The following is a 57671-nucleotide window of genomic DNA, read 5'->3' on the forward strand; positions in this document are numbered from 1 at the left end:
TTACTAAAGCTAATCCTTCTGAAAATCTATCTGCATAATCATACTTTATAGGAATCACTTCTTTACCTGTTTTATCTATAAAACCCCATTTGTTATTTAGCCTAACGTTTGCTAATCCTTCTGAAAAACCCCAAGCATTATCATACTTTATAGGGATCACTTCTTTACCTGTTTTATCTATAAAACCATATTTTTTATCCAATCTTACCATTGCTAATCCTTCATAATATTTATCTTTCCAAGCGTACTTCTTTGTTTGTTGCACAGGCTGGGCAGACGGCTCTTTTTTTACCTTTTCTTCAGGTAGCAGCCCCTGTCCATAACCAAGGGTAGCAGTTAGTAATAGAGTGTAAAGTAATATATTTTTCATGTTTGTAATATTTTTAAAAATTATTTGGCTATGGGGTGTCCTGCTGGGGCTTCATCACAAAACTCTGCACACTCACCTTTCTTGTTTATTTCAAACCATCTATCAAGTTTAGTGGGGCGAACTAAAGCTACTCCTCCTGAGAAACTTTTTGCATCAAAATATCTTGTAGGAATAACCTCTCTCCCTATTTTATCAATAAACGTGTTTAAACTTTTTTGAGGAACTTGGAGATAAACCCTAATAAAAGCATTCCAATCCAAGTTACATCAAGATACTCATATCTCATTATCAAACCTTTATATCCGTCAAGCCAACCATTTGCTTGTTCAATCTTAAACCTATTTTTGTACAATTCTTCATCAAAATAAACATCTGGTTGCTCTCCATTTCGGGGATTAGGTTTAATATTTGCTATAATTTCTTTGCTTTCTAAAAACTCTCTAAGAGATTTGCTATCAAATCCTGCATCAGCATTGAGAAACAGTCCTTTGTGTTCTATTCCTGCTTCTTCTAATAAAGCTAAGATTTCTTTTAGTACTTCTTCTATTTCATATAAGTCATTGTGATTTTCAGCCTTAGGACTCCCCATTGCTATCATTTACCCTTTATTATCACACAAAAAAATGCTATTTGTGGTTACGGATTTTTTTCTTGCTTGATAGCCTATAGATTCTCCTTTTTGCCGACAACGTGTATGACTACCATCCAATTGAACGCAAGACATATCTAATTTTCTTTTCTTCTTGCTTAATAGATTCAACCATATTCGCTGAAAGCTACCGTCTTTACTTTCCTACACTTAAAAAGGGAATAATCCAATTATTTATTGTATCTTTGCCCAAAGTTCCTGAATTTTGGTGTTTTTCTCAAACACAAAATTACTAATTTTCGGGAACTTTTACTTTATTACAGAAAAAAGTTTAAACAGCTTCACTATCAAATAAATACATTATAAAGTCTTTGACTTTATCTTTTAAAGATTTCATTTTTTGGTTTGTTTAATTTTGTGCGACAAAAGTAGTGTTTTTAGTTGGATTTTCCAAACACAATACACGTGGGTCTATCTACTTCTATCGCTTGGGCGGTTTCAGTCAGTTCGCCAGTTGCTTCATTACGCTCAAAAACCTGAATTTTATTATCATCTCGGCAAGCTACTAAAAGGTATTTACCATTAGGAGTAATCGCAAAATTGCGGGGATGAATACCTGTGTGTTGGTAGCCTATTTTGCTTAAAGTACCTTTCTCTGGGTCGATAGCAAAAATTGCAATACCGTCTTTCTTTAATCGGTGGGAGGTGTACAGAAAACGCCCATCAGGACTGATATGTATATCGGCACTACCACGCCCGCCACCTTCATCAGCCATTATGCGCTGTATCTCTTTCAGTTTGCCTTTGCGATAACTGAGCACCACACATTCACCTCCTAATTCGTTGATAAGATAAGCAAAACGACCGTCTTTACTAAATGTAAGATGACGAGGTCCTTGTATGGTATCACTAATGCGATAAGCAACTTTCATATCCTTGAGCACTTTAACGCCTTTTGAGGCTTTCCGTGCTTTGTAACGAAAGCGATACACACAATTTTTCCCTAAATTAGTGACTAATACATATCGTCTCTCAGGGGTAGGAATGATACAATGGATATGAGATGTACTGCCGTGTGAAGTTTCTACAAAGACTATGTGTTGTACTTCAGCTTGCAATCTCCCTGCAGCATCTAATGAGAAAACACTGATGTCGCCTCCCGTATAGTTAGCTGTGATGACGTATTTGCCGTCACTTACGATATGGCAAGGGTCAGCTCCTGCTCGAGGCAAGTATTCTTTAGGAGCCGTAGGCAGGAATACAGGGTTACTTAGTTGCGCTTTGTCTTCACTCACATCAAACGAATACGCTCCTTGTCGCCCGTCGTTATACTCGCTTACGGCATATAGGCGTTTTCCATCGGGCGATAAGGTTACAAAAGAAGGATTGGCAGCGGTGGCACTGCTCAGCTGTTGAAAAGTACCGTTCTCCTGATTGAAACGATAGGTGTAAATTCCTTTAGAATTCCCTCCTTCGGTATAAGTGCCTATATACATTATCAAGTTATTATCTTGGGCAAAGGTGATGAATGTTAATAGTGCAAAGACTATAGTTAAAAACGTTTGTAATTTCTTCATAAGTTCTAATTTTGTGCGCTATTAAAAAAATGTATCGTGTGCTCTATTTGCTTCTTGAGGGTCGTTACTTCCTCATCTGTCATAAAACTGAGATATTCTTTAAACAAATCAGAATGATAGTCGAATTGTTTCTTTTTCCACTGCGAAGTAGCCAAAATCAATTCAATAGCTAATATTTCTTCTATATTCTTCACTACTTGTTCGCATTTGATAGCCGAACTACCTCCCATTCCTTTAATATCTATCGTTTTTTCAAACAAAATAGGACTTTCGATGCTCGCAGGGGTAGAAAGACGACGGTTTTCATTCAATATTCCTTCTATGATACGCTGGAAGATAGGGTAATCTATTTCAGTTTCTATCTCTTTGCCGATATTTGAAAGCAAGTAGAACACACGCCGTTCGCTGATATTGCCCAAGCTGGTGAGGGTAATCGCCAAAAAGTCCATTGCCAAGGTGAGGGGCAGGGTATGCGAGTTGCCTCCAAAGATGATTTCTTGGCTCTCAGGGAAGAGAATAGGGTTGTCGGTAACCGAGTTCATCTCGGTTTTAATCACTTTGCGAATGGCTGCAATCGACTCGCGCACAGCTCCGTGTATTTGAGGGATAGAGCAAAAGGCTTCGGGCATAGACGAGAAGGCTTGCGCTTGTGTAGCGAGGGTGCTGTCTTTTAGCAGGGTGCGCAAATGCTCGGCTGTTTCTACAAGTCCCTTATGTGGTCGCACTATTTGCATAGCTTCCGAAAATGCTGAGAGGTTCCCTCCAAAGGCTTGGGTAGAAACTGAGGCTACAAAGTCTGCCCACTGAATGATTTGTAACGATTTGCTGAGGTTGTAGATGCCATAAGCGGTCGTAAGCTGAGTGCCGTTGAGCAGGGCATCGGCTTCGCGCATCTCCAAAGATAGAGGTTGCCAACCGTATTTAGCTTCCAACTCTTGTGCCGAATAGATTTTGTTGTGTATACACACTTCGCCTTCACCAAAGAGAGGCAGAGCGAGGTGTGCCAGAGCAATGCGTTCATCAGGGATGTCTTTAGAATATACCACCGGCAATACTCCTTTGTTATAAAAGTCGATGAGGCGTTGCACCAAAGCCAATCGCACCCCACTATAGCCATAGGAGAACGATTGTATTTTCAGGAAGAGCATCAGTTTGACAATCTCATTGGGGATACGCTCGCCTATACCACAAGCATAGTGGCGCAACAGGGCTAACGAGCCCACCGAGAGTTGATTTAGAAAATTAGGCTCTTTCTGGATATAATCACTGAGAAAGCGGTGGCACGTTTCGATATTTATCACCGCCTCTTCTGAGAGTTTTAGTTGTGTGTCGCCTTCTACAATTGCTATAAGCTGTTCTAAAAGAAGGACTTCGTTAGAAATATAGTGTTCCATATTAGGAGATAGGGGGTTAGGGGTTAGAAATTAGCTACTTCACCATATACAATTGTCCTGTTATAGATAACAATTGATATTGTAGCAGTTGGTTGCTATACAGATCTACTTTTTCAAACTTTTCAAATTCTTCATTGTCTTTACTAAGGTAATAAGTAGGAGTTTTTAGAGCGACAGCTTCAGATGTCCACATATAAGTATTGGCTTTAAAAGAGATAGAAGCATTGTTTAAACGCAGTTGCATAAATAGCTTTCCTTCTCCCCCTTCATCAAAAGTTTTTTCCACCAGAAAGTACTGAGGTAATATCTTACGGCGTGTGTAAGTGCTTTGAAAGTCACTATAATAAAAATCGTCAGCTCCCAATTTTATAAAAAGAGGAAATACGGGAGTACTCTCAAAAAAAGTTTTTTTAAAAGAGGAAATGTAATGAGTAGAACAAATATAATGAGGCATCCCGTCTTGAATAAAGACTACGATACTCTCTTCATCAAAAGTAGTGTAGTACTTTTGCTCATTAGGTGACCATTCTATGTTATTAACTTCTATTTCATAACAAGTAGGCGTGGATAGATGGTTTTTAGATATATAACTTTCCACATCGTCTTCTTTCCAAAAATCAGTACCCTCAACGGCTTTCATCGGACGAAATTCGGGGTTGCCATCTATAGCCCAAGTACTGTAAGAAAGTGTATAAGTATCAATGATATATTTATCTTTGATATGAAACTCTCGTTTCTGTTCCTCAGCTATATTGAGAGACAAACTGTCAATTATTTTTCCTGAAGTATCGAATTTTAGGAAATATGGTGGAAAATCAGGATTATCACCGATATAATAATCTTCTTCTCCTTTAGGCTTCACATAGTATGCAAGCAAACAATGTTGTTTATTGAAGAACTTTTCCTTAAGCGAATACTCTCCTCTTTCTTCAAGTGGTATAATTGTTTTTCCTTTTTGAAAAAGAGGTTTATCAGAAAGTTGAGGATATTTTTTTACGCTTTTAGGCAATAGCCAATGTGATTTCTGTACGATGTAGATTTCTGTCAAGTCTCTTTTATAGAACTTATATCCCCCTATTAAAACAACTATAAGAGTACTTATCCAAAATATTTTTTTGACATTCTTGTAGAAATAACTGTAGTAACAAAGTAAGCCTAATGCAAAAGAAATAGGTATAAATGAGATTATCAATTCTATTACTTCATCAATAGACAGTCCTGTGGATAGGTCAAAAAAAGCCTCACAAATAAATATACAAATAATATATAGCACTATAAAGCCGATGCCTGCTAAAATCGCTAAAAATATATTAGGTTTCTTCATTTGTTGTTAGTTTTTAGACGGTTTCACGTTTCCTTAACACTGCATACAAAAACACAAAAAACGCCAAGAAATACGCAATACGGGCGATGTAATCACCCATTTGCACATAGAAAGTTATTTCATCATTTAAGGCAATAGTGCCTTTCAAACTGCCTTGAGTGCCATAAGGTAGTGTTTTGAGCACCTCTCCCCTACCGTTGATAAACGCCGAAATCCCCGTATTAGCACTGCGGGCTACACTCCGGCGGGTTTCAATAGCGCGCAAACGAGTATAACTGAGGAGCTGCTTATGCCCCTGTGTGTTACGCCACCACGCATCGTTGGTAAGAATTGCCAAAAAGTTAGCCCCTTTCTTGATATAGCCCGTTACAAACTCACCATAAATCGTTTCATAACAGATGATAGGTGCTGCCTTGCCCTCGGTGTCTACTCCTGCAAAAGCGGTGCGCTCAGGTTGGGTGGTTTTCAGCGCTACTGTACCACCAAGATTGATGAGCGTTTCACCCAATATAGGTTTTAGTATATTTTGATACGGGAAATTCTCTACAGCTACTACCAATTTACTCTTGTGATACAGAGGTATTTCAGGATTGCGATTGAGCAAGAAAGCCGAATTGTAATCGTTATACCAAATACCATAAGTAGAGATGTAGTTGCTTTGGGAAGTGGTATGTGCTTCATCTCTCACAAACTCAATCATTGCAGTGCCTCCTACCCAATTGAGTTTAGGATAACGCGCTACGCAAGTGCGCAACCTATCTATCTCTGGTGCATAAGGCAATTCGTTCAGTTTGATATTCTCGGCAAAGACCGTTTCAGGAGTGAGGACGAAATTTACTTTATCGTCTAATTTATCAGCGGTGAGTTGCAACAACAGATTGCTTACTTCTTGATTTGAAAGTGAATATTTCTCGGCATAAGGGTCGATATTAGGTTGCAAGACTATTACATCAACTGTTTTCTTGCCTGCTTCACTATAATTGAGGTATTGGAAATACGAAATCACTATAGGCAGAGCAAAAAAGAGCATTGCCAAGCCTACTTTTCGGGAGAGTGCCTTACGGTTTTTAGTCGTAAGATAGTTTTCAATAGCTAAAAATAAGATGATATTCACAATCCACACCCATAAAGAGCCCCCAAAAGTACCCGTATATTCGTACCATTGTATCCACGTAATTTGTTCGGAGAAAACATTGCCCAAATTGAGCCAGGGCCAAGAAACATCCCAAGTGAGGTGAAATTTCTCAAACGAAATCCATATCGCTACTAAGAAGAAAAGCGCCACTTTGCGATTCATTCGTTTGGCTACAATATGATAGAGGAAGAAAGTAAGGGTCATCAGTAGTGTATTTGCCAAAATAGCAAAAATTGCCCCTATTTGAGTAGAATACCATATCCACCAAGTAGTGGGGATATTCCAAGTGAGGAATGCTAAATAAGAGAGTGCAAACACTTTGCGCTTGGTATGGCGATAATCGCAACGGATGCGCGCTTCCATTAGCAAGAGAGGAATTAAAGCAATGAATATCAAAGCTGTAAATCCGTAGGTTACCCACGATCCTGCGAGTAAAGCCCCTGAGAGTAGGGCAAGAAGTATGTTTTTCTTCATAATGATGAATAACGAATAACGAGGCAAAGATAGTAATAAATTGTTAATTAAGCAATTTGCTAATTAACAAATTATTCTTATTTTTGTCGCCAAAATTATTATTAGAATGGATACATTTCAGAAAAACAGCTCTTTTGGAGCTCCGCGCTCTCAAAGTGCTAAAAAAACTATTATCAACCTCTTAGGAGTGATTACCCTCGTTTTGGCAATTTTTGTACTTATTGCTTCGTTTATTCCTATGATTGGTGAAATTGCTTTTATAGGAGGGGCAGTGGTTATTCTGTTGGCTGCTATCGGTTTGTACTTTGCTGCTATATACGGCATAGGCAAAGCTTTACTAATTGTTGCACTATCGCTTTCGATAGCTGGCACGGCTATTTCAGTGAAAAAGTTTATTGATTATCACGATGCACACGCTTCCGAAATACACTCAGGTGGATCGGGTGGCGGATACCATCACAGCTGGGGCGATGATGATTAGCCAATATATCAATATTGCTAATTTTCTAATTATATCTATCTTTGCACTTTAATTATTTTAAATAACTATGGCAGAAAAACACCATTACAAAGGGCTTACCGATGCGCAAGTCCTTGAAAGTCGTGCCAAACACGGCGAAAACTCTCTCTCATCAGTAGAGGGTGAACCTCTATGGAAGCAATTCTTAGAGAAATTTACTGACCCTATTATCATCATTTTGTTGGTAGCCCTTGTTTTTTCATTTGGGGTATCTGCCTACGAATATACGGTAAACAATGTGGGTATTAGCGCTTTCTTAGAGCCTGTGGGTATCCTCTTTGCAGTGCTCTTAGCTACTGGGGTAGCTTTCTATTTTGAACAGAAAGCTAACAAACAATTTGAAATCCTCAATCAAGTAAATGATGAAATTTACTATAAAGTAATTCGCAATGAACGCATTACGCAAGTACTCAAAAAAGATATTGTTGTAGGTGATGTGGTTATCTTAGAAACAGGTGAAGAGGTGCCAGCCGATGGAGAACTTCTTGAAGCTGTATCGTTGCACGTGAACGAATCGACGCTTACTGGAGAGCCTATGGTACACAAAACTACCAATCCTGCCGATTTTGAAGCTGAAGCTACTTATCCCTCTAACTACATCTGCCGCGGGACTTCAGTATCCGATGGACACTGTATTTTTGAGGTGAAAAAAGTGGGTGATGCTACCGAATACGGCAAAGTGTTTGAAGGTGTACAGATAGACAATAGCATAAAAACACCACTCAACGAGCAGTTAGACCATTTAGCAGGAATGATTACTAAAATTAGTTATGCAATAGCTGCTTTGGTGATTGTAGGTCGCCTTATCGTGTATTTCACCAGTGCTGACCATAGTTTAGACACAATCGACTGGGTATCGTTTGGAGGTTACCTACTCAACACCGTGATGATTGCCATTACCGTAGTAGTAGTAGCCGTGCCCGAAGGTTTACCGATGAGTGTTACCCTCAGTTTGGCATATAGTATGCGCAGTATGATGGCTACTAACAACCTCGTGCGCAAAATGCACGCTTGCGAAACAATGGGGGCTACTACCGTGATTTGTACCGACAAAACGGGTACGCTCACCCAAAACCAAATGACCATCTACGAGACTTTCTTCAACGCGGGAACCGACGAGAAACTTATAGCCGAATCTATGGCTGTGAACTCTACCGCTTATCTCGATTTCACCGATAAAGATAAACCTAACGTATTAGGTAACCCTACTGAAGGGGCTCTCCTTTTGTGGCTCTACAGCAAAGGCACTAACTACTTGCCGATACGCGAAGAGAGCGAAGTATTACAACAACTCACCTTCTCTACCGAACGCAAGTATATGGCTACTTTGGTACAATCGCCTACTCTTGGCAAACCTGTGTTGTACGTAAAAGGAGCCCCTGAAATTGTAATGACTTTCTGCCACGAAGGCGGTAAATTCCTTTCTGATATTTCACAAGGCGATTTCGAGGCTAAACTTTTGCAATACCAAAACCAAGCGATGCGCACTATCGGTTTTGCGTATAAAGTGATTGACGACCCTAAAGCTGTAATTTCCGAAAATGGTAAGCTCGTAGTAAACGGCTTGCACTTTATAGGTATCACTGCTATTTCTGACCCTGTACGCCCTGATGTACCTGCTTCTATTGAAGAATGTATGCACGCAGGCATTCAGGTGAAGATTGTAACTGGAGATACTCCTGGTACGGCAAGAGAAATTGCTCGCCAAATACGTTTGTGGGACGACAGTTGCACCGACCGCAACCAAATTACCGGTGTAGAGTTTGCCGCAATGAGCGATGCCGAACTTTTAGACCGCATAGGCGACCTACGTGTGATTTCACGCGCACGTCCGCTTGACAAAGCTCGCTTAGTAAACTTACTCCAACAAAAAGGTGAAGTAGTAGCTGTAACCGGTGATGGTACTAACGACGCTCCAGCCCTCAAAGCTGCGCAAGTAGGTCTTTCAATGGGTGATGGAACCTCAGTAGCTAAAGAAGCCTCAGATATCACCATTTTGGACAACTCATTCAGCAGTATTGGTAAAGCCGTAATGTGGGGACGCTCACTCTATTTGAACATTCAGCGTTTTATCCTCTTCCAGATGACTATCAACGTAGCAGCGTGTATCATCGTGCTTATTGGGGCTTTCTTAGGGGTAGAATCACCGCTTACTGTAACCCAAATGCTTTGGGTAAACCTTATAATGGATACCTTTGCTGCTTTGGCGTTGGCATCATTGCCACCAAGCAACCGCGTGATGAACGACAAACCACGTGCGCGTGGCGCTAATATCATCAGCTCTCCAATGGCAAAAGGCATCTTTGGGGTAGGAGGATTCTTTGTATTATTGCTCTTTGGTTTCATTCAGTATTTTAAGAATGAAGACATCACAAGTCTCACCGAGTTCTCTATCAGCGATTATGCAAGACATTTCTTCCATTTTGGAGCTCCCGAAGGCAGTTTATCAGCTTATGAACTTTCCTTATTCTTCTCAATATTCGTATTCTTGCAATTCTGGAATATGTTCAATGCCAAAGCCTACCGCACTGGCAAGAGCGCATTCAACAACCTCGGTAAGAGTCAAGGATTTATGCTCATCGCCTTAGCCATTGTATTAGGACAGGTGTTCATCACTACTTTCGGTGGACAGATGTTCAATGTAACACCTCTCAAATTGGTAGACTGGGCAATTATCATTGGTGCTACCAGTGCAGTACTCTGGGTAGGAGAAATCCTTCGCTTAGGTAAAAAGTAAGAGATAAGAGGTAAGAAAATAAGAAAAGCACAATAGCTAATCATTTTAGTTATTGTGCTTTTTTGTTTTCCAAAGTTTGCTAATTAAAATAATAGCATTATCTTTGTGAAGTTCTTTTAATCATAAAAATGAACAAGAGCCCTCAAAACTATGGAACACTTCACTAAAAACTTAGCAACCTTACAAAAGCTCCTTACAGAAAGTAATGGCGCTTTTGTGCATTTTGGCAATGAACAATACCGTTTTACCCAACAAGCAACTATTACCCCTGAAGAAATAGCTGATTTTGAAGCTCAGCACCACATTAAGTTGCCCGAAACTTTCAAAACTTTTCTCATTACCTTGGGAGCTTGTACCCTTTTTGAAGACGAACGAGGTTTTGCCTATCAGTTTTTTCCTCCTAATCAATGGGAAACCTTTTCAGCTGAAGTATTTGAAGGTACAGGTGAATATCTCTTCCCAAAAGTTTTATTAGTGTGTTACCCTAATGGCGGTCATCAAGCGGGATTTATCACTACCCAACCCGATGTTTTTGGCACGTTCTATTCGGATATTCCTCCTGAATGCTGGGAAGAAGACACTGAATTACTGTCTTTTGCCGATTGGCTAAACGAAGAAATGGCTACACTATGAGAAAAGAAGTCATCACTATTGTTGCTATCATTTTGCTTCTTTTAGCGGGAGCAGGATTCCTTTTTGTTAAATATGCCCAACAGAAAACAGGTGTTTATTACGCTGAAAAAGAAAGCAGACTCTACCGCTACTACTACGATTATTACTACGCTCATAACAAACGTTTTTCGGCTACTGAATTTTTAAAAGTTCTATCACACAAAGACCCTGAACTATACGAATTGCTGAAAAATGGCAAAATCGTATATTACCCAAAAGAAGAAGGTTTTGCCTACCAAAGATACGCATCGTCACAAAATTTTGTAAGTTTTGATGATTTTACCTTTGCAAAATTCCTATTTTCTGATGCTAATATAGCCATAGACCCCATAATGTCTTTTAGCAAAATAAACTATGAAACTGATGTGATATATCAGTACAAAAACGATAGTTTTATAGAAAAAGAGGCATTCAATAAACGGTTACTGATAGATAAATACACTCAGCTATTGCATTGTAAAAAACCTTTTTTAGAAGAAGATTGCCTCTCCTACAACTACAATTTATGCAAAGAGGCAACCGCGGTGATTTTCCCCAAAGAAGTCGTTTTTGTAAAATCGAGTTTTGAAGCTGAAAGTGAAACGATTATCAAGCAAGTTTTGCAAACACACTACACTAATACTAACGATACACTTATGGTAGTGGTAAATTTCCCCAACCTCAGCGAAGCAAAATGCTTGAATATCAATTGACCATTGATAATTGGTTAATTGACAAATTATTACTATCTTTGCCCCAATATTAATTTTTTAAGTTAAAAAAAAAGAATGAAAAAATCAACTCTTATCCTTATTGGAGCTGTAGTGCTCATAGGAATATTTGCTGTTTCAACCTATAACGGTTTGGTAAACAAACAAGAACAATTGCACAGCGAATGGGCGCAAGTAGAAACTCAATACCAACGCCGTTCCGACCTCATCCCTAATCTTGTAGCAACAGTTCAAGGTTATACCAAACACGAAAGTACTACCTTGAAAGAGGTTGTTGAGGCACGCAGCAAAGCGACACAAATCAACATCAACCCCGAGAAGTTAGATGCCGAATCATTAGCCCAATACAATAAAGCACAAGGAGAACTCTCTCAAGCCCTCGGTCGTTTGCTAATGGTTACTGAATCCTACCCCGACCTGAAAGCAAGTGAACAATTTACAGCCTTACAAGCAGAATTATCAGGTTGTGAAAACCGCATTGCTGTAGCTCGTAAAAACTACAACAGCGCAGCAAAAGACTATAACACCTCTCGCCGCCGTTTTCCTAACAACCTCTTCGCTTCAGCTTTTGGATTTAATGAATCTGCTTATTTTAAAGCCGATGAAGGTAGCGAAAAAGCCCCTAAAGTAAGTTTCTAAAAAAATGAATAACAAGCTGTTACCTCTACTATTTTCCTTTCTCATTGGCATAGGGCTCACCTCTGCCCAAAAGGCTTATACGGTAAAGACAGTCCCTAATGTACAATTGCAGGACAGTCGACAGTATACTACCGACCCTCAGCACTTGCTCACAGCTGCCGAGACTGAAAGTCTTAATGCTATCTGTAGGAATTTGCGCGCTGAAAAAGGAGTGGAAATGGCAGTGGTAGTCTTGCCTCGCTTTACCGACGATTATGCCGATATACGCGATTTTGGTTATGAACTTTTTACTGAATGGGGATTAGGGCGAAAAGACCAAGACAACGGCTTACTAATGCTCTTGATCACCGAACCCGAGCAGCGAGCTATCACTATAGAAGTGGGGTATGGCTTAGAAGGGACTCTACCCGACGGCTTGTGCAAACTCATACAAACGCGCACAATGATCCCTCTGATGAAGAAAGGACAATATGGTGCTGGACTCATTGCAGGGGCTGAAGAAATACAAAAAGTCATCTCAGGCGATTCCTACTTACCACAACTACTGGAAGCACAAGAAAACTCAAGTTGGTGGGAAGAAATAAAAGAAATGTTTTCTGGAATATTCTATAGTGCCATAGCTTTTTTCTTTTTTATCCTTATGATTTTTGGAAAGACTAGAAAAGAAATAAAAGAACAAATGGCTAATCCTGCTATATCACCTTATGTGAAGTATCTAACTATAGAAAATGTAAGCATCTCAAAAAATTACATTCCTCGACTGATAATCTTTTTCCCTATATTGCCTTTTGCTATCTATTGGTATTACCATTGTAAGCGACTCAAAAAGCAATTGCTGGCTGAGATGATTTGCGAAAAATGTGAGCGCACAGGCACCTCCATTGCCGAAAAAGTAACCCGTGATACAATAGGTGATTACATAAAAATTACAGTGCAATTTCGTTGCAAAAATTGCAACCACCTGCATACAGAAGAAAAGAGCTTCAAGATTGAACACAACCGTAATTACCGACGAGGCATTGGCTTTGGGGTAGGTAGTTCCTTTGGAGGTGGTAGCTTTGGAGGAGGCGGCAGTTTTGGCGGTTCGTTTGGAGGAGGACGCTCTGGTGGTGGTGGCGCCTCTACAAGATTTTAAAATAATCAATCATTAACAAAAAAGCTGTCTAACATTTTATCTTTGTTAGACAGCTTTTTATGCTTATTTCTCACGCAACATTACAATCAGTTCTTTGCGAAGGTCAGCTTCTGTGAGGTTATTGGTAGCTCCTACACCTTTCCTTTTTAGGTCAATTTGGCGCAGCGTAGCAATGATAGCACTCACACGTTTCATAGGGTAGTGTTGCGCCCCCGAATAAAACTCTTTTATAAAATAAGGATTTTCTTTCAATACTGTCGCTACATTCTTTTCACTTTGGTCTGTGAGACCATGAAATAGCAATAACTTTTGAAAATAGTTATAGAGAACAGTGATAGTTCCACCTAAAGGGTTATCCTTAGGATTATCGCTAAAGTATTTGAGGATACGTGCTACCTTATAGGCATCGTTTGCGGCAATAGCACTCTTGAGTTCAAAATTGTTAAACTCCTTGCTAATACCTATATTTTTCTCTATAATATCGGGGGTTACTTCAGTATTTTCGGGGACGATAAGGGCTAATTTATTCACCTCATTTTGTATCCTACTCAGGTCGGTACCTAAGAAATCTACTAACATTTGTATGGCTTTAGGTTGAATGCTGAGGTGTTTTTTCTTCAATACATCTGGTAACCAAGCTACTACTTGGCTTTCATAAAGTTTTTTGCTTTCAAGTAATACGCAATCTTTGTTCTTTTGTAAGGTTTTCAGCAGTTTTTTGCGTGCGTCTAACTTTTCGTATTTGTAACAGAATACCAATACCGTTGTAGGGGTAGGATTCTCTACATAAGGCACTAATTGGTCGATAGTAGCTCTGAGGTTTTGGGCTTCTTTAATGATAATCACTTGGCGGTCGCTCATCATTGGGAAACGGCGTGCATAATCGATAATCGCAGGTACTGTTACATCTTGACCGTAAAGCACAATTTGGTCGAAACCCTTCTGGTCTTCTTGCAGCACGTGATTTTCAATGTAATCGGATACTATATCTATGAAATAAGGTTCTTCACCCATCAGAAAGTAGATAGGAGCGATGATACCTTTTTTTATGTTGCCTACAATGGTTTTTACTTCATTCATAGTGCAAAAATACAAAAAATATTCTACTTTTGCAGTATGGAAGTATTAAATTTCAAAAACTACCCTTTTCGCACTAAAGTAGCCGATGAGAAACTGTGGATATTTGATGTGATTCGTCGGAAATACGTGGTGTTACAGCCCGAAGAATGGGTGCGCCAACACGTGGTGCATTTTCTCATTGAGGAGAAAGGTTACCCTAAATCGCTTATCAATGTGGAGAAAAAGCTCTCTATCAATGGGCTCACCAAGCGTTACGATGTGGTAGTATATACTAAAATAGGAACAGTGCTCTTAGCAGTGGAATGCAAAGCGCCTAATATACCTATTACCCAACATACTTTCGACCAAATTGCGCGCTATAACCTTACCTTAAATGCACAATATCTAATGGTTACCAACGGCATTACACATTACTATTGCCAAATGGACTACCAGCACAGTCAGTATCATTTTTTAAAAGAACTCCCTCATTACAACGACCTCTCACAATGACTCTTGCCATCGTAATACTCAATTGGAACGGCAAAAAGCTGTTAGAACAATTCCTCCCCTCGGTAGTGCGCTACTCGCCTGAAGCGCAACTCTACATCGTAGACAATGCCTCTACCGATGATTCTCTTGATTTCGTGCGCACCCACTTCCCTGAAATACATATTGTAGAAAACCCCACTAACAGCGGTTATGCGGGAGGCTACAATCGCGCTTTACAACATATTAAAGCCGATGTGTATTGCCTGCTGAACTCGGATGTATTAGTAACTGAAGGTTGGCTCTCCCCTATCCTGCGCACTTTTGAAGAGGAACGCATTGCAGTGGTACAGCCTAAAATTAAAGATGAAAAACGCCGCACACATTTTGAATATGCCGGCGCGGCAGGTGGTTTTATAGACCGATATGGTTTTCCGTATTGCAGAGGAAGGGTATTTGAGACTATTGAAGAGGACAAAGGTCAGTATAACGAGACTTTCCCCGTACCTATTTTTTGGGCATCGGGGGCGTGCTTTTTTATACGTGCAGAGGTATTCCACCAGTTAGGAGGTTTTGACGAAGATTTCTTTGCCCACCAAGAGGAAATAGATTTGTGCTGGCGATTGCACCACCTCGGCAAACAAGTGGTGTATTGCTCCGAAAGTACTGTCTATCACGTAGGAGGGGCAACTCTCACCGCTGCCAACCCTAAAAAAACCTACCTCAACTTCCGCAATAGTTTGTTTATGTTGCTGAAAAACCTACCCGCTAAAGGACTCTATACTACAATTTTCTTACGTATGGTATTGGACGGCATTGCAGGAGTGCGTTTCCTTTTACAAGGCAAGCCGCGTTTTACGTGGGAAGTGATAAGAGCGCATTTTCATTTTTATAACCGATTTTTCTTCTTTAAAAAGAAACGACCTTCAAAGCTCATTACCAATTATTACCAAGTGAAATCCATAGTGTGGGAATATTTTGTTTTAGGTAAGAAGTAACAGATAACAAGTAGTGTGTGTATAAAAAAGAATGAGGTTTAAAAACATAATGTATAATAGAAATCTATCAGCAATTGGGCTGCTATCAGTATTTTTATCGATAATGTCTAAATCTAAGTTTTTTTGTATATGAGAAGTGGATAAAATCGATGTCTGCAATGATGTAGCCCAAGCGTTTTTCAATTCTAAGGCAAAGACCTCCCGATGAGCCCTAACCCTATAATAATTACTTTTTCAAAAGTAAATAGCAAAAGAGGAAAATAGAAACACTAAGACAGGAATAATTTGGCAATCTGCAAATTGCTAAATTTGCTCATTTGCCAATCATTTCATATCTTTGCCCTCATTATTTGGTTACTCGTAATTTATTGTTGCTATGAACCGCCGCAACCTCACTTTTATAATATGCCTCATCCTATCAGTTTTTATCTGGTCGTTAGTAAAACTTTCTAAAAATTTACTTAGGGAAGTATCTATCCCTGTGACAGTTATCAATCCCCCTGCCAACGAGGTATTTCTGCCTTCTGCCCCTAATTTCGTGAGAATTGTAGTTGAAGGTAATGGCTTTTCTCTTTTGAAATCCTACCGGCAAAACCCTACCCTCACCGTTGATTTTACTGACCTGCAAGAGGTGAGTGAACACTTCTATACACTCTCCAAAAACAGTAAAGACAAGCTGAGCAATACTTATCTCGCAAACTTCAAAATACGCTCGGTAGTCTCCGATACGCTACAACTGTATTTAGCGCCTAAACACACTAAAAAAATCCCCGTAGTGGTACATCTAAACGTGGAATACCCTAAGGAATACCAACTCACAGATCTAAAACTCTCCCCCGATTCGGTAGTGGCATCGGGTAGCCAAAAAGTGATAGACACGCTCTCTCAAGTTGTTTTTCACTATCATAACAAACGCCCTATAAAGGATAATTTCAGTGAAACTTACACGCTCAAAAGCACGCCTTTGGTACATTTCAACACTCATAAAATAGCAATGCAAGCCTTTGTAGACAAAGTGAGTGAGCAAGAATTGCGCGTACCAGTGAAGGTGATGGGGGTACCGAAAAACAGTCAGGTGAAAATTTTCCCTGATGAGGTGAGTGTGCTCTGTACGGGGGAATTAAACCTACTTAAAACACTCACTCCTAACGATATAGAAGTAACTGCCGATATGTGTGAAGCTAATGCAGGGCATATCCCACTGCAAATTAGCACTAACAAACGACGTATAAAAGTAGCTCTAATGAACGAAACAACAGTTGATTTTCTCATACGCAAAGAATGATGGTAGTAGGACTTACAGGAGGTATTGGCAGTGGCAAGAGCACTATAGCCAAAGCATTTGCTGCCTTAGGTATTGCAGTATTCAATTCAGATGAACAAGCTAAAGCACTCATCGCTACCGATGCGCAGGTAAAGGAACGCATTATCGCTGCTTTTGGTGAGGAGGCTTACCACAATGGAGAATATAACCGCGCTTATATCGCCCAGATTGTGTTTAACAATTCTGAGAAATTGGCGATACTCAACGGCATTGTACATCCTGCCCTTGCAGAATATTTTAAACGATGGGCAAAGGAGCAAACTTCACCTTATGTGCTGAAAGAAGCCGCTATCCTTTTTGAGAGTGGAAGCTACAAGGATTGTGATTATATCATCACAGTTACAGCGCCTGAGGAAGTGCGCATTGCCCGCGTAATGGCGCGCGACCATTGCACCGAAGCCCAAGTGCGAGCGCGTATGGCACAACAATGGAGTGATGCCCAGCGCATTGCCCTTTCAAATGCGGTGATTGAGAACATCGATTTGGAAAAAGCAAAAAAAGAAGTAAAGAGAATTAATAACGAGTTACGAATGACGAGTTACGAATGACGGACGAAAGTTTTTGTTAATTGTTAATTATAAATTGTTAATTGAAAAAAATTATCATTATATCAACCCTTATTATTGCCTTTTTAGGCATTACTTACGCTCTTTACGCCTTTCTGATGCAGATAGGGGTAGATGAGGGCTATGAACCTATACAACCTATTCACTTCTCTCATAAAATTCACGCAGGTGATAACCAAATCGATTGTAAATATTGCCATTCAGGAGCGCGGACTTCGGCAGTAGCAGGCGTGCCTTCTCTCAATGTGTGTATGGGCTGCCACCTTACTATCTCGGAATATGAGGGTGAGGAGGACACTGCCAATGGTTACACCAAAGATTTTTACACCAAAGAAATCAAGAAATTATACGAAGCAGTAGGCTGGGACGAACAGAAATTTCGCTATGCCGGTACTGCTAAACCTGTGCAGTGGATACGCATTCACAAACTCCCCGACTTTACTTATTTCAATCACAGTCAGCACGTAACAGTGGGTGGGTTGGAATGTCAGAAATGCCACGGCGAAGTACAACAAATGGAGGTGGTACACCAGCACGCGCCTCTTACGATGGGGTGGTGTATAGAGTGCCACCGCCAAATGCCAGCAAATGCTAACAATCCTTATTATCAGCACTATGAAGAAGTGCATAAGGCTTTGGCTAAAAAGCTAAATGTAGCCAAACTAACCGTTGCCGAAATGGGAGGCTTAGAATGTGCAAAATGCCACTACTAATAATTACGAATGACGAGTTACGAATGACGAATGAGAATATACATAATATATCAACATCACGGCGGGATTTCCTAAAATTCTTAGGTTTTTCTACAGCAGTGGCTGCCTTGGCAGGTTGCGAAGGGGCGGTACACAAAACGATTCCGTATGTAATACAGCCCGAAAGTATTGTAGCAGGTGAAGCCAATTATTACGCTACTTGCATAGCCGATGGTTTTGACTTTGCCAGCGTACTGGTGAAAACTCGCGAAGGGCGACCCATTGCTGTATTGCGCAACCCCGAAGCCAAAGCAGGAGGGGCTGTGAATGCAAGGATATTGGCATCGGTATTGAGTTTGTATGACGAGCATAGAAACCCATCCCCTACCCTCTCTCAAGGAGGGGAATTGTGGCAACAGCTGGATACTAAAGCCATTACAGCTTTAGAGAAAGCAAAAGCTGAAGGCAAGCAAATAGTGATGCTCAGTCAAACACTCGCAAGTCCGTCGAGTTATGCCTTAATAGAACTATTAAAAGAAAAATACCCCACCTTTAAGCTCGTAGAATACGATACCATATCAGAAGAGGCTACTATCAGAGCTTTTGAAAAACGTTGTGGACTGCGCGCGATGCCCGATTACGATTTTAGCAAGGCAAAGCTCATCGTTTCCTTTGATGCCGATTTCTTGGGCGATTGGAATGGCGGAGGCTATGAAGCAGGCTATGTGCAAGGGCGTATTCCTAGCAAAGCAAACGGAATGTCGCGCCATATTCAGTTGGAAGCCAACCTCAGCCTTACAGGCGCTAATGCCGATGAACGCATTGCCCTCACCCCTCAACAACTGAAAGTAGCTTTAGCACAATTCTATATTTTTTTAACAGAATATCAAACTTCTCATCCTGAAGATCTTTCTGCTGAAATCAATGAAAAACTCAAAGCAATAGCCGATGAAGTAAAAAAAGCGGGTAGCGATGCCGTAATCATAACAGGTATTGACAAGGACAATGCCCAAGAACTCACCTTTGCCCTAAACAAAAGACTGAAAAGCAAGGCTTTTATACCTGAAACACCTATACTTACCCGCAAAGGAGATGTAACGTGGAAATTCAAACCATTGCTCACCGATATGAACGAAGGCAAGGTAGGCGTTCTCTTTATCAACAATCTCAACCCTTTATACAGTTTGCCTAACGCCGAAGCGTTTGCCGCAGGCTTGAAGAAAGTACCTTTTTCGGTATCCTTTGCGATGCGCGCTGATGAAACTGCCCAGCAAACGACCCTTTGGGCGCCTCAACCACATTATTTAGAGTCGTGGGGCGATGTAGAATTTAAATACGGGCACTACGGACTGATGCAGCCTTGTATACGTCCGCTTTTCAACACCAAACAATGGCAAGACTGTTTTCTGCAATGGGCAGGACACAAGGAGAGCTATTACCATTTTATCAAAGCTCATTGGGAAGCTCATATCTTAAAAGGATTTTCTTGGGAACAAGCCTTACACGATGGCACATTTGTAGATAATGAAAAAAGATTTGATTTTGAACAACAAGAAGAGGAACGACTAAGTTTATTCCGTACCAAAGAATCTTTTACCGATATATCTATCTCTCAATTGCTTATAAGCCAAACGGAATCGCCTTTTGAACTCACTCTCTACACTAGCACCGCTTTGGGAGACGGGCAACAAGCTAACAATCCTTGGCTACAAGAACTCCCCGACCCTATCCACCGCACTACGTGGGATAACTTCCTCACGATGCACCCCACCGATGCCCAAACCTTAGGCATTGAGAATTGGCATACTGCCGATGGTGCTTTGGACGGACATCAGGCGAAAATCAGTGCTAACGGTAAAAGTATTATTGCTCCCGTACTTATCACCCCTGCACAAGCGCAAGGCAGTGTGGGGATTGCCTTAGGTTATGGGCGCAAGGCAGGCATACAAACCGAAATGCAAATAGGCGTGAATGCCTTCCCTCTTTATAAAGACCATTGTAAAAATCAAGGCGTACAGATAGAAAAAGCAGACGGTACACACGAATTTGCCTGCTTGCAACTGCAAAATGAATTGGTAGGGCGTAAAAATATCCTGAAAGAAATCAGTTTAGATACTTTCTTAAACTCCTCTGTGGAAGTGTGGAACCCTCAACCTTCTAAAACCAAGAAAGCCTTTACTACCCCACATCACTTTAAACTCTCTATCGACCTGAATGCTTGCACGGGTTGTGCGGCTTGTGTAATCGCTTGTCACGCCGAGAACAATGTGCCCGTAGTAGGCAAAGAAGAAGTGCGTCGCTCGCGCGATATGCACTGGTTGCGCATCGACCGTTATGAATCAAGAGAAAACGAACAAAGGTGCGTAGGCTTTCAGCCCGTGATGTGTCAGCATTGTAATAATGCCCCTTGTGAGACTGTCTGTCCCGTAATCGCTACCGCTCACGGACAGCAAGGACAAAACCAAATGGCTTACAACCGCTGTGTAGGCACGCGCTACTGTGCCAACAACTGCCCTTACAAAGTACGCCGGTTCAACTGGTTTCAGTATAGTGAAAACAAGCAGTTCAACTACAATATGAACAACGAAATAGGGCGTATGGTGCTCAACCCCGATGTAACGGTACGTTCGCGAGGGGTAATGGAAAAGTGTTCCCTCTGTATCCAGAACACCCAAGCGGTAATACTGAAAGCCAAAAGAGAAGGTCGTGCCGTTGCCCCAGGAGAGTTTAACAATGTAGTGGCTTGTGCCGCTGCTTGTAATACAGGAGCTATGGTATTTGGCGATGCTAACGAAGAAGGAAGCAAAATCGCCCAACTCAGTGCCAGCGATCGTATGTATCAGCTTTTAGCAGAACTCAACACCGACCCTAATGTGGTGTATCAAGTGAAAGTTAGGAATTAGGAGTTATGAAGTTTTATATATTTTTCATATACCTTTGGTGTGTTTCTCCTTGTGTGCTCTACGCAGGGATAGACCACTTATTGCCTGCACCGCAACAAGTTATCGCTAATGGACAACGCTACAAGGTAGCCTCGGCAGAAACACGTCCGATTATTATTGTAGAAATGGTAGCCGATTTGCCCGAAATTCCTATCAATAAAGAAGAAGGGTATATGTTAGAAGTTACTAAAAATTGCATTCTCATCAGGGCTATCAGTGGGAAAGGTGTGTATTGGGCGAAACAAACCCTGAAACAACTTTTGGTTACCAAAGGCAATAAAGCCTATTACGAAGGATGCAAAATCATCGATTATCCTGCTTTTAGAGTGCGTGGTTTTATGCAAGATGTAGGGCGTACCTTTATGAGTTTGGAGGAGTTGAAAAGAGAAATAGCAGTACTTTCGCAGTATAAAATCAATGTATTTCATTGGCATCTCACCGAAAACCAAGGGTGGCGTTTGCAGAGTTTGCGCTATCCTGAACTCAATGCTCCTTTTAGCTATGAGCGTATGCCTGCCCAATATTATACCCTACAAGAAGCCAAAGAGTTAGTCACTTTCTGCAAAAAACACAACGTATTGCTCATCCCTGAAATTGATATGCCTGGACACAGTCGTGCTTTTGAGAGGGCTTTTGGGGTAGCTATGCAATCGGAAAAAGGAATGGCAATTCTCAAAGAACTATTGGATGAGGTAGTCGATAATTTTGATGTTCCTTATATTCATATAGGCACTGATGAAGTAGTTTTTAGCAACCCGCAATTTGTACCCGAAATGGTGGGTTACTTGCGTAATAAAGGCAAAAAGGTGATTTCGTGGAACCCTGGGTGGCGATATAGATCAGGTGAAATAGATATGACCCAACTGTGGAGCTATCGCGGTAAAGCACAAAAAGGCATTCCTGCTATTGATAGCAAATTTCACTATATCAATCATTTTGATGCTTTTGCCGATTTGGTTACTCTCTACAACAGCAGAATTTTAAATGTAGCCCAAGGTGACGACGACCACGCGGGAGCTATTATAGGGTTGTGGAATGACCGCTATATCAAAGGAGAGCGAAATATTCTCATTCAAAACAATTTCTATCCTGCGATGCTCGCCTTGGCAGAGCGCTCTTGGAAAGGAGGAGGTAGCGAATATTTTGATGGCAAAGGCACTATGCTCCCCACAGATACCAACGACCCTATATTCAAGCAGTTTGCCGATTTTGAAAGACGTATGTATTGGCATAAAACTCATCATTTTACTACCGAACCCTTTGCCTATATACCTCAAACCAACGTAGTTTGGCGCATTACCGATGCCTTCCCTAACAATGGCAACCTTGCTCAATCCTTTCCGCCTGAGAAAACTTTAAAAGAAAGCTACTCCTATGAAGGAAAAACTTATCACACTCATAAAGCCATAGGAGCTGGCATTTATTTGCGACATACTTGGGGGGAACTTGTTCCTGCTTTTTATAAAAACCCTCAGCCCAACCACACTGCTTATGCGTACACTTATGTATATTCACCCGAAGAACAGCAGGTTGGTTTATGGGTAAGTTTTCAAGATTACAGTCGGTCGGAAAAAGATCTTCCCCCGCCACAAGGCAAATGGGATTACAAGGAGAGCAAAATTTGGCTAAACGATACAGAACTCTCTCCTCCTATATGGAAATCAGCTCACAGAGAACTCTCTAACGAAATACCTCTTACTAACGAAAATTTTCAAGTGCGTCCTCCTTTGCAAGTTACCCTCAACAAGGGATGGAATAAAGTGTTACTCAAGCTCCCCGTGGGTGCTTTCTCTACCCCCGAAGTGCGATTGGTGAAATGGCAATTCACTTGTGTGTTTGTAACCCCTGACGGCAAGGACGCTGTAAAAAATCTTATTTATGCAGATACTCAACGATAAATCCTACCATACTATCAGTGAAGATATAGCACGCCCCATCGAAGGTCGTGCTTCTCGCGCGTGGTGGATTGCCTTTGGCATTACCCTCCTTGCGACCCTCTGGGGGGTGTGGGCAATATGGGTAACCTTGCGCGATGGTATAGGTGCTTGGGGGCTCAACAAGAATGTAGGCTGGGCTTGGGACATCACTAACTTTGTGTGGTGGATAGGTATCGGGCACGCAGGAACGCTCATCTCGGCAGTATTGTTGCTCTTTCGCCAACAGTGGCGGGTGGCTATCAATCGCTCGGCTGAAGCAATGACTATCTTTGCGGTGCTACAAGCGAGTATCTTCCCTATCCTGCATTTAGGTAGACCGTGGTTGCTACATTTCAACTTGCCTATTCCTAACCAATACGGCTCGTTGTGGGACAATTTCAACTCACCTTTGTTATGGGATGTTTTTGCTATTGCTACCTACTTTTCGGTATCCTTAGTGTTTTGGTGGGTGGGCTTACTCCCTGATTTTGCGATGTTGCGCGATCGTGCTCTCAAGCCTTTTCAGAAGAAGATTTACAGCTTGCTGAGTTTCGGTTGGAGCGGGCGCGCCAAAGATTGGCAACGTATAGAAGAAACAATGCTTTTATTAGCTGGTATTGCCACTCCGTTAGTAATTTCGGTGCATACTATCGTCTCTTTTGATTTTGCTACTTCGGTAGTCTCTGGCTGGCACACTACTATTTTTCCACCCTACTTTGTAGCAGGGGCTATCTTTTCGGGGTTTGCAATGGTGAGTTTGCTACTGATTATCTTGCGCAAAGTGTGTAAGTTAGAAGCCTATATCACCCTCAAACACATCGAGTTGATGAACACTGTGATGTTAGTGGCTGGTAGTATTGTAGCGGTTGCTTACCTCACCGAGTTTTTTATGGCTATGCGTTCTCACTCGGAGTTTGAACAATACGCATTCCACAATCGTGCTACAGGTGATTATGCGTGGGCATTCTGGACGATGATTATTTGCAATATAGTCCTCCCTCAACTGCTTTGGTTCAAAAAGTTACGCCGTAGTATTACCTTTTCAGTATGCGTTGCTTTGGTAGTATGTGTGGGGATGTGGTTCGAGCGCTTTGTGATTATCGTTACCTCACTGCACCGCGGTTATCTGCCGTCGTCGTGGACGATGTTCAGTCCTACGTGGGTGGATATAGGGATATTTGTTGGCACTTTAGGGTTCTTCTTTTTGTTGTTTTTATTATATGCAAGGAGCTTCCCGATGATTGCACAAGCTGAGGTGAAAGGGGGCAAGTGTCAGGTGTCAGGTGACAAGTGTCAGGTGTCAGGGAATAGGTATCAGGAGACAGGTGTTAGGGAGCAGGAATCTCTTAACTCTTATCTCTTAACTCTTAACTCTCCTGAAGAGCTTTTAGATAAAATAAAAGAATTAAAATCAGAAGGCAAAGAAATTCAAGAAGTATATACGCCTTTCTATGTACACGGTTTAGCCGAAGCCTTGGGGCTCAAGCGCACTCGCTTAGGCAAAGCTACTTTTCTATACGGACTTATAGGCTTGTTTTTCGGTTGTTGGCTCACCTATTTCACAATGATAAAAGACTGGCCAATGGATATTGGCGGAAAGCCTAATGCCACTTTCTGGCAAAACCTCCCCGCTTTTGTACCGGTAATATTCGAGTTGGTTGTGTATTTTGCAGCGCATCTATTGGTGATTAGTTTCTTTATCAGAAGTAGGTTATATCCATTCAAAAAAGCTGAAAATCCTATAAAGAAAAGTAGTGATGATAAATTCGTAATTCAGGTAAGAGATAAGAAGTAAGAGGTAAGAAATGAAACATTTTAATAATTATATAAAGTATGTATTGCTAATATCATTGGCTATTGGTTGCAGGAACAAACAAGAGCGCAACATTGAGTTTATGCCCGATATGTATGAGAGTCCTGCTTATAAAACTTATGAAGTTGCTCCGCTCTCTCCTCCTGAACACACTGTGAAAAGAGGTGAGTTGCCCTATAGCTACCCCAATACTATTGAAGGTTATGAGCAAGCCAAAACTCAATTGCAAAACCCTTTAGCAACTGATTCCTTACAACAAACTCAAAACCTCACCAATGGCAAAGCACTTTACGACATCTATTGCGCGCTCTGTCACGGTGAGAAAGGTGATGGCAAAGGAATTTTAGTACAAAGGGAAAAGTTTTTTGGAGTGCCTAATTATAAAAATCGGGATTTTACGGAGGGGAGTATCTATCACGTAATTTACTACGGACGCAATGCTATGCCCGCTTTTGCCACCCAACTCAGTGAGAAAGAACGTTGGCAAGTAACAATGTACGTAGAACAGATAAGAGGTAAGAGATAAGAAGTATGAGCATATTGTTTTTAACATATTCAATTCTATTGTTTATAGCGCTTACGTTAGTAGGGGTATTGGTATTTTATGCCATCAACAAAGTTACGCACGCTGAGTGGGCTATGAGTTTGTACCCTATAATGAAGCATATCACAACACCTTTGTGGTTGGTGTTATTAGTTTCGTTAGGGGTGCTGTATGCAGTGCATCGCGAACCTTATTTTATGTTGCGTGCTGTGGGCTATATGGCAGTATGGGTGGGGTATTGCCATACTTTAAAAAAGTTTAAGAGTTTAACGCCTCACGTACTATTCTTAGTCATTTTCTTTCTTACCGAAACTCCAATGGCGTGGGATTGGTTTTTGAGTCTCACTCCCGAATGGCACAGCACCCTCTTTGCGTGGCAGTTGCTCAGCAGTTTTCTGCTCTCAGGTATTGCGCTCATTACCTTATTTAGCAAGCCAGAACACTATTCTGATTTAGGCAAATACCTCTTTGGATTCTCTATTTTTTGGGCGTATTTGTGGTTCTCACAATATATGCTGATATGGTATGCCAATATCCCTGAAGAAACTATTTATTACCAAACCCTTCTTAGCAAAGGTTATGGAGAGGCAATTGTAGCAATGCTCATTCTCAGTTTTGTGCTACCTTTTCTCATTTTGCTTTCCTCACGAGCCAAACAAAAAAAGCTGCTCCTTTTTGGAACAGCTATCTTTATATTATTAGGGCAATACCTCAATTTTTATTTAATGGTAATGCCGTTTGTAAAATAATTTGTGACCACAAGGGGACTCGAACCTCTATCTTCAGAACCGGAATCTGACATTCTATCCATTGAACTATGCGGCCCTTCTTATTAAAATATATACTACTATGACAATAATTTCTTCACAATATCCGAAATCAATTTGCCCTCGGCTTTACCTGCTAATTGCTTAGTTGCTGCGCCCATTACCTTGCCCATATCCTTAGGGGTTGTAGCACCTACTTGGGCAATAATGCCTTTCAACGCTTCTTCTACTTCGGCTTCACTGAGCTGAGCTGGCAAGAATTTCTCTATCACTGCCATTTGTGCCAATTCAGGTTCGGCTAAATCATTGCGACCTTGCTGGGTGTAGAGCGCGGCGCTATCTTTGCGCTGTTTTACTAATTTTTGCAAGAGTTTGAGCTCGTCGGCTTCCGATAATTCTTCAGAGGCTCCTGCTTCGGTTCTGGCTAACAATATAGCCGATTTGATGGCTCTTAGCGATTCTAAAGCTACCGTATCTTTGGCTTTCATCGCTTCTTTGAGCGCTTCCATTACTTTAGTTTGTAAACTCATAATTCATTTAGTGTTTTGTGGGGCAAAAGTAAAGCAATATTTCTAAATTGCCAACAGTTCTCCCCTATTTTTATTTCCAACGAAGGGTTTCCATTATGCGGCGCATATCTCTCTGCAAATAATCACTCGCTGGTTGTACCGAGTCGTAATTAGGTTCTACATTAAAATAAATAGACCCCGAGATAAAGTGTTTCAAACTATCGGTAGCGTAAAACTGTGATTGTGAAGCCGCATTGCCATATACTTGATAGAACATACCATATACTTTGGTCGTATCGTTCACAAAAGTGGTGGCTGCAATATTATCGGCTTTTACGGTGTGCTTATAAGTGAAGTTCTGTGCATCGGTGAGGAGTTTGCGTATATTGCCATCTACATTTTTATAAGTGAGGTAGATAGTTGCCTTCATCGCTGGATAATTGATATTCACATCACAAGAATTGGCTTTGTGTTCTATAGACGAAAGGGTGTTTGCCTCAAAAGTAAACGGACAGTTAGGCAAATCGGCTACAGAGCTATAAGCTGCTTGCGGATAATCCAAACGAAGTCCGCCTTTAGGTTTAGGTAAAATATCGGTGGCACAGGCGGCTATTGAAAGCGCCCCAATAAAGATTAAAATGCTGTATATAAATGTTTTCATCGGAATCAATAACAAAAAACCTCAGCGCAACTGCTAAGGTTTTCCAGTAATTTTAAAATTTATATAATGAGAAACTATTTAGCTTCTGCATTTTCGGCTTTGTGCTCGCCGTCTTTTTTGCAGCAAGATTTCTTTTTACCATCTTTGCTGCACTCTTTTTTGTCGGCTTCTTTACCGTCTTTTTTGCAGCAAGATTTTTTCTTACCATCTTTGCTACATTCTTTTTTCTCGCCGTCTTTATCGCAAGATTTTTTCACTTTCACACCACCGTTACCATCTTGGTCTACGATAAGAGATTTAGCTACTTTATTGAGATTAAGGGTCATAGCCCCTGCGTTAGCACTGAACGCGAACATAGCAAATGCTACAAGCATCATTTTAAAAGTGTTCTTCATACAATATATTTATTTAGTTATTAATTTTTTTTCAATGTTAAGAGCGTATGGTAAAACCTATTCCTGCTACAGCGATTTTCACTCCTTCGATAGTGGATAACTGTTCGCAACAATGGGAGAGTGTAGCCCCTGTGGTGATAAGGTCATCGATGAGCAGTATATGTTTGTTTTTTAGCTTTTCAGGATGCTGTAACACAAATATATGTTCGCTTTCTTCCAAACGCCGCCACGATATTTTTCTGGTTTGAGTAGTATTAGCAGTAACCTTTAGCAACACATCATCTACATAGCTCACTCCTAATACCTTAGCAACTGTTTTAGCTAATAAAGCCACTTGGTTGTAACCTCTTTTCTTTAGTTTATCACGGTGCAAAGGCACGGGGATTACCACTTCTACTAACTGATAGAGAGGCGATTGAGAGAGCCTATTACCCAGCCAATTGCCAAGCCACTCGCCTATTTGTTCTTCACCTCTGTACTTGAGATGATGTATCAAATGTTGTGCCACACTACCTTTTTGAAAGTAAAATAATGTCATTGCGGCTGTAATATCATTCTGTAGCGAGAGCAGTTGCATTACCTCATTATCCGCTTGCAAGTGAAAATGAGTTTCCTCTAAATCTCTGCTGCAATCTCGGCACAAAAAGCGTTCTTCCTCTTTCAGCATTTTGCCACAAGCCCTGCAGTAATGAGGGGTAAAAACCGACAATAAATCTGATAGTATCATAGTTTTAGTTTTAGAGGTTATAGGTTCGTGATTCGTTAGCTAAAAAACACAATTACAACAACTTTTTCGGCAAAGATACTCCTTTTTCCAAAAAATAATAGTACCTTTGTCCAATTATTTTCAATCTCAAACGAAACTCAATCTATTTTTATAACTGAAAATCAATTGAATATATGGCAAATACAGACGATCAATTCAAAAAAGTTATTGCTCACGCCAAAGAATATGGCTTTATTTTTCCATCCAGTGAAATCTACGACGGACTTGGTGCCGTGTACGATTACGGTCAGAATGGCGTTGAACTCAAAAAGAATATCCGCGAATATTGGTGGCGCGCAATGGTGCAGATGAATGAGAACATTGTGGGTATCGATGCTGCTATTTTTATGCACCCTACTACGTGGAAGGCTTCTGGGCACGTGGATGCTTTCAACGACCCACTGATTGATAACAAAGACTCTAAAAAACGCTACCGCGCCGATGTGCTCGTAGAAGATTACGTAGCCAAACTCGACGATAAAATTGAAAAAGAAATTGCTAAAGCTCAAAAACGTTTTGGCGATGCTTTTGACCGCGAGCAGTTTGTAACTACCAATCCTCGTGTGTTAGAATACAAACAACGCGGTGAAGAAATATTACACCGCTTGGGCAAATCGCTTGAGAAAGAAGACCTCGCCGATGTAAAAGCCCTTATCGAAGAACTCGAAATTGCCGACCCCGAAACAGGTTCTCGCAACTGGACAGATGTAAAACAGTTCAACCTAATGTTCGGCACCAAAATAGGCGCCTCTGCCGATGCCTCTATGGATTTATACTTGCGCCCCGAAACCGCTCAGGGTATTTTTGTAAACTTCCTCAACGTACAAAAATCTGGACGTATGAAAATTCCCTTCGGGATTGCCCAAACAGGTAAAGCCTTCCGCAACGAGATTGTGGCGCGCCAATTTATCTTCCGTATGCGCGAGTTTGAACAAATGGAAATGCAATTCTTCATCAAACCAGGTACCCAACAACAATGGTATGAGTATTGGAAAGAAACCCGCCTCAAATGGCACTTATCGCTCGGTATGGGTGAAGAAAACTATCGTTACCATCCACACGAAAAGCTCGCCCACTACGCCGATGCAGCTTGCGACATTGAATTCCGTTTCCCATTTGGTTTCAAAGAATTAGAAGGTATCCACTCTCGTACTAATTTCGACCTCGGTAATCACGAAAAGTATTCAGGTAAAAAAATGCAATACTTTGACCCTGAAGAGAAAGTGAGCTACACCCCTTATGTACTCGAAACTTCTATCGGGCTCGACCGTATGTTCCTTGCGGTATTCTCTAACTCATTGCAAGAAGAAGCGTTAGAAGGAGGAGATACTCGCACCGTATTGCGCTTGCCTTTTGTGTTGGCTCCTACCAAAGTAGCCGTATTGCCATTGCTCAAAAAAGACGGACTTCCAGAAGTTGCCGAGCAAATAGTAAACGAGCTAAAATACGATTTCAATGTAGCTTACGACGAAAAAGATGCCGTAGGTCGCCGTTATCGTCGCCAAGATGCTGTAGGTACACCTTTCTGTGTAACTGTTGATCACCAAACTTTGGAAGACAACACTGTTACTTTGCGCCACCGCGACACTATGGAGCAAGTGCGCATTGCCATCCCTGAATTGCGCGCTGCAATCGCCAAAGAAGTGGATATGCGCAATTGGCTACACAAATTAGATAAGAAGTAAGAGATAAGAGGTAAGAAAATGACTGAAAATCCAACAATTAAACGCCCTGATCCTATAGATGAAGAAGTGTTGTGGGATAAAACCACTACCCTGATGAGTCGCACTAACAAGCACGGGCATATAATGGAAACTAATAAGGCATTTCAGGAAGTATCAGGTTATAGTGAGGCTGAGTTATACAACCAGCCTCATAGCCTTATCCGCCACCCCGATATGCCCAAAAGTGGTTTTCAAAATACTGTAGGAAAACCTCAAAGGGCGTAACAACTTCCACGCTATCATTAAGAATCTCTCTAAAAGCGGACGTTATTATTGGGTAATCACCAATTTTCAAATTGTACGTGATGAACACGATGAGATTACTGCCTTTGTATCATACCGCAAAGCATTGTCTAAAGCACTCATCAGTAAGCATATAGCTCCTTTGTACGAACGACTCTTAAAGATTGAAAAAGCCAATGGTTTGGAAGTAAGCGAACGCTATTCAACGGCTTTTTGGAAGACCGCAAAACTACCTACGATGCTTTCATTCGACAGTTACTCAAAGAAAACGCTGAAGAAATCAAAGCCTTCTACAACAACGAAAACACTGATAGTTTTTTGAATGATTTGATTCGATAACCTAATAAATATCAGTTGATTATAAATCAACAGACGCGTCTGCTGATTTAGACACACCTAAATCGTCACTCGTGAGTGACGAATTAGCTGTTGCAAACACTTCTATTAAAATTGAGGAGTTAGAACAATTGTTATCTTCAATTCGGTACTCACCACAAGTACCAAATTACAAAGAATGGTTTGTCGAGGCTTTCTTAAACATCGGTTTCTCGCATCATAAACTTATTTTAACAACAGTAAAAGATTTAGAAGAGCGAATATTCTACATAGAATTATCTATAAAAGAACAATTGTCATTTCGAGCCTTACAAAAAGCTATTAAATCCGATGAATTTCACCATAGGGGTGCTCTTCCTAATAATTTTGTACAAACACTTCCTTCAGCTCAGCAAGCACTCAAAGCTGTGAGTATGTTTAAAGACTCTTATTTATTGGATTTTATCAATGTTGAGGAGTTGGGCGTGAGAGATATTGAAGATATAGATGAGCGCGTTGTAGAACAACAGATTGTACAAAATGTAAAAAAGTTTATAATGCTTTTGGCTATGATTTTGCTTTCTTAGGCAATCAGTTTAGAGTAGAAGCTTTAGGACATACACATATTATTGACTTATTATTTTACCATCGTGAACTTGCTTGTTTGGTAGCTATTGAACTGAAAACAGGTGATTTTAAAACAGCTTATTTAGGACAAATGAATGGCTATTTAACTGTATTAGATGATTTTGTTCGCAAACCTAACGAAAATCCCAGCATTGGTATTATCCTTTGTCGTGAAGCCGACCAGCCTTATGTGCAATATATTGTTCGTAATTACGACAAGCCAATGGGGGTTGCTACTTTTAAAACAGCAGACGAAATGCCTGAAAAATTGCGTAAAACCCTCCCTCCTATTGAAGAATTAAAGAAACTTTTATAAATAAATGAAATACTTTTTACTTTCACTGTTTCTCTTTCCCCTCTTTCCTGCTATAGCGCAGGAAAACGACTCTATTCCTCAAGCTACATTGGATAGTATTACAGATGCTTTGCAAGGCACCCACCCATCTGATATAGAGGTATCGGGCAGGCAATACAAAATCAATGATCAGCTAACCTATATATACCAAAAGCCGCGTTTTGTGGATATCTTCAACAAGATACCGCATAATATAGGAAAATCGGCGGTGGAGATGGTGTCTAAACCAAATTATCCTTACGGATTGGCAGCTATTGGTGCTACTGCGGCACTTATTCCTGCCGACCCTTGGCTCATTAGAGAAAGTAGAAATTTGGGTGAGAATTTAGGACTAAATGAAGCGCATACTTATAAGAAGTTAGGCTTTTTAAAAATCGTTCCCGCCGATGTAAATTCTGCTTTATACTTCATAGGAAATGGTACTACTTTTATCATCATCAGTGGGGGGATGGCTACCTATGGACTCATCACAGGTGATTATCGCGCCAAAAGTACTGCTATGCAGATATTAGAAAGTATTATCGTATCAGGGGCTTTTGTGCAACCTATCAAACGACTCACAGGGCGCGAGAGTCCGTTTATTACGGCTAACGATGGGCGTTGGCACAGCCATTGGACGTTTGCTCCCAGCTTTAAAGCCTATCAAGAGGATACGCCTCACTACGATGCAATGCCTTCAGGACACCTCACTACAGCAATGTCCGCACTCACAGTGATTGCGGAAAACTATCCCGATTACAAATGGATAAAGCCCGTAGGTTACACTGCTTTAGGTTTAATGTGCTACGAGATGATGCAAAGTAAAGTACACTGGGCTTCCGACTACCCTATCGCCCTATTTGTGGGGTATATCACTGGTAAAACGATTGCTAACAGACGTATTACTAAAGTAAAAACAGAAGAAGTAAATGCTCTCAACCCTAAAAAATATCATTGGGAATTTAGCACTTCTAATACTTGGGACGGCTATCAGTTAGTAGGGGTAAATATTAGATTTAGATAAGAGGTAAGAGATAAGAAAAAAGCTGTTCAGCGGGTGCTGAACAGCTTTTTTTGTTATTAGCCTCTTAGTTGTTTTTCTAAAGCGATGGCTTTAGGGAAAAGGATATTGTTTTCGAGGTGGATATGGCGGTTTAAATCGGCTTCAAACTCTTGGAGCATTTGGTAAGTTACTTTGTAAGTGTTGCAAGCATCGGCGGGAGGTGTATAGTTGTTAGTAAGTTTTACAATCTCTTCAAAACGCTCACCTTCTACACTATGCTCGTGCATCATCATAGCTACTGGATTTTCTACTGTACCAAAAGGTATTTCGCCAAGAGCCTCACCTGATTGTTGTTTTTTCACAAGATTTTCGATAAAAGGGAAAAGTACATTTTCTTCTTTTACAAAGTGGGATGCGAGGTCTTGCGCACTCTCATTGAAAATACGATTGATTTCAAAAAGCTCAGGATGACGATCGCCGTGTACACGACATAATTTATCTAAGAATTGCAAGAGCATAGGAGATTTGTCGCGCACATACTGGTGGTGAATGCGTACGATATAGTTAGCCAAAAGGTCGAGAGGCCAATCGCGTACATCTACTTCGTTACTATTGCCTTTAGGAAGCGCTTCTAAATCATTGATAAGAGTATTTTTCTCTACTCCTTTTTTCTCGCAGGCTTCATCGATAGTACGGCCACCTTTACAGCAAAAGTCGATACCGTGTTTTTTGAATATAGCGGCAGTGCGGAAATCGTCGGCTACGATTTCGCCAATGGTTTTGTTTGTTACATCCATATTAGTTTAAATTTAGGGCGCAAAGGTATGAAAAGCCTTTAAATAATAAAAGTGTTTTAAATCTTTTTTATAATTATCATTAACAAAAGAGTTAATCAAAAGTCATCGTATAAAGGTATTATTGAGGCTTCAGCAAGGACTATAAAGTCTTTTTTTACAATCAAAACGAGAAGAATGAAATAGAAAGGTTATGAAAGTTAAAGTCTAACAGCATTTATTTTTTAGCAATATTTTAACATTATCTTTATATATTTTGCAAGTAAAAAAGTGTTTTATTATATAAAAATCAATACAATTCATTTTTTATTATATTTTCAGCTATTAAAAATCATTATTTTTAATAATCTTTTTAAATATTTTTAAACTTTTTTTAAGAAAAAATTTGGTAGTTAATATTTTTGATGTATCTTTGTGCCGTCAGAAAAGAAATAAAAGAAAGAGTGACTTTTTCATAGCCATATAAACCAAAATACAATTGTGTGTAAAAAGTAAAAGCGTAAAACAAAAAGTTTTTTTCATAATTTTTATTTTTAAGTTTTCTTTTTTATTATTAAATTCAAAAAAGGCTGCCTAGGGATTAGGTAGTCTTTTTTTATAGGTAAGAGGTAAGAATAAAAGATAAACAAAAAAGCTGCCCTAAAAAGGCAGCTTTTTTTGTTTTGTTATGATTTATTCAGTTTATCATTAATGTCTAACGATAAAGGGTAAAGTTACCATTGAATATACGAGTATCAAACTCATCGGTAAGTTCTACGATGTACCAGTAGTCACCGGTAGGCATATCTTTACCTTCGTATTTACCATCCCAAGCTTCTCCGGCTCTCAAGACTTTGATGCGACGGCCGAAACGATCGAAGATAGTAGAACGGATGAATGGATACTTCTCAACATACATAGGAGACCAAGTATCGTAGACCCCATCGCCATTAGGAGTAAAGAAGTTTGGTATTTTGACATCGAAATATTCTTCATAGATTGTATCAGAAGCTGTACATCCAGAAGCATCGAATACTTGTACTTCTATTTTCTTCTTTGTTTTTCCGCTTATAGGATCTATGTAGTCAGGATCGGTGATTTTGAGTTCGTACACATTATTTGTGTCATAATCTTCACCATTGAATACATAATGATATGGTTTAACTCCATCAAGACCTTCTACTTGTATAGTATTGACTACTGTAGTAGGGGTTCTTGTAATTTTGAGTTTTTTAATTTTTTCTACTTCAAAGGCATTTGCAAGTGTAATACTACAAGTTCTTGAAGTTTGAGTGAGAGAGTGAATGCTAGTATATATAAGTTCTATTGTTTGAGTTTGGACATTTGTATCCAAATCAGGAGGAGATATATACCATACGTTCACTCCATTACCTCTTTCTACGAAGTTTTTAGGAGATCCTATTCCGTTAAGTCTATAGGTTACTTTATTAACATCAACTTTGTCTTTAAAGCGTACCTCTAACTGAGTATAAGGGTTATTGTTTTTACAAGAGTTGATTACCTCTAGATCTACTTTAAGGTCAGGTGCTGAATCTATAGAAAACTCAAAAGTAGGAGACATTGTACATCCGCCATTAGGGCTACTATCAGTTACTTCTATTTTCCATTCACCTGCGTTAAGACCTGTATCACGGAAAGGAGTTGTTCCTGGTATTACATTTGACAATGAGAGGTGAGGGCTATTAGTATACTTATTCAATACTTTGATATTGTAAGGAGGACGCCCGCCTTCTACCGTGAAATCTATAGAGGCATCGTTACCGCCATAACATACTTGCAATTCGGAGGTAGCAGAAACGATAGACACTTTTATAGGTTTAGGTTCTATAATTTCTATTTGTTGTTCAACGAGGCTACAACCCCAAGTATCCATAATTTCATAAGTATAGAATCCAGGATCTAAGTTATCGAATTTAGGTTCATTACGTTGAGGGCCTTTCACTTTTCCGGTACCTTCGTTTAGGAGTGTATAGTAGTAGCTACCAGAACCTCCTGTTGTGGTACCTGATACGGTGATGATACCATCGGTACTTCCTGCACAAGTAGCGTGTTGAGTAACAGTAACTACAGCAGCGACAGGATCGGGATCTAGCAAGGTTACGCTAGTGGTACCAGAGACTATGTTACAGCCCCAAGCATCGGTGATGGTAATATTGTAAGTAAGTGATCCTCCAGGAATTCCTGTAGCGCTCAATCTATCGAACAATGCGCTATCGCCATCTAGAGCGATAGTTTTTTGTTTGGTGATAGCTCCACCTTGTATATTGACAGTATAAGGGGCCCAACCGCCAGATACTGTAACGAGTATTTCACCTCTGTTGTTATCACAAGTTACGCTACGGGTTTCTTCGGCAAATACAGTAATGGATTCGGCAGCTTCTACGAGTTCAAAGGTAGCCACTGCAGTACAACCTGTAATAGGAGAGGTAGCTTCCACTTTGTAGTGACCTGCAAGTAATCCGGCGTGAACTTGAGTACCTGATGGTGATGATCCTGTGATAGGTGTTCCTATAGGTAGAGGAGTTATCACATAATTGAAACCATTTGCCACTTGGTCGCCATCAGAGAGGCGGGTATCGGTGAGTTCTAAGGTTATTTGACCTGTATCTCCTTTACAAGTGATACGCTGAGGGTCTTTAGCTTCGAGTAATAGAGTATTAGGTTCTAAGACGGTATAGTTAGTTGTAACCTCACAGTTAGTATTTAAATTCTTAGCTGTGATGATATAGTTAGCAGGGTCGGCAATAGTAGTAGCCCAAGTAAGAGAGTTGAGAGTTACTGGTGTACCAACGACTCCTATACCTATTTTAACGAGACTATACTCTATAGGTTCGTTGTTATAAGGTGTAATTGTATTAAGAGTTACACTTATCACTTCGTTTTGGAGACAAGTTTTTGTTTGAGTTTTATTCACCGTCAATCCACTCATTATAAGTGTAGGTGAAATAGTTTCTATTGTAGTAGAAACAGAGCATCCATTAGTGTCATAAACTTCGGCGTAATAACCAGTTGGACTAGTAAGATAAGTAGGTAAAGTATAGGTATACTTAGTTACTCCATCTTCTATTTGTTGTTGGTTTGCTAAAGTGCCAGAAGCAGTTTTAAATTCTACTCGGGTGTACTTACCTGTTCCACCTGAAACTCCAGAGATATCAAAGTGAAGTTTAGGGTTAGAGCTTTCGCCTGTGAGATAACCATCGTCATCTAATGTACATTGATAATCTTCTTTAGAGAGGGATCCAGCTGTAACGGTTACAACATCAGGAGAAGTTACGTTGACGGTGATAGTAGTAGTACAACTATAAACTGATTGAGCTGAGATATAGTAATCGAAACCATTTATAGCTCTAGGTCCTGAAGGAACACCCATAAAGGTAATATAGTTTACATTAGTAATACTTGTCACCCCAGCTGGTGTGAGGCCGGTGTTTTTATCAACGATATTGAACGTATAAGGAGCGATACCTACAGGGGTAGCTTTCACTCGGATAATGGCTGTTTCGTTAGCACAAGTAGGCGTTGAAACAGAAAGCACTTCGAGTTGAGGTGTTTCAGGGGCAAGCACGTTGAAATCTGTTATTTTAGCACATTCAGCAGCGGTGCCAAAAGTAGCAGTGTCGTATATGTGGATGCGGTAAGCACCAATTCCATAGCCTATAGGAACGCTGTAAGATGTACCGGTTACTGTAGTTCCTGGAGCAACTACGGTTACAGCGCGTTCGTTAGGGGTACCCTTATCAGTAATTCTATACAATCCTATTTTATAAGTTCCAGAACCTCCTGTAATATTAGTTACATTGATAGTAGTGGTAGCAGAACCTCCGCAGTACATAGGTGTATGATCAGCGTTGTACTTAATCATCTCATTCACTCTGAAAGTAGTGCTAGTTTCGCAACCATTGGCATCTCGGAAGGAAATTGTATAAGGGGCGGCATTAGGAGCTAATCGTATAGGTAAGGTAGTTTGAGTAGCTACGTTAATGTTTTGCCAATTAGAAATACCATCGATTTTATATTGGTTTTGACCTACGCCTATAGTATTGAATACTACATTGATTGGATAATCGGCGTTGTCACTACAAGCGTCGAGAACTGTTACTGTAGCGATAGAAGGTTGAGGATCCATACCTACTACTATGGTGGTAGTAGTGCGACAACCTAAAGCATCTTTCACGTACACTTCCCAAGTACCAGAGATAACGTTTTTAGACACACCATCGACAGAGCTTGCTAAAGCTGCGTCTAAGGTTGCACCTGTAGGTGCTGGTGTAGCTAAATTGTGATAGTAGTACTGATAAGGAGCAGTTCCTCCTGCGGCTTCTACAGTTATTTTACCTAGGCCTGATGGGATAGGCTGGTTACAGTTAGCTAATTTAGCTACTGTAGCTGTAGCGGTGAGCAATGAGGTAGATTTACCTATTGTAAATTCTTTGCTACCCATTGTACATCCGTTGCCATCGGTAAAGAGTATGAAGTAACGGCCAGCTGGAACATTTGTGATTGTAGCATCAACTTCAGTACCTGACAATGGGACACTTCCGTTTACAGGTCCTGTAATAGGATCTAAAAGGCCTGGAACAAGTGATGGTATATAGCGATAAATTTTATAAGACAAGTTAGTTGTACCTGCATTCCAATTCTTCAAGTTTACAAATACTTTACCATCATTTTCATTAGCACAAGTGGTAGAAGCTGTTCCATTGATTGATATCTGCAAATTAGATTGTGTAGGAACGTGGATATTTGCTTCTTTAGTAAATGTACAATTGGTATTGGAATCAAATACAATGAAAGTGTAAGTGACCCCAGGAGCCAAGCCAGTGAAAGTGTGAGTAGAAGCTTGAACTACCGAACCATCGGAAAGGGTAGTAGTAACAACAGCACCTCCGCGATACCAAGTATAGCCATCAGGCATTGTTCTTTGTGAGGAGGTAGTTCCATAAGGGATTTGCATACCTTCGTGATAAACAGCGATGTACTGTCCGTCTTGAATTGTACCTCCATTTTTGTCGTATACAGAAATGGCTACTTCCCCAGTGATACCTGCACAACCTACTACGCCTGTAGGACGTACATCTAATCCATTAGCTTCGGAATTTATAACGAAGTTGTGGATATATTTACAAGTATTGGCATCTTCTATTACAATTTGATAGTTACCAATATCTAAATTATTGTATTGTACAATAGAATTTTGGGTGATATTATTTCGAGTTTGTATAGTAGCGCCATTTTTCACTAAAGTAAACGTATAAGGAGCTGTACCGCCTGAGGTAACAGCAGCTTCGGCAGTTGCTAATTGGGTACCGGTAGCGGAACATTTCATAGGTGTATTAGTAGCTGTTACGACCATAGCAGTTACTTGGGTAACTGTAAATCCTACAGGAACTGATTTACAATTAGCACTATCTTCTATAGTAATAGTATAAGTACCGGGTTGCAATCCAGTGATATCGGCTATGGGGTGTGACTGAACAGAGAGTCCATCATTTAGTAACAATGTATAAGGAGGTACACCACCTGTAACATCTGTAGTATTGATGCGTATTTTTCCGGTATTAGCACCTGCACAATTTACATTTTCTACGGTAGGGGTTACAGCGAAAACGGGCAATACAACTTTCACCTCTTGTTTCACAGAGGTGACATTACAATAGTCGCCATTAGGCATTTGGTAACGTACTCTAAAGTAGTAGTCGCCTTCTACTTTAGTTTTGAAAGTATAGACATTACTAGCTTGACTCATAGTCATACCAGTACCTACGGCGGCAGTAAATCCAGTAGTAGGTGTATGACTCCATAAGAATTCGCGTACCCCTGTTCTACCGCCAGTATAAGTAATTTTATACTCGGCTTCGCTATTAGGCACACAAGTTAAAGCATTTATAGAAGTCACTTGTATGCGCAATGGATTTTCGATAGTATAAGATGTATTAGTTTGGCAATCGGCGCCATCTTTAATTACAAAGTTGTAAGTACCAGCGGTAAGGTTTTCGAATATGTGTGATGTACCAGCGGCTACAGAACCATTTTCGAATGTAGCGCCACCGTCTTTACTAAACTTATATTCTCCATTTCCATTGGTAACTTTGATTTGCAAACGGCCTATATTACCACCTGTAAAGCAAGGCTCTAAGTCTACGATTTCCACTTGCAAAGGTTTCACATCGGGGACATTGAGGGTAGCGGTAGCTGTACAACCATTAGCGTCCTCTACTTGTATAATATAAGTACCTTGGGTGAGGTTTATATCGGCTTCGTTGTTTGTTGAACTTTGGGTAGCAGCAGGTGTTGAACCAGTAATAGGAGAGAAGCTAAAATTTCTATAAGGTTTAGCGCCACCGTTACCTATAAATCGTACAGAAGCAAAGGTGTTCAAACAAGTTACAGGAGCTGTAACTGTAGCTGTAACAGTAAGCGGTACAGGTTTTTTGATAGTATAGTCGATACTTGTTTCGCAAGATGTATCGGAGGTACGACGTACGAATAGAGTACCATTATTTACTGCACTGAGTCCTGTGATGGTAGCCACACCTTGTGTAGGAGCAATAGCAGTAAGCGGTAAGGTTGTCCAAGCAGTAGCTGTGGCAGTGTGATATTGTACAGAGCTACCACTTGGGTTATCTACCACCAAGTAGATAGAACCATCATTATTGCCACATTTTTCATCATAAGCTGTACCTCTGACTTTGAAAGCTTTATCGTTATCAACTTTGATAGAGAGGCTTTCAGCGCGTACAGCACATAGTTTTGTAGGTTGAGAAATAGTGATATTATCGACAGCTAAGTCACTACCTATAGTAGAGGCTGCGGCAGTATTTCTAATTTCGAATACGGCGGTATTGAATGTAATATCAGTATCGTCAAAAGTTATGTCTTTTAGTTCCCAAGAAGCCAAGCGCTGCAATTCGCCTAATGATTTTTGTATACCAGCGGCAGGGTTAGCAGGGTTGTAAAGGCGTACCAACAAGTTAGGGTTAGCACCTCCTACAAAAGTGGGAGGCAGCAAGTTGAATAAATGCATAGATACTTTCAGTTCGGTATTAGGCACAATATCCTTGATAGTACGTCTATAGATTACCCCGTTGTCGTTATCAGGGGAAGTTCCATTAATAGCTAAGTATCTGCCATCGGTTACTCCAGAGGCATCGGCAGGAGGTGTAGTCACCCAGTTAGTACCAGCGGTAGGCACTTGGCGAGTGATCATATACTGGTTATCACCTAATGTAGTTGTACCTGCGGCACAAGTGATAAACACAGATTGAGAGTTGCAAGTATCTTCACCTTTACCGAAATCTTCTTTGAACAAGATGTTAGGGGTAGTACCAGTAGCTGAAGCAGGTGTATAGATAGCTTCGATGCTATATACTCCTGGAGAGAGAGTAAAGACGTTAGAGGTACGGGTTTCACTGATTGTACCATCGCTTTTCATGAGTCTAAACTCGTATTTTCCAGTAGGGTTAGTAGTTACAGTGAAAGTACCTCTACCTTCACAATCGTAGGTTACAGTAGTAGCAGTAACGGTAGGAGGTACTATTGGGCGGATAGAGATAGGGATTTCGAGTGTACATTTATTACTATCGCGTACATAAACTACGCTAGCCGTAGATCCTACCATTAATATGGGGTTAGAGCTATAGGTTACATTATTAGAGCTATATTCGTAACCTGTACCTGTACCACCTGTTACGTTGTTGACACGTACTTTATATTGTGGAGGGGTTGCTGTATCGCAAGATATATCTTCAATTACACCTGCATAAGCGCTTAAAGTACTTTCGATATTATTAATTACGACATTAGGGTTTCTATAGGTACAAGTTGCACCAGCTAGAGATCCCATTGTAATTTTAATTTCTATTTCATATCTACCAGCGGTAAGGTTGTTAAAGAAACCAGTAGCATTTTCGTCTATATAAGTTTTTCCACCTGTGTTATCGAACTTATAGAGGGTAGTTTTTACGTTTTGTATAGTGTTATAGGTTATTGAGATTTGACCGGTATTATCGGCGAATCCACAAAGGATGTCGCGAGTTTTGATGGTGTAACCTAAGAAGTTTTCAGGATAAATATCTACTTCTGGAGTAAGGGCATATCCACCTACATCATCTTTGGCGATGAAGATGTACTTACCTGGTTGATCTATATGAACGTCACTTTCTACGAAGCTAGCACCTACAGGGATAGTAGCGAAGAAAGCAGAGGCGGGCACGGAGTTATAGTCGGAATAGCCATTTTGTATAACGCCATCTATGCTCCATACGGCGAATTGATAAGGGTTTTTACCTCCTGTAGCTTCAAATCTCATTGAGCGGAGGTTACATCCTTTCCAAGCTTTAGCTATAGCTTTAGCGCTAAGAGTAGTTATTTTTTTAATTTCCTGAGTTAATACTAACTTACAGCTATCGGGTAATGCGGGGGAAGTTACCTCTATTGTATAAGTTCCTGGAGCAGTAATAGGTACACGATACTCTAATAGTGTAGTATTGACGAAAGGTTGTCCGTTTTGGTTTACTACATTACCAAACGCATCTTTTAAGATGTATTTATAAGTAATACCAGCTGTAGCCATTTGTACAAGGACGTAACCTTGTTGATAGTTAGTCACATCGCCATAGTCGAGTATTCGTCCGTTGAGTGAATTTGTAAAGACGTCGAAATAGAAATTAGTGTTACACCCTTCAGAGTTGGAGACTTTCAAACGGAAGTGTCCTTGGGTATTAGCCACGAAGGTTCGGTTAGAGTGTACATCGTCCCAAACGGAATCATTTACGTTAGGGCAGTTCAAGCTAGTAGGGTTAGAACCAGTTTTGAGTTTTTGCCATACGAAGTTAGTATCTTTAAAGTTAACCACTATATTTCGTGAAGGCTGGTTACACAAGATGAAGTGGCTCACCCAGATATTATTATCAGCACATATATCACCTCCGTTAGATTGAGGTTTGATTGGGTCGGAAAGGGTTTGAGGCGTTTGTACTTGAATAATTTCGGTAGTGGTATAGGTTACCCCTCCGCACACGTTAATTTTTTCTACTTTGTAAGTAGCAGCTTCGTCGGCGTCGAAGAAATTTTCGTTGCGTGGATTAGGTTGCAACAAATTATTTTTATACCATTTATATTCAAGGAAGCCTGGTGTAGCTTGTATACGGAAGGTATTGATACCTGCTCCGTTATCACAAGCCAACTCATTACGCATACAGTTTTGGGTAGAGATAGTAATGGTTTTAGTACCGGCAGTGGTTTGTTCAGGGATTGTACAGCCAGTTAACCCACCTATATATGTAAATGAATAGGTAGAAGAGAGCAAGTTCATACAAGGTTTACCTACTTCGGAGCAATCTCCGTTTAGGGTAAGAGGTATTAGGATAGTTCTTTCGTTAGCGCCAGGGGTAATGGTTTGTTTTGGGATATCTATAGTTATGGTGTTAGGGGTAGATGCTAACACAGTAGGGCGATAGATATTTTGTTTTGCTTTGCTAAGATCTGGGGTACCGACAGTAATATTAGGGTGGTTAGGCAATGTAATTTGCATAGTAGCGGTAGTCACATTGGCGGTACCTTGATTTTTATATCGGATGCGATAGTAGAAAGTTTCGCTAAGGCCTAAGTCGCGATTGATAGGGCTTTCGGAGGCATCTACATAGTCGCTTTTAACCTCCATTTTGATTGCGCGCGATGTTACCACTACATTGAAAGTACAAGTAGCGGTATTACCAGATGTATCGCTAAAGACATAGGTTACAGTGTTAGTACCTATATTGAATCGTTGTCCGCTTTGATGGGATTGGCTCCAAGTTCCGATACGGCAATCGTCGGTAGCAGTTACTACGCCCCAAGTAGCTACGCCGTAGCAACGGCCTGAGATAGCTTCTACGGTGATGGTATCGGTAGGGCATCCTGTAATTACAGGAGGAGTAGTATCTTTAGAGAATTGTATAGTTACAGAGGTTTCGCCTGTGCGGTTTACGCATAAGTTAGGGTCTTGCAATTTATAACGCACGAGATATTTAGTATCGCGGGTTACAGTATCGGATATTGTTTGAGAAAATCCTAAACTAGTTTCGGTAGTGTCGTTTTCAATACGGAACCATTCGATATCGAATAGTTGTGTAGAACCGCCGAAAGTAAGGTCTACCACGTCGCCGTTACAAGGGTTTGTAGAACGTGCGATATAGCTAATAGTAGGAGCTGTATAGTTATCGGTATTTACAAGTACTTCATCGGTATAGATACCGCAAGCGTGAGAAGTAGTAAGTATATAGGTACCATTGTCTACATTTTTGAACACATGGCTGGTATCTGTAGAGGTTGCTCCAAAAGTTTTTGTTTCTTTTAGGGTTCCTGTAGCTTTATTCTTGAGGGTAAAAGTAAGGGGGTATCGGATATTGTCGGGATTTTTAATTCCTACTGCTACGATACCAGATCCTGAAGAGGCGCTACAAGAGGTACCTACTACGTCACGTTGGAGTTCTCGAGTAGGTTTTACGGTGAGGTATACTCTACTTTTATGAAGAGCTGTTGTGCCATTAGCTTGAGGGTCGGAAGGTGTTATAATATCAGGAGAGTTAATCATGCTAAAGCCATTTATAACTCTATTAGAGTCGGCGAGGCTTTTCCAATTCATTACTCCTGTATCTCCAGATTGTGCGCTATCTTTCCACACAGCTTCTTTCATACTTATATAATAGAAGCCTTTGGCTTCGAACATATAGTCACCTTCGAGGAGGTTATTAAATGTATGGTTTCTATTTCTTGAACTTTCGACAAAAGTATCGTAGTTACCAGAGGGTCCTTTTTTATATAAAGTATAGGTAGCATAATTTATAGTACCGATGGGAGTAGCACCGATATCATAAGTTATTTTAGAAGACCCTGCGCAACCTTGTTCAACTTTTACTTCATCTTTATCGTACTGCATAGGGGTATCGAAATTGAAGTCTCTAAAAGTAGTATTGCCACATTTATCAGTAAAAGTAATGCGGTAGTTACCAGCAGGAAGGTCGCCAAACTGGAACAGTCCTGCATTAGAAGAAGCAGATTGAGGGTTTAGCAAAGTTCTTATAATAGGGAAAGTATAAGTAACAGTGCGTTGAGAAGTTTCGAAAGGCATAGAAGTAAGGAAGTCGTAGGTACGATTTCCAGTTCCAGCACCTGGGGCGTCTAAATAATCAATTGATACAGTTACAGGGTAGTTGAAATAATCGGACACGAGCCATTTGTACATAGATATGGTACCTTTGAATACACCTTTACCTATTTCGATACCTTGGAATTGACGTCCTATTTGGTTAGTTTTAGCTTTAATTTCGACAACGCGTTTAGGTTCATAGCAAAAGGTGTTGCCGGCTGCATTTTTAGCTTTAAATTTGACCATATAGTAACCATCAGGCAATCCTGAAAGGTCGGCATAATTTTCGTTAAGCCACACTACGTTAGCGCTTTCATTCACCCATTTAGAAAGGTTGGTTTCGTCCATTTGGTTAGTAGTATAAGCATTATTCCAACCGGGGAATCCTGTACCTATGAATCTATATATTTCGTAATAGTAACCTTCGCCGGTGAATGCAGCATTGGCATGCCATTTACCTACTAATCCATTGTGCCAATAATAAGTTCCAAAGACAACATTTTGGGAAGGGTTGTCTAGGTCTGGCAAACGTACAGATCTCCAATAGTTATCTACGTATAAATATCTTTGAGTAGGGTCGTTACAAGGTTTAGCAGGGTTAACATTCAAGTTGGAGCGGTTTTGAGCTTCTATTACTCTTGAACCAGAGGTATCTCTAAAGATATATTGCCCAGTATTAACGGGATCGCTTGCTAAATTTTTTATAACATTTATAATATTTTCATCGAGTTTGAATTTTCTTTTGATAGGAGTTTTTCCTAAGTTTACTTCTATTTCTACTATATCATTTTCTTGGAAGACATAAGGGGTAGTAAAAGAGGAAGAAGCTGCAACTTGAGCGCCACGCCATGCTATATCGAAATTAGAGGCGATAGGGTAAGAAGCTATAAGGTTACCGGCAGAGTTGTATCTTTTTACAAATACGGCATTAGAGGTTTTGATGTCGTTTTGGAAAGGAGAGAGGGTTACTTTATCTTTTCGGAGTAATTGGAAGGAAAATCCTATTTTACAGTTTCCATCCATTCGTATACCTGAATTATAGAAGTTAAGTTCTAGGTCTAAGCAAGACAAAGTGAGAGAGGGGGAAAGTATAGTAATATTAGTTTTATTAGTATCGCCGCAGTTAGCCACTCCACCCGCCAAGTCTTCAACAGAGAGTTCATAGTCGCTACCTACTGAGATAGGTGTAGTTGCACTACCTTGAATGGTAATGGGAAGGGATTGAGAGGCTGTAGTTTTGGTGTGGTTGCCTGTATATATTAAGGTAGTGCCTTTAGTAAGTTTTACGATGAAAGGGCCTTTTGCTCCAGGCTGGATAGTAAAATCTATACTTCCGTCATTTCCATCTCCAGTACAAGTTGGAGAGTTAGCTTTGAGGGTACCATTTACAAAAAGAGGGGGTACATAGGTAGAGGTAATGGTTACCAGCTTTGGGCTTGTAGATTTTTTATTAGTAGCTACTTCTATCATAGTAAGGGTGTAAGTACCCGCTTTGAGAGTAGTAAATTCGCAGCTATCTTTACCAGTGACACCTATTTCGAGGGGCCAAGTACGCCCTGCAGGGTCGTTAGGGATATCTAACTTCACCTGTAATTTAGTGCCAGTAGGCCCCATACCCGCAGGTAAGGAGACTTTTATTTTACCATCGGAGCTACATTGCCCATTAGTACCGATGGCAGAGAAGTTGTTTAAGTTCAATGCTTGAGCGCTGAGCCCTCCCATTGCCATAAGAAGTAAGAAAATTGTTAGAAAAAACTTTTTCATAATGCTATTAAATGCTATTTTGAAACGACAGTATACAACGATACTTTAATGCACAAAAGTACACATTTCCAACGAAACTGCAAAATCTATTTTTGTTAAATGTTAAAACAACTATTGTATTTATCAGTAGGAGAGTATATTATTTTATAACTACAACAATTACACAACTGTATCATTTATAAACATATAGCAGATTCAAAATCTTTTTTATTGTAAATTGAATCGAACTGTTTATATTTTATATTTTAACTTTTTATATACAAAATTTTAACAGTTTGTAACAGGTTACAGAGAATAAAGAGATAAGGGAGGATTTCCTGTTCCAGTAAAGGAGGGTAGAAGCTATAAAAGTAAGTGTAAGTGAAGGAGAAAGGAGGATAAGTTTTACAAACTACAGAGATTTTGACATGAATATTACTTTTAATAACACTTACTTTTGTCACGAATTGGTAGCTTCTTTTCTATATTTTACAGATTTTAGCTGAGTAAAATCGCCTATGAATTACACATTGAGAGTCTATTCTTTTGAAAGGAGAGGTATTGATAAGATATTTTTAGGGTATGTATCAAAAAAAAGAACCTTTGCCAAAGTTTATAGCGGAGAGGCTTTTAAAAACTTTGGCAAAGGAGTGAGCCACATGGGCAATTTTAGATTGTATTATTTATTCTTCATAGAAGTTGATTTCAGAGAATCCCATCCAATCAGAAGAAGCGTCGTCTCTTAATACAAAGTCACTTAATGAGAAGCGTAAAAGAGGGACAGCTTTTTTGAAAGTTATCACAAGATCACCACTACCATTATAGTCTACAGTCCCTTGGAATTGTTCATCACCTTGAGCCATAGCTGCATATGCACCTAAGCTTTTTGGTCCATATCCTGGTACTGTTTTAATAACTACAGATTTTACGAGTCTCACTTTAGGGAAAGTAAAATAATAGGTAGCCCCTTCTTTAACATAAGAATAAGAACCTTCATTATCATCTATCAAGTAATTAGGGGAGTAATATATATTACCGGCATAGGAAGTTCTAATACCTCTTTTATCTATTATTGTACCTGAGGCTTTAGCAGCTACTTCGGCATTATTGCCAGATGCTACTAACTCTTTTACATTTAGGTTTACAAAAACTTTGTTGTTTGACAATTGTTGTTCAACTCCTGAAGCATCTTTTACTACATATTTAAGAGGTAGGACATACTCTCCTCTATTTGTAATTACAGACTCGTCTAAAGAAAAAGTAAGTTCTTTAGAGATATCATCGAAGTTATCTTCAGGTAAAATACCTTCTACTCCTGCTGGAGCTATTCTGCTTCCAGTTGCAGGGTTAGTATCACGTTCTAAAGCTACTGTAAGTCCAGAGGGCAATTCGTAAGAGCTTTTTACAATAAAAGTAACAATTTTATCTCTGTCTCCTATGTAAGCAGTTCCATTATAGAATCCCAGCAATTTAGATACATTTTGAGAATCTACGCTAATTTTTATCTCTTCGGGGAATATTTTCAATACAAAAACGTCTTTTCCTTTAGGAAGTGTAAGACCGCTATCGGTTACTTTTAAGGCATACGGCAAAATAACTTTTTTGTTAAAGCTAGAGTTATTGCTAACGGTAAGGGTAAAAGTAACAGAGGTTTCGCCTTTGGTAATGGTTTTTGTAGCATTGCTTAGTTGTACAAGGTTTGCGTCACCTAATTCAAATCCTGAATAGTTAGCTTTAACTTTGTCGTAAGCAGAAGCGTCGTAAACGAGAGACACTTGTATATCTTTATCATAAGGTTTATCAAGTAATCTTACACTTACTTCTTTTGTATAATTTCTATTGATAGAGAGGTTACCAAAAGAGAGCATTGGTAGTTCGTCAACTGTGGATTGTAGATAGATATAGTTAAGTCGAGGGTCGTATCCTAATTGGGTACGGATATCATCGTCTACTATTTTTTTATCGATTTCCCACGTAGTACTTTCGTTTTTCTCGATAGTAATTTCATCTTTTTTACAAGAGATGAGTAGAGAAACGCAGCTTAGAGCTATTAAAAATTTTTTCATAATACTATATTTATTTTTATTGTTCATAGAATTCTACTTCATAGATTTTGAACTGATTTTCTTCTTGATCATTTCCAAATTGAGCAAGATAGATATCGGCTATAGTTATAGCTTTTTTAAAGGTGATTACATACCAGTTTGTTGCAGAATTGAAAGATACATATCCTAAGACTTGCTCATCGGCACCTGTATATACTACCATAGTTTTAATAGGAGCGCTAGGGTCTACTTTTAATCGTATAGTTTTCAGTTTTTTATTTCCGCCGAAAGTGAATCCTAATTTTTCAGTTAAATAGTCGGCTGAAGCAAAACGGGCATAGGTAGTTTCGTTACCATCTAACATATTATCGAATCCTTCTTTATCGAAGTTAAAGAATTGTTGATAATCTCCAGTAACTCCTGTAATTTTATTTCCAGAAGGGGCAGTTGAAGAGTTAGAGGTGAGCATATTGTTTTTAGGGTAGACCAATTGTGTAGTAATATAAACTTTAGGTTTGATATTAGCTAAGGCATGTACCCCTCCATTAGCGTCGTAGGCTACTAATTTGAGAGGGATTGTGTATCTTCCTACTCTTCCTATTAGATTCAAGTTGTTAAATCTAAAAGAGAGTTTTGCGGTTGTGATGTTTTTAAAAGGGACTTTTTCGATAGCAGTTTCAGTTCCTAATGGGGCTAGGTCTCTTGAAGTATAATTATCGTCGCGTATTAATCCTAATGATATATCTTCGGAGATTTTAGTATCAGTTGTGATAGTAAAATCCATATCGGCAAAATCGACAGAGAGTTCATCGGTTGCGGCATCGAGGGTTACCATTCTATTGAGAGATGGGGAATCGATTGTAATAAGAGCTTCTTTAGGGAATACTTTAACTACAAAGATGTCGCTACCTTTTAGTATTCTAGTTTTATCTCCTTGGATATTTAATTTAAAAGGGAGGATTACTTTTTTATTAAAATCTTTATCGTTTAAGGATGTAAATTCGAATTTAGCTACATTATTTCCTTTAGTGACAGTAATTTCACTTTGGGTGAGTTGCACTAAATTAGGATCACCTAACTCATAACCGGTATAGTTATCTTTTATTTTTTCATAAGAAGCGGGATCGTATACCAATGATATTTTAGTATCTTGTGTTGTTTTTTGAGTTAGTTTAAGTTCAGCTACAGCGGAATTTGTACCTCTAACAGCAAGATCTGCGAAAGAAAACATAGGCAAATCGATTTCTGTTTTGTAGAAATAAGCTTGTTGCTCGCGAGGGTCATAACCAATACGAGTACGGATATCGTCATCTACAATAGTTTTATCGATTTCCCATGTAGTGCTTTCGTTTTTCTCGATAGAAATATCTTCTTTACCGCAGGAGAATAATATTCCTGCGATAAAGAAGATCATACTTTTCTTTATATTTTTGTGCATTTATAAAATGTTTTTTTATTAAAAGAATTGCATTTCGTTGATATCGATATAACGATCATCAGTATTTCTGAAATAGCCTAAATACAATTCAGATGCTTTGATAGGTTTCTTGAATTTGATATACAAGAATTTAGGTTTTTGACCACCATTCGAGTCATAAGTACCTTGATGTACAAAAGCACCTTCATCAGTTACTGCATATATAAAGACTTGTCCGATTCTTTTTTGCGCGTCGGTTTGGGCTATTCTGATACCGTTGATAACTGTTTTAGATGTAAAATGGACATATACATAAGGAGAGTCTTCGCTATCTTCGTCGATACTAGTATCTATCCACCAAGGATTTCCATAGATATTACCATCATGCATTTTTTCGATATGGCCTGGCATATAATTGGTTTCAAAGCTATATTTACTTCTATCCATCATAGTAACAGCATAGTTAGTAGATACTTCAACCTCATTATCAGTTGGGATACCTTCGTCACCAACTTCGATTTTCACTAGGATTGGGGTATCGAGGACTTTACGACCTGTTCCAGAAGCATCGTAAGCCATTAATTTGAATGGTACAAAGTAGGTTCCTTCGGCAGTAATGGCATTAATATTTTGCAAAGTAAATGAGATAGTACCAGAGGTTTTATCTTTGAAGTCTACTTTGCTGATAGTCCCTACCACGTTACTAGGAGCCAAAGTTCCTGATGTAAGGAGGGTATCGTCGCGTTCTAATCCTAATGAGATAGCGGTACTAACAGCATCGGAAGCGGTAACAGGGATATTAACTACTTTGTTAGACAAGCTAGCGTTTCCATTTTTCAAGACAGCTTCTTTGAGGATAGTTTTGTTAGCGACGTCGAAAGAGAGTTTTTTAGAATACATTCTAACTACGAAGTAATCTCTTCCTGTTAGAGTTTTCACAGATTCATTATTGCTAACTTTCACTGTGAAAGGTAAGATTACTTTTTTGTCGAAGTTAGATTTGTTGGTTATTTGGATTTCGAAAGTAGCTGTTTTAGTACCAGCGGCTATTGTTTTTTGTACAGCTGTTACTTCGGCCAAAGAAGCATCACCTAATTCATATCCAGAGTAGTTAGGGGCTATTTTAGCGAACAATGAAGCGTCGTATGCTATGGAAACAGTTACATCTTTATCAGAAGGTTTTGTTAGTTTTACTTCTAAGGTATAAGTATTTTTTCCATTGAGGGTAAAACCATCTAGAGCTAGCATGGGGGCTGTAAGATCTGAGATAGCAGGTGTAACGTAGTCGAATCTTGGGTCATAACCGATACGAGTACGGATATCGTCGTCTACTATATTTTTATCTATTTCCCAGGCAGTGCTTTCGTTTTTTTCGATAGTAATCTCGTCTTTTTTACAAGATACTAAAGCAGCTAAAGAGAAAGCTACTGTTAAACTGTTAAATATTATTTTTTTCATTGTACATTTTTTAATTAAGAGGGTGTCCAAAAAGTTTATATCTCTAGGTTGAGATTAGACACTTTTTGGACAGCCTCATAGTTGCTATTCTTCTATTTCTAGGCCAACAGCAGGGAATTTCACATTCTCTGTCCATTCTACAGTAGGTGTAAATGTAGCTTCGTCAATTTCAGTTACATATTGTCCACCATCTTGTATTCCCCAACGGCTACTAGAAGTTCCTTTTCTATAGATAGTAGTATTGTTGTATTTACTCATATCTTTAAATCCGTCTTTTTTATTGATAGGTAAATACACTACTAATCCTTTGCTAGTAGGGTCTACAGGCAAGTATAATCCATCAACGATTTCAGCATCGGTAAGGGCTCTATTCCATACTCTAAATTCGCGGAAGAAACGATCGGCAGAGTAAGAAGTTTGAGTATTTTCGATATTGATACGCATACCAGGAGATACTTTCAAGCTAGGGCGTTGGTAGGTTTTGATGAGTTTACCATTGATATACAATTTAAGGAAAGAATCCTTATAAGTAAAGGTGATTTGGCACCATTTATTTCTAGCGATTTCATCGGAGTGAGCCCAGTCGTCGGGGCTATCACCACCACCATTTTTCACTTGAATTTGTCCAGCATCGATGCGAGTATAAGGTAACATAGCCCCTTGGAAGAGAGACATATTTACATGGGAACCATCATAAGCGTGGAAGTTTTTAAATAAATACATACCTTGTATGGTAAACTCTTCACTTTCTTGTATATCATCGGCTACTTTTACTCCTAAAGCATAACCTTGTTTTACCAAAGCAACAGAGGTTTTAAAAGGTCGGTTAAGAGTTATTATCATATCTTTATTAGATAGGATAGGCAAAGAAGAAGATACTATACGCAAAGGAATGGCGTATTTAACTCCCACGGGATAGATATCATCATTTAATGGGCGTACTCTTACACCTATTTGCACGGAAGCTTGTCCTGGTTTCAAAGTGAGGTTCAAAGTACCATTAGTAGATTTGTTGGCTGCATTACCTTCTTCGTACAATTCGTATTCGGAAGCTGGTAGCATTTTGTAGTTAGTACCGTTTTTTTCGTTGTATTCAGAAAAGAAATTAGTAGCTGAAATGGTAATTTTTTCAGTATGTTCTCTTTTATTGGAAGTACGTAGTTCGAAGGTGGTAGTTCCTGATTCAGTAGATTTGGCAAAACTTACAGCAGCATTGGTATTATTCATATATACAGCTGAAAGGTTTCCGAGGGCGCTATTATTGTCGCCGTCCAACTTTTTTTGACAAGCGGTGAGCCCTAAGACTAGGGCTACACTCGCTAATTTTATAATTGTATTTTTCATTGTAATAATATTTATTTAATTTTTAAGGTAGAATGATAGTAGGTTCCATTTCTTTATATCCAGAGTAATCGGGTCGTGGATTAGCTAAGCGGATAGCTTCACGAGTCCAAGCGTAGTGTAGATACTTACGTTTGATATTATTATCTTCAAGATATTTTTTAAAGAAAGCGTCACTTTCATTAGTCACGGCGAAGTCACTTTGTCCATGATAAGCACCTAATCCCCAAGCTTTACCTTCTCTTACTTGTTTACCTTTATTGATCATCACTTTAAAGTTACCTGCTTGGTAGTTAGCAGAGGTAGAGTTGAAGTAAGGGCCACCTAACATTGGGGGGTGAGAACCATTCATATTAACACCATTTACTGTATAATCTTGCATAAAGTGTTTATCGAAATAGATAGCAAAAGCGTTACCACTAGCAATAGGAGTTTGAGAGTTAGAACCGAATATAGGAGCTACACCACAAGGTACGTCGGCGCAGAAGTAGTAGCGTTTAGTAATGTAGTTAGCGGGTAGATAAGGTTTGAAGTCATCAATATACTCTTTTTCTTTAGGGTGGAAGCCAGGGGTAGAAGTATCGAATAGAGCTCTTAAGTTAGCTTCGCGTTGAGCTTGAGTTGTAACCGCGTGATCAGGGCCAACAGGGCCGAAATATTTAGCCATTTCTTTTACGAAGTTGGCGATATTTTCGTAGTTATTATCAGAAATCATCAAAGGGGTACCTTCTCTAGTTACTGCGCCGTGGTCACCACAAGTTTCCCAGTCAACGTCGTATCCGTCGAAATCCATAGCGATGATGTATCGAGCTAGTTCACGGGCATAGATAGCAGGCCATTCGTTATAGCATTCAGCGTAAGGATATTTGTTATGGAATATTTGATAACCAGACATTGAACCATCTTTAGCTGCGGGTAATCCTAGACCTACGCCTGGAGTTTGCCAGCACATCAAGATAGCGCTACCTTTTTTATGGAAGATTTCGATATCTTTTTTATGGTTAGCCGTTAAGGTTTCAGGGCGCATATTGGTACCACCCCAGATAGAAATAGCTACTACAGAGTCTGGGATTGATTGTAACCAACCGCGAGAGATACCTTTTATAGGTTGCCAAGTAGGTCCGTCATACCAGAAATAAACCATAGGCACTTGACCTCCAGCAGCTCCGGTATTAAGCCAAGCTTTTTGTTTATATTCAGTAAGTTGAGCCCAATAAGCTTCTAAAGCTCTTTTATTTTCGACGGTACGTTCAGCTTCAGCGAGCCATTTAGCATTGTCACGTTTTTCACGTAAGTCTTTTAATGCTGCATTTTCGAATTCTTCGGCTTTTGACTCGGTTTCTGTCCACTTACTACAGCTTGTGAAGCCAATAGTAAGGGCTAATAGTGTGTACACAAATTTTTTCATAGTATTTTACTTTAAATTTTATTTAGATTTTTTGTCCCACCACACGTTTGTAGCGGCATTATCAGCACCTCCTAATAAGCTTTTAGCAGCTGTTACATTTTCAGCATTCAATTCGAATTCGCTTTGAGGGAAAGGGAAACGGCGTACGCCGAAATCTTTACCAGTTGCGTCGACATCTTGAGCTCCAACATTACTTAAGTTGTAAGCGGCAGAGAACATGCGAGGGTATCCTGTACGTTTCCATTCGCTCCAAGACTCGAAGCCATTAGGATAGTTAGCTAAGTACTTTTGAGTAATGATTTGCTCTAAGTGGTCTTCAGTACTTGTAACAGCGCTCCATTTTTTATCGATAGTACTTTTTGCATTCACATTGTAGTTAGAATCTCTAGGGTCTACGTAGTTAGCGGGGGTAGCAGATGAATTGTAATAAGTTTGAGCTTGAGCAGTGGTCAAACCATTTTCGGTGAAAGACATTTCGATACCTTTTTTATACAAGTTTTCGGCAGTATCGTTAGTATACCAACCCATCAATGCAGCTTCGGCCAATAGGAATTGAACTTCAGAGGCGCGCAACCAATAAGTAGGAGTTGTTTGTACTACTGTAGGGACAGAATAATTTTGGTAGTCACTAGCTTGGGTTGTATTTTTAAGTCCAGAACGTACGGCATAGAAACCTAGAGGTTGTGCATTGGCAGTACTTTTAGTAAAGTATTTTTCCATACGAGGGTCGTTATATCCTTTGAGGTAAGAATAGATAGTAGCACCCATTTTAAGCTCGCCATATCCTAACATTGTTACCAAAGAGTTGTAGAAAATATACTTACTTGAAGTTACTAATTTACCAGCTTGGTCATCATTTTCGATAAGGCCACCATTAATAGCTTTAGTCACATATTCTTGAGAAAGGGCAGCATCGGCATAACGCACACGCATCGCTAGACGTAACATCAAAGAGTTTGCCAAACGTATCCATTTAGAGGTATCGCCAGAATAAACTGGGTCGAAATCTTGTAATAGTTTGTTATTAGCACCATATAGGTTGAGGACAGCTACAGCATCTTCTAATTCTTTTAGGAAAGATTTGTAGATTTTTTCTTGGCTATCGTATTTAGCTTTCACTTTACCAGGTTCCATATCGCTATAAGGGATAGGACCGAAGAGGTCGGTAGCGCGGTGCATACCCATTATTTTCACGATTTGTGCCAATTGGTAAATAGCGTTACTAGTAAGGTCTTTTTCATGAAATACTAATCTACCATTTACATTTTCTACGTTGTGCATTTGTGTTTTAATTTGGAAGTAAGGGTTCATTACTCTTGTAATCAAAGTAGAAAAAGTACCATTAGCACGTCCGTTAGAGATGTAGTAACTAGTTTGGTTAAAACCGTTATCCCAGTGGTTACGACCAGGGGAGAAGTAACCTACCCAGTTATCAACACTCATATTTTGAACTACTTGGTAGTCGTTAGCGGGTCCTACCCCTACTCCTGTAGGGATAGGTCGTTGAACCAACTCGTTGAAGTAACCTCCAGAAGAGTATCCTCCGCGATTGATATCGGCATCAGTAGGTTGTAGCTTATTAGTGTTTACCTCTTGGAAATCTTTGATACAAGCGGTAAGGGAGAAAGCAGATAGAGCTACAATTGCTATATGTTTATTAAATATTTTCATTACTGTATTTGTTTAGAATTAGAATTGAACTTTCAAACTAGCACCATAAGTAGCAGCACTTGGAGTCATAAAGAGTTCTTTAGCAGTGTAAGTGCCTACCCCGAAAGTAAGTTGAGGGTCGAAAGGAGCTTTGTTGTAAATCATCCAAAGGTTAGTACCAATTACCCCAATAGTTACGCGTTTTACTTTATCCCAGAAGTGAGAACCATCTAAAGAATAAGTAAGAGAAACTTCTTGCAAACGTACGTTGGTAGCGTCGTAAGAGTAGTAACCGTCAAGGTTTTTAATAGTATTATAATATTTTTCAGGGTTATAGAGTTTTCCATTTACTAATACTCCACCAGCATCACGAGCGTCGGCAGAAGCTTTAGAAACTCCATAAGCGTCTAGGTAAGGTTGAGTACCAGAGAGTACGATCCCGCCGAAAGATCCATTAATAAGGAAGCTCAAGTCGATATTTTTATAAGAAAGGGTATTACGCCATCCCATTTGGAAATCTGGGGTAGAGCGTCCTAATTTAATTTCTTGAGTTTCGTCATATAGGAAGCCAGAAGAGTTTTCAATCAAGTCGCCATTTACATTACGAGAGAGCACACCTTTTACGATGATATCAGAAAGGCTTCCACCTTCACGTAATACAGTACCACCTTTTCTTACTTCGGTAATATCGAACAAGTCGCCAGTGAATGGATTGCGATAACCACGTACTAATTTTTTAATTTCGTTTATGTTGCGAGAGTAAGTAAGGGTAGTATTCCAAGCTAATTGTTTGTTTAAGAACTCTTTGTTATAGTTTACAGCCAACTCAATACCTCTATTTTCTACGTCACCAGCTTGTAAGTAGAATGAACTATAGATAGAAGAAGAAGATAATTGTTGTTCAAAGAATTGGTTGTAAGTATTTGATTTGTAAAGGGTCAAATCTACAGACAAGCTACTATCGAACAATTTAGCATTCATACCAGCTTCCCAAGAAGCAGTACGTTCAGCTTTGAAATCAGGATAAGGATATACCTTATTAGTTACTAAACCGGTAGAAGTAAGTTGGTGAGTGATTGTACCAGGAGTGATACCTGTTTTGCTAATAGGAGAACCTACTTCTGTATAAGAAGCACGTACTTTCAAATAATTGATGAAAGAAGGCATTTTAGTCATTTCGGAGATTACACCAGAAAGACCTACAGAAGGGTAGAAGAAAGAAGGTTCGGCAGAGTTCACGAGTTGAGAAGACCAGTCGTTACGACCTGTAGCAGATAGGTATAGCATACCTCTATATCCTAACTCGGCACTAGCGAAAACAGCAACGTTTTTAGCGCGAGAGTATCCTTGACCAGAAGCGCCTACTTGCCCGTCGAAGTTAGCGATAGAGAACAAGTTAGCAATTTCTTTAAGGTATCCACCAGCAGATAGGCTATTGCTCAAACGGTCGTTGTAGCTAGAGCCGACGTTGGCGGTAAGGGAGAATTTTTCGCTAAGGTTTTTGTTGATATTGAGCATAATATCAGCATAAGTTTGCTCGTCTTTAGTTTCGTTGATAGCATAACGACCTTTGTTGTAAGAACCTAATTCAGTTTTCCAACCAACTAAGAAGTTAGTAGTACTTGCATACATTTTTTCTTCGGAAGTACCATAGTCGTTATCCAAACGCACACGACCTGTAACGTTCATCCAATCGAGGATATCGTATTTCAATGAAGCTGACA

Annotated in this window: 40 protein-coding genes, 1 tRNA gene and 2 pseudogenes (1 of these 43 running past the window's edge); 21 read left to right on the forward strand and 22 right to left on the reverse strand. The window is 39.8% G+C overall.

Annotation, left to right across the window (positions count from 1 at the left end):
- From Q0162_RS01135 to lnt, 7 genes are all read right to left on the reverse strand, one after another.
- A partial coding sequence (locus Q0162_RS01135) for a WG repeat-containing protein (RefSeq protein WP_297887788.1) occupies window positions 1-370 on the reverse strand: 370 nt, incomplete at its 3' end.
- Window positions 371-390: 20 nt separating this feature from the next.
- Window positions 391-630 carry a WG repeat-containing protein gene (locus tag Q0162_RS13225; protein WP_157668367.1) on the reverse strand — a complete coding sequence of 80 codons (240 nt, stop codon included), beginning with the start codon at window positions 628-630 and terminating at the stop codon, window positions 391-393.
- Window positions 576-968: a transposase gene (locus tag Q0162_RS01140; protein ID WP_297887791.1), complete on the reverse strand. Its 393-nt coding sequence runs from the start codon at window positions 966-968 to the stop codon at window positions 576-578. The genes Q0162_RS13225 and Q0162_RS01140 overlap by 55 nt, the downstream gene beginning before the upstream one ends.
- Window positions 969-1396: 428 nt before the next feature.
- Window positions 1397-2536 carry a lactonase family protein gene (locus Q0162_RS01145; RefSeq protein WP_297887795.1) on the reverse strand — a complete coding sequence of 380 codons (1140 nt, stop codon included), beginning with the start codon at window positions 2534-2536 and terminating at the stop codon, window positions 1397-1399.
- 5 nt (window positions 2537-2541) lie between these two features.
- Window positions 2542-3930 (reverse strand): aromatic amino acid ammonia-lyase, encoded by a 1389-nt coding sequence (locus Q0162_RS01150; protein ID WP_297887798.1) that lies wholly within the window; start codon window positions 3928-3930, stop codon window positions 2542-2544.
- 34 nt (window positions 3931-3964) lie between these two features.
- Window positions 3965-5254, reverse strand: a complete 1290-nt coding sequence (locus Q0162_RS01155; protein WP_297887801.1) for a hypothetical protein — start codon at window positions 5252-5254, stop codon at window positions 3965-3967.
- A 13-nt stretch (window positions 5255-5267) separates the two neighbouring features.
- Window positions 5268-6863 (reverse strand): apolipoprotein N-acyltransferase, encoded by a 1596-nt coding sequence (gene lnt, locus Q0162_RS01160; RefSeq protein ID WP_297887803.1) that lies wholly within the window; start codon window positions 6861-6863, stop codon window positions 5268-5270.
- 106 nt (window positions 6864-6969) lie between these two features.
- On the opposite strand from lnt, the gene Q0162_RS01165 reads away from it, so the two are divergent.
- From Q0162_RS01165 to Q0162_RS01190, 6 genes are all read left to right on the forward strand, one after another.
- Window positions 6970-7344, forward strand: a complete 375-nt coding sequence (locus tag Q0162_RS01165; RefSeq protein ID WP_297887806.1) for a hypothetical protein — start codon at window positions 6970-6972, stop codon at window positions 7342-7344.
- 67 nt (window positions 7345-7411) lie between these two features.
- Window positions 7412-10120, forward strand: a complete 2709-nt coding sequence (locus Q0162_RS01170; protein ID WP_297887809.1) for a calcium-translocating P-type ATPase, PMCA-type — start codon at window positions 7412-7414, stop codon at window positions 10118-10120.
- Window positions 10121-10270: 150 nt separating this feature from the next.
- Window positions 10271-10753 (forward strand): SMI1/KNR4 family protein, encoded by a 483-nt coding sequence (locus Q0162_RS01175; RefSeq protein WP_297887812.1) that lies wholly within the window; start codon window positions 10271-10273, stop codon window positions 10751-10753.
- Entirely contained in the window at window positions 10750-11484 is a 735-nt protein-coding gene (locus Q0162_RS01180) for a hypothetical protein (protein WP_297887815.1), read from the forward strand. The genes Q0162_RS01175 and Q0162_RS01180 overlap by 4 nt, the downstream gene beginning before the upstream one ends.
- 75 nt (window positions 11485-11559) lie before the next feature.
- Window positions 11560-12141 (forward strand): LemA family protein, encoded by a 582-nt coding sequence (locus Q0162_RS01185; protein WP_297887818.1) that lies wholly within the window; start codon window positions 11560-11562, stop codon window positions 12139-12141.
- A gap of 4 nt (window positions 12142-12145) precedes the next feature.
- Complete coding sequence (locus Q0162_RS01190) at window positions 12146-13276, forward strand: YgcG family protein (RefSeq protein WP_297887821.1); 1131 nt, start codon at window positions 12146-12148, stop codon at window positions 13274-13276.
- A 63-nt stretch (window positions 13277-13339) separates the two neighbouring features.
- On the opposite strand, the gene holA is transcribed toward Q0162_RS01190, so the two are convergent.
- The gene (holA, locus tag Q0162_RS01195) at window positions 13340-14356 is read right to left on the reverse strand and encodes a DNA polymerase III subunit delta (protein ID WP_297887825.1); all 1017 of its coding nucleotides are present in this window, start codon (window positions 14354-14356) and stop codon (window positions 13340-13342) included.
- A gap of 36 nt (window positions 14357-14392) precedes the next feature.
- Here holA and Q0162_RS01200 point away from each other — a divergent pair, with 36 nt between their 5' ends.
- The 10 genes from Q0162_RS01200 to Q0162_RS01245 all read left to right on the forward strand — a co-directional run bounded on the left by Q0162_RS01200 (window position 14393) and on the right by Q0162_RS01245 (window position 26368).
- Window positions 14393-14848, forward strand: a complete 456-nt coding sequence (locus tag Q0162_RS01200; RefSeq protein ID WP_297887827.1) for a type I restriction enzyme HsdR N-terminal domain-containing protein — start codon at window positions 14393-14395, stop codon at window positions 14846-14848.
- On the forward strand, window positions 14845-15822 hold the full coding sequence (locus Q0162_RS01205) for a glycosyltransferase family 2 protein (RefSeq protein WP_297887830.1): 978 nt from the start codon (window positions 14845-14847) through the stop codon (window positions 15820-15822). The genes Q0162_RS01200 and Q0162_RS01205 overlap by 4 nt, the downstream gene beginning before the upstream one ends.
- Window positions 15823-16198: 376 nt before the next feature.
- Window positions 16199-17107, forward strand: a complete 909-nt coding sequence (locus Q0162_RS01210; protein ID WP_281639414.1) for a YbbR-like domain-containing protein — start codon at window positions 16199-16201, stop codon at window positions 17105-17107.
- On the forward strand, window positions 17104-17694 hold the full coding sequence (gene coaE, locus Q0162_RS01215) for a dephospho-CoA kinase (RefSeq protein ID WP_297887833.1): 591 nt from the start codon (window positions 17104-17106) through the stop codon (window positions 17692-17694). The genes Q0162_RS01210 and coaE overlap by 4 nt, the downstream gene beginning before the upstream one ends.
- Before the next feature lie 41 nt (window positions 17695-17735).
- Window positions 17736-18425 carry a cytochrome c3 family protein gene (locus Q0162_RS01220; RefSeq protein ID WP_297887836.1) on the forward strand — a complete coding sequence of 230 codons (690 nt, stop codon included), beginning with the start codon at window positions 17736-17738 and terminating at the stop codon, window positions 18423-18425.
- Window positions 18426-18448: 23 nt separating this feature from the next.
- Window positions 18449-21307 (forward strand): 4Fe-4S dicluster domain-containing protein, encoded by a 2859-nt coding sequence (locus Q0162_RS01225; RefSeq protein WP_297888076.1) that lies wholly within the window; start codon window positions 18449-18451, stop codon window positions 21305-21307.
- A 5-nt stretch (window positions 21308-21312) separates the two neighbouring features.
- Window positions 21313-23244: a family 20 glycosylhydrolase gene (locus tag Q0162_RS01230; RefSeq protein WP_297887839.1), complete on the forward strand. Its 1932-nt coding sequence runs from the start codon at window positions 21313-21315 to the stop codon at window positions 23242-23244.
- Window positions 23225-25057 (forward strand): quinol:electron acceptor oxidoreductase subunit ActD, encoded by a 1833-nt coding sequence (locus tag Q0162_RS01235; RefSeq protein WP_297887841.1) that lies wholly within the window; start codon window positions 23225-23227, stop codon window positions 25055-25057. The genes Q0162_RS01230 and Q0162_RS01235 overlap by 20 nt, the downstream gene beginning before the upstream one ends.
- 10 nt (window positions 25058-25067) lie before the next feature.
- A complete protein-coding gene (locus Q0162_RS01240) occupies window positions 25068-25601 on the forward strand; it encodes a cytochrome c (RefSeq protein WP_297887844.1) in 534 nt (177 codons plus the stop codon).
- A gap of 5 nt (window positions 25602-25606) precedes the next feature.
- Entirely contained in the window at window positions 25607-26368 is a 762-nt protein-coding gene (locus Q0162_RS01245; RefSeq protein WP_297887847.1) for a hypothetical protein, read from the forward strand.
- A 4-nt stretch (window positions 26369-26372) separates the two neighbouring features.
- On the opposite strand, the gene Q0162_RS01250 is transcribed toward Q0162_RS01245, so the two are convergent.
- From Q0162_RS01250 to Q0162_RS01270, 5 genes are all read right to left on the reverse strand, one after another.
- A tRNA-Arg gene (locus Q0162_RS01250) sits at window positions 26373-26444 on the reverse strand.
- Between the two features lie 22 nt (window positions 26445-26466).
- Window positions 26467-26916 (reverse strand): GatB/YqeY domain-containing protein, encoded by a 450-nt coding sequence (locus Q0162_RS01255; RefSeq protein WP_297887850.1) that lies wholly within the window; start codon window positions 26914-26916, stop codon window positions 26467-26469.
- A 70-nt stretch (window positions 26917-26986) separates the two neighbouring features.
- Window positions 26987-27556 (reverse strand): gliding motility lipoprotein GldD, encoded by a 570-nt coding sequence (gene gldD / locus Q0162_RS01260; RefSeq protein WP_297887853.1) that lies wholly within the window; start codon window positions 27554-27556, stop codon window positions 26987-26989.
- A gap of 74 nt (window positions 27557-27630) precedes the next feature.
- On the reverse strand, window positions 27631-27951 hold the full coding sequence (locus Q0162_RS01265; protein ID WP_297887856.1) for a hypothetical protein: 321 nt from the start codon (window positions 27949-27951) through the stop codon (window positions 27631-27633).
- 37 nt (window positions 27952-27988) lie between these two features.
- Window positions 27989-28678 carry a ComF family protein gene (locus Q0162_RS01270; RefSeq protein ID WP_297887862.1) on the reverse strand — a complete coding sequence of 230 codons (690 nt, stop codon included), beginning with the start codon at window positions 28676-28678 and terminating at the stop codon, window positions 27989-27991.
- A 173-nt stretch (window positions 28679-28851) separates the two neighbouring features.
- On the opposite strand from Q0162_RS01270, the gene Q0162_RS01275 reads away from it, so the two are divergent.
- The 5 genes and pseudogenes from Q0162_RS01275 to Q0162_RS01300 all read left to right on the forward strand — a co-directional run bounded on the left by Q0162_RS01275 (window position 28852) and on the right by Q0162_RS01300 (window position 32984).
- Window positions 28852-30402, forward strand: coding sequence for a glycine--tRNA ligase (locus Q0162_RS01275; RefSeq protein WP_095901120.1), 1551 nt, complete (start codon window positions 28852-28854; stop codon window positions 30400-30402).
- 18 nt (window positions 30403-30420) lie between these two features.
- A pseudogene (locus tag Q0162_RS13230) lies at window positions 30421-31023 on the forward strand (PAS domain-containing protein).
- A 71-nt stretch (window positions 31024-31094) separates the two neighbouring features.
- A complete protein-coding gene (locus tag Q0162_RS01290; RefSeq protein ID WP_297887875.1) occupies window positions 31095-31586 on the forward strand; it encodes a hypothetical protein in 492 nt (163 codons plus the stop codon).
- Between the two features lie 11 nt (window positions 31587-31597).
- Window positions 31598-31942: pseudogene (locus Q0162_RS01295) on the forward strand (PDDEXK nuclease domain-containing protein); the annotation flags it as partial.
- A gap of 4 nt (window positions 31943-31946) precedes the next feature.
- Window positions 31947-32984, forward strand: coding sequence for a phosphatase PAP2 family protein (locus Q0162_RS01300; protein WP_297887878.1), 1038 nt, complete (start codon window positions 31947-31949; stop codon window positions 32982-32984).
- 56 nt (window positions 32985-33040) lie between these two features.
- Here the strand turns inward: Q0162_RS01300 and ric are convergent, their stop codons facing one another.
- From ric to Q0162_RS01345, 9 genes are all read right to left on the reverse strand, one after another.
- Window positions 33041-33760, reverse strand: a complete 720-nt coding sequence (gene ric / locus Q0162_RS01305; protein ID WP_297887881.1) for an iron-sulfur cluster repair di-iron protein — start codon at window positions 33758-33760, stop codon at window positions 33041-33043.
- 691 nt (window positions 33761-34451) lie between these two features.
- Window positions 34452-46649, reverse strand: a complete 12198-nt coding sequence (locus Q0162_RS01310) for a T9SS type B sorting domain-containing protein (protein ID WP_297887884.1) — start codon at window positions 46647-46649, stop codon at window positions 34452-34454.
- 662 nt (window positions 46650-47311) lie between these two features.
- Complete coding sequence (locus Q0162_RS01315) at window positions 47312-48694, reverse strand: DUF1735 domain-containing protein (RefSeq protein WP_297887887.1); 1383 nt, start codon at window positions 48692-48694, stop codon at window positions 47312-47314.
- A gap of 16 nt (window positions 48695-48710) precedes the next feature.
- Entirely contained in the window at window positions 48711-50087 is a 1377-nt protein-coding gene (locus tag Q0162_RS01320; protein WP_297887891.1) for a DUF1735 domain-containing protein, read from the reverse strand.
- A gap of 42 nt (window positions 50088-50129) precedes the next feature.
- Entirely contained in the window at window positions 50130-51548 is a 1419-nt protein-coding gene (locus Q0162_RS01325) for a DUF1735 domain-containing protein (RefSeq protein WP_297887894.1), read from the reverse strand.
- A gap of 84 nt (window positions 51549-51632) precedes the next feature.
- Window positions 51633-52892 (reverse strand): DUF1735 domain-containing protein, encoded by a 1260-nt coding sequence (locus Q0162_RS01330; protein ID WP_297887897.1) that lies wholly within the window; start codon window positions 52890-52892, stop codon window positions 51633-51635.
- Window positions 52893-52914: 22 nt separating this feature from the next.
- Window positions 52915-54297: a hypothetical protein gene (locus Q0162_RS01335; protein ID WP_297887900.1), complete on the reverse strand. Its 1383-nt coding sequence runs from the start codon at window positions 54295-54297 to the stop codon at window positions 52915-52917.
- Window positions 54298-54315: 18 nt separating this feature from the next.
- A complete protein-coding gene (locus Q0162_RS01340) occupies window positions 54316-55968 on the reverse strand; it encodes a SusD/RagB family nutrient-binding outer membrane lipoprotein (RefSeq protein ID WP_297887903.1) in 1653 nt (550 codons plus the stop codon).
- Window positions 55969-55986: 18 nt separating this feature from the next.
- Window positions 55987-57671: the 3' portion of a SusC/RagA family TonB-linked outer membrane protein gene (locus Q0162_RS01345; protein WP_297887906.1), read on the reverse strand. Its footprint extends 1342 nt past the window's final position; 1685 of the gene's 3027 nt are visible here — the last part of the coding sequence; its start codon lies off the right edge, out of view — the gene reads right to left on this strand; it ends in the stop codon at window positions 55987-55989.

The organism is uncultured Capnocytophaga sp. (genome assembly GCF_937936315.1).
GTDB lineage: Bacteria > Bacteroidota > Bacteroidia > Flavobacteriales > Flavobacteriaceae > Capnocytophaga.

Coding starts and splice junctions, on each gene's coding strand:
- Q0162_RS01255 (WP_297887850.1), bottom strand. CDS start 26,916: ATGAGTTTACAAACTAAAGTAATGGAAGCGCTCAAAGAAGCGATGAAA.
- lnt (WP_297887803.1), bottom strand. CDS start 6,863: ATGAAGAAAAACATACTTCTTGCCCTACTCTCAGGGGCTTTACTCGCA.
- Q0162_RS01235 (WP_297887841.1), top strand. CDS start 23,225: ATGCAGATACTCAACGATAAATCCTACCATACTATCAGTGAAGATATA.
- holA (WP_297887825.1), bottom strand. CDS start 14,356: ATGAATGAAGTAAAAACCATTGTAGGCAACATAAAAAAAGGTATCATC.
- Q0162_RS01270 (WP_297887862.1), bottom strand. CDS start 28,678: ATGATACTATCAGATTTATTGTCGGTTTTTACCCCTCATTACTGCAGG.
- Q0162_RS01275 (WP_095901120.1), top strand. CDS start 28,852: ATGGCAAATACAGACGATCAATTCAAAAAAGTTATTGCTCACGCCAAA.
- Q0162_RS01315 (WP_297887887.1), bottom strand. CDS start 48,694: ATGAAAAAATTTTTAATAGCTCTAAGCTGCGTTTCTCTACTCATCTCT.
- Q0162_RS01210 (WP_281639414.1), top strand. CDS start 16,199: ATGAACCGCCGCAACCTCACTTTTATAATATGCCTCATCCTATCAGTT.
- Q0162_RS01230 (WP_297887839.1), top strand. CDS start 21,313: ATGAAGTTTTATATATTTTTCATATACCTTTGGTGTGTTTCTCCTTGT.
- Q0162_RS01330 (WP_297887897.1), bottom strand. CDS start 52,892: ATGAAAAATACAATTATAAAATTAGCGAGTGTAGCCCTAGTCTTAGGG.
- Q0162_RS01335 (WP_297887900.1), bottom strand. CDS start 54,297: ATGAAAAAATTTGTGTACACACTATTAGCCCTTACTATTGGCTTCACA.
- Q0162_RS01150 (WP_297887798.1), bottom strand. CDS start 3,930: ATGGAACACTATATTTCTAACGAAGTCCTTCTTTTAGAACAGCTTATA.
- Q0162_RS01175 (WP_297887812.1), top strand. CDS start 10,271: ATGGAACACTTCACTAAAAACTTAGCAACCTTACAAAAGCTCCTTACA.
- Q0162_RS01245 (WP_297887847.1), top strand. CDS start 25,607: ATGAGCATATTGTTTTTAACATATTCAATTCTATTGTTTATAGCGCTT.
- Q0162_RS01300 (WP_297887878.1), top strand. CDS start 31,947: ATGAAATACTTTTTACTTTCACTGTTTCTCTTTCCCCTCTTTCCTGCT.
- Q0162_RS01190 (WP_297887821.1), top strand. CDS start 12,146: ATGAATAACAAGCTGTTACCTCTACTATTTTCCTTTCTCATTGGCATA.
- Q0162_RS01140 (WP_297887791.1), bottom strand. CDS start 968: ATGATAGCAATGGGGAGTCCTAAGGCTGAAAATCACAATGACTTATAT.
- Q0162_RS01265 (WP_297887856.1), bottom strand. CDS start 27,951: ATGAAGAACACTTTTAAAATGATGCTTGTAGCATTTGCTATGTTCGCG.
- Q0162_RS01185 (WP_297887818.1), top strand. CDS start 11,560: ATGAAAAAATCAACTCTTATCCTTATTGGAGCTGTAGTGCTCATAGGA.
- Q0162_RS01240 (WP_297887844.1), top strand. CDS start 25,068: ATGAAACATTTTAATAATTATATAAAGTATGTATTGCTAATATCATTG.
- Q0162_RS01325 (WP_297887894.1), bottom strand. CDS start 51,548: ATGAAAAAAATAATATTTAACAGTTTAACAGTAGCTTTCTCTTTAGCT.
- Q0162_RS01340 (WP_297887903.1), bottom strand. CDS start 55,968: ATGAAAATATTTAATAAACATATAGCAATTGTAGCTCTATCTGCTTTC.
- Q0162_RS01200 (WP_297887827.1), top strand. CDS start 14,393: ATGGAAGTATTAAATTTCAAAAACTACCCTTTTCGCACTAAAGTAGCC.
- gldD (WP_297887853.1), bottom strand. CDS start 27,556: ATGAAAACATTTATATACAGCATTTTAATCTTTATTGGGGCGCTTTCA.
- coaE (WP_297887833.1), top strand. CDS start 17,104: ATGATGGTAGTAGGACTTACAGGAGGTATTGGCAGTGGCAAGAGCACT.
- Q0162_RS01170 (WP_297887809.1), top strand. CDS start 7,412: ATGGCAGAAAAACACCATTACAAAGGGCTTACCGATGCGCAAGTCCTT.
- ric (WP_297887881.1), bottom strand. CDS start 33,760: ATGGATGTAACAAACAAAACCATTGGCGAAATCGTAGCCGACGATTTC.
- Q0162_RS01320 (WP_297887891.1), bottom strand. CDS start 50,087: ATGATCTTCTTTATCGCAGGAATATTATTCTCCTGCGGTAAAGAAGAT.
- Q0162_RS01225 (WP_297888076.1), top strand. CDS start 18,449: ATGACGAATGAGAATATACATAATATATCAACATCACGGCGGGATTTC.
- Q0162_RS01180 (WP_297887815.1), top strand. CDS start 10,750: ATGAGAAAAGAAGTCATCACTATTGTTGCTATCATTTTGCTTCTTTTA.
- Q0162_RS01205 (WP_297887830.1), top strand. CDS start 14,845: ATGACTCTTGCCATCGTAATACTCAATTGGAACGGCAAAAAGCTGTTA.
- Q0162_RS01155 (WP_297887801.1), bottom strand. CDS start 5,254: ATGAAGAAACCTAATATATTTTTAGCGATTTTAGCAGGCATCGGCTTT.
- Q0162_RS01165 (WP_297887806.1), top strand. CDS start 6,970: ATGGATACATTTCAGAAAAACAGCTCTTTTGGAGCTCCGCGCTCTCAA.
- Q0162_RS01310 (WP_297887884.1), bottom strand. CDS start 46,649: ATGAAAAAGTTTTTTCTAACAATTTTCTTACTTCTTATGGCAATGGGA.
- Q0162_RS01145 (WP_297887795.1), bottom strand. CDS start 2,536: ATGAAGAAATTACAAACGTTTTTAACTATAGTCTTTGCACTATTAACA.